Source organism: bacterium SCSIO 12741 (assembly GCA_024398055.1).
In the GTDB taxonomy this organism is placed as follows: Bacteria; Bacteroidota; Bacteroidia; order Flavobacteriales_G; family Salibacteraceae; genus SCSIO-12741.
In genome coordinates this window covers 2,018,503-2,076,173 of record CP073749.1, presented here as the reverse complement: position 1 = coordinate 2,076,173, position 57,671 = coordinate 2,018,503, and the positions used below count along the sequence as shown (strand labels likewise).

The 57,671-nt window shown below is 44.4% G+C and carries 55 protein-coding genes and 1 pseudogene (2 of these 56 only partly in view); 21 read left to right on the top strand and 35 right to left on the bottom strand.

The annotated features are described in order from the left end of the window. The 4 genes from KFE98_08830 to KFE98_08815 all read right to left on the bottom strand — a co-directional run. Positions 1-997: the 5' portion of a histidine kinase gene (locus KFE98_08830; GenBank protein UTW64225.1), read on the bottom strand. The gene continues 1,934 nt to the left of window position 1, outside the view; 997 of the gene's 2,931 nt are visible here — the first part of the coding sequence; the start codon lies at positions 995-997; its stop codon lies beyond the left edge, outside the window. A 111-nt stretch (positions 998-1,108) separates the two neighbouring features. Then, a complete protein-coding gene (locus tag KFE98_08825; protein UTW64224.1) occupies positions 1,109-1,663 on the bottom strand; it encodes a hypothetical protein in 555 nt (184 codons plus the stop codon). Between the two features lie 9 nt (positions 1,664-1,672). Continuing rightward, positions 1,673-2,920: a 2-oxoglutarate dehydrogenase complex dihydrolipoyllysine-residue succinyltransferase gene (odhB, locus tag KFE98_08820; protein ID UTW64223.1), complete on the bottom strand. Its 1,248-nt coding sequence runs from the start codon at positions 2,918-2,920 to the stop codon at positions 1,673-1,675. 27 nt (positions 2,921-2,947) lie between these two features. Further along, positions 2,948-5,656, bottom strand: coding sequence for a 2-oxoglutarate dehydrogenase E1 component (locus KFE98_08815; protein ID UTW64222.1), 2,709 nt, complete (start codon positions 5,654-5,656; stop codon positions 2,948-2,950). A gap of 141 nt (positions 5,657-5,797) precedes the next feature. On the opposite strand from KFE98_08815, the gene KFE98_08810 reads away from it, so the two are divergent. Both KFE98_08810 and KFE98_08805 read left to right on the top strand, forming a co-directional pair. Then, entirely contained in the window at positions 5,798-6,556 is a 759-nt protein-coding gene (locus KFE98_08810) for a glycosyltransferase family 2 protein (GenBank protein UTW64221.1), read from the top strand. Continuing rightward, complete coding sequence (locus KFE98_08805) at positions 6,543-7,553, top strand: glycosyltransferase family 9 protein (GenBank protein UTW64220.1); 1,011 nt, start codon at positions 6,543-6,545, stop codon at positions 7,551-7,553. The genes KFE98_08810 and KFE98_08805 overlap by 14 nt, the downstream gene beginning before the upstream one ends. Here the strand turns inward: KFE98_08805 and KFE98_08800 are convergent. From KFE98_08800 to KFE98_08760, 9 genes are all read right to left on the bottom strand, one after another. After that, positions 7,510-9,096, bottom strand: coding sequence for an O-antigen ligase family protein (locus KFE98_08800; protein UTW64219.1), 1,587 nt, complete (start codon positions 9,094-9,096; stop codon positions 7,510-7,512). The two genes, KFE98_08805 and KFE98_08800, sit on opposite strands and share 44 nt — an antisense overlap. A 49-nt stretch (positions 9,097-9,145) precedes the next feature. Further along, entirely contained in the window at positions 9,146-10,810 is a 1,665-nt protein-coding gene (locus KFE98_08795; GenBank protein ID UTW64218.1) for a S41 family peptidase, read from the bottom strand. Between the two features lie 4 nt (positions 10,811-10,814). After that, positions 10,815-11,225 carry a ribonuclease P protein component gene (gene rnpA / locus KFE98_08790; GenBank protein UTW64217.1) on the bottom strand — a complete coding sequence of 137 codons (411 nt, stop codon included), beginning with the start codon at positions 11,223-11,225 and terminating at the stop codon, positions 10,815-10,817. Between the two features lie 102 nt (positions 11,226-11,327). Further along, on the bottom strand, positions 11,328-12,074 hold the full coding sequence (locus KFE98_08785) for a uroporphyrinogen-III synthase (protein ID UTW64216.1): 747 nt from the start codon (positions 12,072-12,074) through the stop codon (positions 11,328-11,330). Positions 12,075-12,138: 64 nt separating this feature from the next. Further along, entirely contained in the window at positions 12,139-12,339 is a 201-nt protein-coding gene (locus KFE98_08780; GenBank protein UTW64673.1) for a DUF4271 domain-containing protein, read from the bottom strand. Further along, entirely contained in the window at positions 12,291-12,842 is a 552-nt protein-coding gene (locus KFE98_08775) for a DUF4271 domain-containing protein (GenBank protein ID UTW64215.1), read from the bottom strand. Before KFE98_08775 ends, KFE98_08780 begins: the two co-directional genes overlap by 49 nt. A gap of 43 nt (positions 12,843-12,885) precedes the next feature. Then, the gene (locus KFE98_08770; protein UTW64214.1) at positions 12,886-13,767 is read right to left on the bottom strand and encodes a hypothetical protein; all 882 of its coding nucleotides are present in this window, start codon (positions 13,765-13,767) and stop codon (positions 12,886-12,888) included. Between the two features lie 56 nt (positions 13,768-13,823). Next, a complete protein-coding gene (locus KFE98_08765) occupies positions 13,824-14,393 on the bottom strand; it encodes a YceI family protein (GenBank protein UTW64213.1) in 570 nt (189 codons plus the stop codon). Continuing rightward, positions 14,374-15,003: a c-type cytochrome gene (locus tag KFE98_08760; protein UTW64212.1), complete on the bottom strand. Its 630-nt coding sequence runs from the start codon at positions 15,001-15,003 to the stop codon at positions 14,374-14,376. The genes KFE98_08765 and KFE98_08760 overlap by 20 nt, the downstream gene beginning before the upstream one ends. A 65-nt stretch (positions 15,004-15,068) precedes the next feature. Here KFE98_08760 and KFE98_08755 point away from each other — a divergent pair, with 65 nt between their 5' ends. Then, complete coding sequence (locus KFE98_08755) at positions 15,069-16,244, top strand: acyl-CoA dehydrogenase family protein (GenBank protein ID UTW64211.1); 1,176 nt, start codon at positions 15,069-15,071, stop codon at positions 16,242-16,244. 49 nt (positions 16,245-16,293) lie between these two features. Here the strand turns inward: KFE98_08755 and KFE98_08750 are convergent, their stop codons facing one another. The 4 genes from KFE98_08750 to queA form a co-directional block, all read right to left on the bottom strand. Next, complete coding sequence (locus KFE98_08750; protein ID UTW64210.1) at positions 16,294-17,268, bottom strand: polyprenyl synthetase family protein; 975 nt, start codon at positions 17,266-17,268, stop codon at positions 16,294-16,296. Positions 17,269-17,323: 55 nt separating this feature from the next. Beyond that, a complete protein-coding gene (rlmN, locus tag KFE98_08745) occupies positions 17,324-18,382 on the bottom strand; it encodes a 23S rRNA (adenine(2503)-C(2))-methyltransferase RlmN (GenBank protein UTW64209.1) in 1,059 nt (352 codons plus the stop codon). Then, positions 18,369-19,064, bottom strand: coding sequence for a 2-C-methyl-D-erythritol 4-phosphate cytidylyltransferase (locus KFE98_08740; GenBank protein ID UTW64208.1), 696 nt, complete (start codon positions 19,062-19,064; stop codon positions 18,369-18,371). Before KFE98_08740 ends, rlmN begins: the two co-directional genes overlap by 14 nt. A gap of 78 nt (positions 19,065-19,142) precedes the next feature. After that, positions 19,143-20,192: a tRNA preQ1(34) S-adenosylmethionine ribosyltransferase-isomerase QueA gene (gene queA, locus KFE98_08735; GenBank protein UTW64207.1), complete on the bottom strand. Its 1,050-nt coding sequence runs from the start codon at positions 20,190-20,192 to the stop codon at positions 19,143-19,145. Positions 20,193-20,415: 223 nt separating this feature from the next. On the opposite strand from queA, the gene KFE98_08730 reads away from it, so the two are divergent. Next, a complete protein-coding gene (locus KFE98_08730; GenBank protein ID UTW64206.1) occupies positions 20,416-21,693 on the top strand; it encodes a S41 family peptidase in 1,278 nt (425 codons plus the stop codon). Beyond that, positions 21,684-22,052, top strand: coding sequence for a hypothetical protein (locus KFE98_08725; GenBank protein UTW64205.1), 369 nt, complete (start codon positions 21,684-21,686; stop codon positions 22,050-22,052). The genes KFE98_08730 and KFE98_08725 overlap by 10 nt, the downstream gene beginning before the upstream one ends. On the opposite strand, the gene KFE98_08720 is transcribed toward KFE98_08725, so the two are convergent. The 5 genes from KFE98_08720 to KFE98_08700 form a co-directional block, all read right to left on the bottom strand. Continuing rightward, on the bottom strand, positions 22,036-22,779 hold the full coding sequence (locus tag KFE98_08720) for a serine hydrolase (GenBank protein ID UTW64204.1): 744 nt from the start codon (positions 22,777-22,779) through the stop codon (positions 22,036-22,038). The two genes, KFE98_08725 and KFE98_08720, sit on opposite strands and share 17 nt — an antisense overlap. After that, complete coding sequence (locus KFE98_08715; protein UTW64203.1) at positions 22,764-23,201, bottom strand: serine hydrolase; 438 nt, start codon at positions 23,199-23,201, stop codon at positions 22,764-22,766. Before KFE98_08715 ends, KFE98_08720 begins: the two co-directional genes overlap by 16 nt. Before the next feature lie 10 nt (positions 23,202-23,211). Then, entirely contained in the window at positions 23,212-23,913 is a 702-nt protein-coding gene (gene lipB, locus KFE98_08710) for a lipoyl(octanoyl) transferase LipB (GenBank protein ID UTW64202.1), read from the bottom strand. A 7-nt stretch (positions 23,914-23,920) separates the two neighbouring features. Next, the gene (locus KFE98_08705; GenBank protein UTW64201.1) at positions 23,921-24,907 is read right to left on the bottom strand and encodes a bifunctional phosphoglucose/phosphomannose isomerase; all 987 of its coding nucleotides are present in this window, start codon (positions 24,905-24,907) and stop codon (positions 23,921-23,923) included. A gap of 98 nt (positions 24,908-25,005) precedes the next feature. Next, positions 25,006-26,535: a T9SS type A sorting domain-containing protein gene (locus KFE98_08700; protein UTW64200.1), complete on the bottom strand. Its 1,530-nt coding sequence runs from the start codon at positions 26,533-26,535 to the stop codon at positions 25,006-25,008. Positions 26,536-26,852: 317 nt separating this feature from the next. On the opposite strand from KFE98_08700, the gene KFE98_08695 reads away from it, so the two are divergent. Then, positions 26,853-28,478: a HAMP domain-containing histidine kinase gene (locus tag KFE98_08695; GenBank protein UTW64199.1), complete on the top strand. Its 1,626-nt coding sequence runs from the start codon at positions 26,853-26,855 to the stop codon at positions 28,476-28,478. A 6-nt stretch (positions 28,479-28,484) separates the two neighbouring features. Continuing rightward, a complete protein-coding gene (locus KFE98_08690) occupies positions 28,485-29,180 on the top strand; it encodes a response regulator transcription factor (GenBank protein UTW64198.1) in 696 nt (231 codons plus the stop codon). A gap of 4 nt (positions 29,181-29,184) precedes the next feature. Here KFE98_08690 and KFE98_08685 read toward each other — a convergent pair whose 3' ends face one another. Continuing rightward, positions 29,185-29,685 (bottom strand): acetyl-CoA carboxylase biotin carboxyl carrier protein subunit, encoded by a 501-nt coding sequence (locus tag KFE98_08685; protein ID UTW64197.1) that lies wholly within the window; start codon positions 29,683-29,685, stop codon positions 29,185-29,187. 53 nt (positions 29,686-29,738) lie between these two features. Then, positions 29,739-29,900 (bottom strand): hypothetical protein, encoded by a 162-nt coding sequence (locus tag KFE98_08680; protein UTW64196.1) that lies wholly within the window; start codon positions 29,898-29,900, stop codon positions 29,739-29,741. Positions 29,901-29,920: 20 nt separating this feature from the next. On the opposite strand from KFE98_08680, the gene KFE98_08675 reads away from it, so the two are divergent. Beyond that, the gene (locus tag KFE98_08675; protein UTW64195.1) at positions 29,921-32,560 is read left to right on the top strand and encodes a M1 family metallopeptidase; all 2,640 of its coding nucleotides are present in this window, start codon (positions 29,921-29,923) and stop codon (positions 32,558-32,560) included. Here the strand turns inward: KFE98_08675 and KFE98_08670 are convergent. Further along, the gene (locus KFE98_08670) at positions 32,557-32,985 is read right to left on the bottom strand and encodes a hypothetical protein (protein UTW64194.1); all 429 of its coding nucleotides are present in this window, start codon (positions 32,983-32,985) and stop codon (positions 32,557-32,559) included. The two genes, KFE98_08675 and KFE98_08670, sit on opposite strands and share 4 nt — an antisense overlap. 233 nt (positions 32,986-33,218) lie before the next feature. On the opposite strand from KFE98_08670, the gene KFE98_08665 reads away from it, so the two are divergent. Together KFE98_08665 and KFE98_08660 are read left to right on the top strand one after the other, a co-directional pair. Further along, a complete protein-coding gene (locus KFE98_08665; protein UTW64193.1) occupies positions 33,219-34,760 on the top strand; it encodes an SPOR domain-containing protein in 1,542 nt (513 codons plus the stop codon). 66 nt (positions 34,761-34,826) lie between these two features. After that, positions 34,827-35,189 carry a response regulator transcription factor gene (locus KFE98_08660; GenBank protein UTW64192.1) on the top strand — a complete coding sequence of 121 codons (363 nt, stop codon included), beginning with the start codon at positions 34,827-34,829 and terminating at the stop codon, positions 35,187-35,189. Between the two features lie 75 nt (positions 35,190-35,264). Here KFE98_08660 and KFE98_08655 read toward each other — a convergent pair whose 3' ends face one another. After that, entirely contained in the window at positions 35,265-36,377 is a 1,113-nt protein-coding gene (locus tag KFE98_08655; protein ID UTW64191.1) for a flippase-like domain-containing protein, read from the bottom strand. Positions 36,378-36,419: 42 nt separating this feature from the next. On the opposite strand from KFE98_08655, the gene KFE98_08650 reads away from it, so the two are divergent. Next, positions 36,420-36,770 (top strand): hypothetical protein, encoded by a 351-nt coding sequence (locus KFE98_08650; GenBank protein ID UTW64190.1) that lies wholly within the window; start codon positions 36,420-36,422, stop codon positions 36,768-36,770. Here KFE98_08650 and KFE98_08645 read toward each other — a convergent pair. After that, positions 36,767-37,111: a heavy-metal-associated domain-containing protein gene (locus KFE98_08645; protein ID UTW64189.1), complete on the bottom strand. Its 345-nt coding sequence runs from the start codon at positions 37,109-37,111 to the stop codon at positions 36,767-36,769. The two genes, KFE98_08650 and KFE98_08645, sit on opposite strands and share 4 nt — an antisense overlap. 143 nt (positions 37,112-37,254) lie before the next feature. Between KFE98_08645 and KFE98_08640 the strand changes: the two genes are divergently transcribed. The 4 genes from KFE98_08640 (at position 37,255) to KFE98_08625 (ending at position 40,210) form a co-directional block, all read left to right on the top strand. Continuing rightward, entirely contained in the window at positions 37,255-38,079 is an 825-nt protein-coding gene (locus KFE98_08640; protein UTW64188.1) for a DMT family transporter, read from the top strand. A 71-nt stretch (positions 38,080-38,150) separates the two neighbouring features. Then, complete coding sequence (locus KFE98_08635; GenBank protein ID UTW64187.1) at positions 38,151-39,026, top strand: YicC family protein; 876 nt, start codon at positions 38,151-38,153, stop codon at positions 39,024-39,026. Positions 39,027-39,035: 9 nt separating this feature from the next. Next, a complete protein-coding gene (gene gmk / locus KFE98_08630; GenBank protein UTW64186.1) occupies positions 39,036-39,608 on the top strand; it encodes a guanylate kinase in 573 nt (190 codons plus the stop codon). Then, a complete protein-coding gene (locus KFE98_08625; GenBank protein ID UTW64185.1) occupies positions 39,605-40,210 on the top strand; it encodes a nicotinate-nucleotide adenylyltransferase in 606 nt (201 codons plus the stop codon). The genes gmk and KFE98_08625 overlap by 4 nt, the downstream gene beginning before the upstream one ends. A gap of 162 nt (positions 40,211-40,372) precedes the next feature. On the opposite strand, the gene KFE98_08620 is transcribed toward KFE98_08625, so the two are convergent. Further along, on the bottom strand, positions 40,373-41,659 hold the full coding sequence (locus KFE98_08620) for an acetyl-CoA hydrolase/transferase family protein (GenBank protein ID UTW64184.1): 1,287 nt from the start codon (positions 41,657-41,659) through the stop codon (positions 40,373-40,375). Positions 41,660-41,758: 99 nt separating this feature from the next. On the opposite strand from KFE98_08620, the gene KFE98_08615 reads away from it, so the two are divergent. From KFE98_08615 to KFE98_08600, 4 genes are all read left to right on the top strand, one after another. Beyond that, on the top strand, positions 41,759-43,423 hold the full coding sequence (locus KFE98_08615; protein ID UTW64183.1) for a caspase family protein: 1,665 nt from the start codon (positions 41,759-41,761) through the stop codon (positions 43,421-43,423). 11 nt (positions 43,424-43,434) lie between these two features. Further along, entirely contained in the window at positions 43,435-44,238 is an 804-nt protein-coding gene (locus KFE98_08610; protein ID UTW64182.1) for a DUF4384 domain-containing protein, read from the top strand. Positions 44,239-44,251: 13 nt separating this feature from the next. Continuing rightward, the gene (locus KFE98_08605) at positions 44,252-45,700 is read left to right on the top strand and encodes an SLC13/DASS family transporter (protein ID UTW64181.1); all 1,449 of its coding nucleotides are present in this window, start codon (positions 44,252-44,254) and stop codon (positions 45,698-45,700) included. Positions 45,701-45,897: 197 nt separating this feature from the next. Further along, positions 45,898-47,052 carry a T9SS type A sorting domain-containing protein gene (locus tag KFE98_08600; GenBank protein ID UTW64180.1) on the top strand — a complete coding sequence of 385 codons (1,155 nt, stop codon included), beginning with the start codon at positions 45,898-45,900 and terminating at the stop codon, positions 47,050-47,052. Between the two features lie 670 nt (positions 47,053-47,722). Here KFE98_08600 and KFE98_08595 read toward each other — a convergent pair. The 5 genes and pseudogenes from KFE98_08595 to KFE98_08575 all read right to left on the bottom strand — a co-directional run bounded on the left by KFE98_08595 (position 47,723) and on the right by KFE98_08575 (position 53,057). Then, entirely contained in the window at positions 47,723-47,965 is a 243-nt protein-coding gene (locus tag KFE98_08595; GenBank protein ID UTW64179.1) for a hypothetical protein, read from the bottom strand. A gap of 203 nt (positions 47,966-48,168) precedes the next feature. Next, positions 48,169-48,317: pseudogene (locus KFE98_08590) on the bottom strand (hypothetical protein). A 152-nt stretch (positions 48,318-48,469) separates the two neighbouring features. Next, positions 48,470-50,860 (bottom strand): ribonucleoside-diphosphate reductase subunit alpha, encoded by a 2,391-nt coding sequence (locus tag KFE98_08585; protein UTW64178.1) that lies wholly within the window; start codon positions 50,858-50,860, stop codon positions 48,470-48,472. Between the two features lie 46 nt (positions 50,861-50,906). Continuing rightward, the gene (locus KFE98_08580) at positions 50,907-51,956 is read right to left on the bottom strand and encodes a ribonucleotide-diphosphate reductase subunit beta (protein UTW64177.1); all 1,050 of its coding nucleotides are present in this window, start codon (positions 51,954-51,956) and stop codon (positions 50,907-50,909) included. Between the two features lie 528 nt (positions 51,957-52,484). Continuing rightward, the gene (locus KFE98_08575; protein UTW64176.1) at positions 52,485-53,057 is read right to left on the bottom strand and encodes a DUF3109 family protein; all 573 of its coding nucleotides are present in this window, start codon (positions 53,055-53,057) and stop codon (positions 52,485-52,487) included. Positions 53,058-53,090: 33 nt separating this feature from the next. On the opposite strand from KFE98_08575, the gene tilS reads away from it, so the two are divergent. Then, positions 53,091-54,419 carry a tRNA lysidine(34) synthetase TilS gene (tilS, locus tag KFE98_08570; GenBank protein ID UTW64175.1) on the top strand — a complete coding sequence of 443 codons (1,329 nt, stop codon included), beginning with the start codon at positions 53,091-53,093 and terminating at the stop codon, positions 54,417-54,419. Positions 54,420-54,465: 46 nt separating this feature from the next. Then, positions 54,466-54,918 (top strand): hypothetical protein, encoded by a 453-nt coding sequence (locus KFE98_08565; GenBank protein ID UTW64174.1) that lies wholly within the window; start codon positions 54,466-54,468, stop codon positions 54,916-54,918. A gap of 1 nt (position 54,919) precedes the next feature. On the opposite strand, the gene KFE98_08560 is transcribed toward KFE98_08565, so the two are convergent. Further along, complete coding sequence (locus KFE98_08560) at positions 54,920-56,161, bottom strand: ABC transporter permease (protein UTW64672.1); 1,242 nt, start codon at positions 56,159-56,161, stop codon at positions 54,920-54,922. 71 nt (positions 56,162-56,232) lie between these two features. Further along, positions 56,233-57,671 carry the 3' portion of a hypothetical protein gene (locus KFE98_08555; GenBank protein ID UTW64173.1) on the bottom strand. It continues 7 nt past the right edge of the window, so only the last 1,439 of its 1,446 coding nucleotides appear in the window; the start codon falls outside the window, past its right edge — the gene reads right to left on this strand; the stop codon is at positions 56,233-56,235.

Here is a 57,671-nt window from a genome sequence, read left to right as displayed (position 1 = left end):
CAAGCAATCCTTTTTGCTGCAAACGCACTGCGTTCTGCCAATGACTTTGGGAGATAAAAACCAGCCCAACATCCTTAATGGTCAGCCACAGATTGTGATCTCGATCGGTACACAATCCCTGCACCTCTTGATCTGGAAACAAATTCACTGGTACTCTTCCCGGGTCAGATTCTGCCCAGAATTGAAGCCCTCCTCCTTGATACCATATCCAAATATTTCCTGCCACATCTACATGAAGTTCTCTAAAACGATTCTGTAATGGAAAACGGGCCTTGAAAACGGGAGTATCCTGATGCATGGCAAACATCTCCACCTCATTTCGAGACTCTCCCTTAGCCACCAGAATCTCCGCTTCATCGTACCATCGAAGAAAGGAGGCGTCAACAAATACACCCTGCTTTCTAAAGGGTAAAAATTGCTTCGCATTCAGGTCGTAAATTCCCAGTTGAAAATCAGTTGTATCCATCCAAATTTCGGAAAGCAACATCTTATTATTATGCACACCAAACACACGGTAAGGACGGTTCATCAGCACTTCGACCTGTTTCAATGAATCACCCTGAACACATTGAATCTGCCCCGAATTTTCAGCATCGAAAATCCAGATTCTTCCGGTTCTCGAATCTCGATAAACCTGATTGACATCCCGGTTATTTAACCCCCGAAGAGGATAGGTTTTTCCGCCATCCAAAATTTGGATTTGATTGAGAATGGGTATAAAAAAGACACGACCGGAATCATCGGGCAGCACATGAAGAATTTCTTTATCCTCCAAGCCATCTTGTTCGTCATAAACCTGAAATGAATTTCCATCGAAACGTACGGCTCCGTGGTCGGTCCCTACCCAAATAAACCCTCTGGAATCCTGGGTAACCAAATAGGGGGTAGCCCCAGGAAACCCCTGTTCATTTGAATACACAATCATTCCTGGAATCTGCCCCTTGGCCACATGGCATAAGAGAAAGGTAAGGAGCAGAAGGGCTACTCGAATTCCCATAGTTTAGACTGGTAATTGAACCCAAATATAGCCAATCCTCAGTCCTGGTAAAATTCTTCCGTAATGACCTGCAAAAAGGGGAAGGAATCCGCTCAAAAAAACCTCGTTAAATCAACGGGAACTCTTTTTTCTCACGGTTCGAATTAAGCGGGAGTAATCTTTTTCAGACATTCCGATAACCCAATCAAAACAACGGTTATCAGGGTCGAGAACAATGCTTCCTACCGGGTTTTCAAAAAGGTGATAATCCACTCCATCCACATCTTCAAGCATGGATACCCGAATGGGATAAGGGGTGCAATTTGGGTCCAGGTACTTTTCCTCTGCGTCTTGAAGCTCTACGGCCAAATATTTGGTTACATAGCCCGAATCTTCGAAAAAGACCACGTAGTTCACCCCAAAATCAAGCGTGGTTTCAAATTCACCTTGCTCATCAGCTTGCAGCACCAATTCTCCACCGTATTCGGATCGAATGCGGATGGTAGCTCCTTTTAAATATTGAGTAACCTCAAAGTGATCGTGGATTTGCCCAAAGAAACGATACTTCCCCTGCGCTGTATACTGATCGTAATAGCTGCTACCTGATTGAGCACAGGCAGTCGTGAACCATAGCCCATTCAAGAGAATCACTCCCAAGAATGCAAGCCACAGTCGACTAATAAACATGAAAGGAAATTATAGTCCCAGTAAAACTTCTTCAGGAGACTTAGCTCCGAACATCAGCTTCAATGGATTCTCAATCATTTCTTTCACCTTGTACAAGAAGGATACGGATTCCTTACCATCAATAATACGGTGATCGTAGGACAACGCTACATACATGATTGGACGAATTTCAACCTTTCCGTTTACCGCGATTGGACGCTCAACAATGTTGTGCATACCCAAAATAGCAGATTGTGGAGGATTGATAATCGGAGTACTCAACATAGAACCGAAAACACCACCATTGGTAATGGTAAAGGTACCTCCTGTCATCTCGTCGATGCTCAGTTTACCGTCCCGGGCTTTAATCGCCAAACGTTTGATTTCCGCCTCAATTTCAGCCAGACTCATTTGCTCGGCATTGCGAACTACAGGAACCATCAAACCTTTAGGAGAACTAACAGCAATCCCCACATCGGCATAATCGTGGGTAATGATTTCGTTACCGTCAATCATTCCATTCACCGTAGGATACAAACGAAGGGCTTCGGTACAAGCTTTGGTAAAGAAGGACATAAATCCTAAACCAACACCATGCTTCTCTTTAAAAGCGTCTTTGTATTTCTTGCGAACGTCCATCACGTAACTCATATCCACCTCATTGAAGGTGGTTAGCATGGCGGTTTCCTGTTTTACAGAAACCAAACGCTGAGCTACTTTACGACGAAGAGAAGACATTTTTTTACGCTCCTCATCACGGGTACCACCCCAACCAGCCATGATTTGACTCGTATCGATACCACCTGAGATGTAGGCTTCCACGTCAGAACGAACAATTCGGCCATTAGGTCCTGAACCAGCCAATTTATCAGCTCGGATATCATTTTGTTTCATGATTTCCTTGGCCAAAGGAGATGCTTTTGCATCGCTATTTGGGTCTGGCTTAGCAGCGGCGGGCTCAGCCTTTGCGGCAGGAGCAGCTTCCGCTTTGGCAGCAGGGGCTGCTTCAGCTTCGGCTGGAGCCTTTTTGGGTTCCCCTTTTACCGAGGTATCGATGGAGCAAACAACTTGTCCTACCTCAACGGTTTCCCCTTCTTCAACTAAGAGCTTGATTCCGCCTGAAAATTCAGCGGTTAATTCCAGGGTAGCTTTGTCCGAATCGATTTCAGCGATCACCTGATCTACCTCTACATATTCGCCATCTTCCACTAACCAGGAAGCGATTTCAACTTCAGTAATTGACTCCCCAGGGCTGGGGATTTTCATTTCTTCTGCCATTATTCAGCTATTGTTGTTCTCTTTTGTCTATTTAAATGCTTCGTCCATCAAATGAGCTACACGAGCAGCATGTCTTTTGCTGGACCCTGTGGCTGGTGAAGCACTACTTTTACGGCTCACCAATTCCAAATTCGCTTTCGGGAAGCGTCTCAGGATGAATGACCAGGCACCCATGTTCTCAGGTTCTTCCTGAATCCAAACGGTACGCGTGGCTTTATTATATTTCTCCAAAACGGCCTCCAATTGTTCGTAAGGCACTGGATAAAGTTGCTCCAAGCGAACAAAGGCTACATTGTCGGCACCTCGTTTCTCACGCTCTTCAAGCAAATCGTAGTAGATCTTTCCACTCATAAACATCACCTTCTCCACTTTAGCAGGATCGGCGACTGGATCGTCCAATACTTCTTTGAAGCCACCGTTGGCCAAATCATCCAAAGTAGAAACACACTTCGGATAGCGCAACAACTTTTTCGGGGTAAATACGATCAGTGGTTTTCTGAATGGGCGTTTCAACTGTCGGCGAAGAATGTGGAAGAAACTGGCCGGTGTAGTACAGTTGGCAATTTGCATGTTGTTCTCTGCGCTCAATTGCAGAAAACGCTCCAAACGAGCCGAAGAATGTTCTGCACCTTGACCTTCATATCCGTGAGGAAGAAGCATGGTCAATCCATTCATCAATTTCCACTTGTCTTCAGCGGCACTCAAAAACTGGTCGATGATGATTTGGGCTCCATTGAAGAAGTCGCCAAACTGAGCTTCCCAAACAACGAGGTCATTGGGCGAAGCCATCGCATAACCATATTCAAATCCAAGCACTCCATATTCGGAAAGCAGGGAGTTGTAAATTTCAAACTTACCTTCTTGATTAACCTGTCTGAGGGGAACGTATTCTTCCTCGGAGTCTTCCAGTTTGATCACTGCATGGCGGTGCGAGAAAGTCCCTCGCTCCACGTCCTGACCACTAATTCTAACTCCGTGACCTTCGTTAAGCAAAGTAGCATAAGCCAGCAATTCGCCCATGGCCCAGTCGAGCTTTGTGCCCTCATCCACCATTTTGGCTCGCTCACCCATCAACCTTTGCATCTTCTTGAAGAAAGGTTTATCAGCAGGCAATTCAGAGATAAGCTTACCCAGCTTTTGCAAGGTTGCTTTATCTACTCCTGTATCTGGAGAGCTGGCGTAATCTTTTAATTCAGCTTCCCGAACGCCTTCCCAAGTGTGCTCCAAAAAGCTGGTAATTACAGCCAGTTTACTCTTTTTGGACTCATCCAAATCAGCCTGCATAATGGCTTTTAACTGATCTTCGGTTTGCTTAACGAGGGCTTTATCGGCCACTCCTTCCGAAATCAACTTTTGCAGGTAGATATCTCTTGGGTTCGGGTGCTTGGAGATGATTTTGTACAACAATGGCTGTGTGAATCGAGGCTCATCACCTTCGTTGTGACCGTACTTCCGGTAACACAGCAAGTCGATAAATACATCCCGGTTAAATTTTTGACGGTATTCCAGGGCCAGCTTAATAGTGTGCACTACAGCTTCTACATCATCTCCGTTTACGTGAAACACAGGAGAAAGCGTCACTTTACCCACATCGGTACAGTAGGTACTGGAGCGTCCATCGATGTAATTGGTGGTAAAACCAATTTGGTTGTTCACTACGATATGAACGGTTCCACCGGTGCGGTATCCATCCAATCCAGCCATCTGAATGACTTCATAAACCACACCTTGTCCAGCGATGGAAGCATCACCGTGGATGAGAATCGGGCAGATCTTGCCTTCATCTTCCAGGTAATCATCAATCTTAGCCCGTGCAATTCCTTCTACTACCGGATCCACAGCCTCGAGGTGAGACGGGTTTGGAGCCAAGGTCATGTGTACCTTTTTGCCCCGGTCGGTAGTTACGTCACAAGAATAGCCCAAGTGGTATTTTACATCTCCGTCGAAAAGGTTGTCTTCGTATTCCTTTCCTTCAAATTCGGAGAAAATATCGGCGTGCGATTTATTGAAGATGTTGGCCAACACATTCAATCTTCCACGGTGAGCCATTCCGATAATAAACTCTTCGATACCCAACTCAGCGCCATGCTCTACCGTGGCGTTCAAAGCGGGAATCAGGGACTCTCCTCCTTCCAGGGAGAATCGCTTTTGCCCTACAAACTTCTTATGCAAAAACTGCTCAAACCCTACAGCTTGATTCAGTTTATATAAAATCTCTTTTTTCTCGTCGGCATTAAACTCAGGAGTGTTTCGAACAGGTTCCAACTTCTCCTTCAACCAATTGACGCGCTCTGGATCACGGATGTACATATACTCCACCCCAATAGAAGCACAGTAAGTTTGTTCCAAGTGATCGATAATCGCTTTTAACTTGGCTTTACCCAAGCCAACATCAGCACCGGCGTCGAATTCAGTATCCATATCCGCATCGCTCAATCCATAATTGATTAAGTCGAGTGATGGCTTGTAGGTACGACGGGTTCTAACGGGATTGGTTTTGGTGAACAGGTGGCCTCTCGAACGGTAATCGTTGATCAAGTTGATTACGTTGAATTCCTTTTGAACATGCTCAGGAACCACTCCTGCTCCATCTTCATAACTGGTCCGGTTAAACTCGAATCCCTGGAAAAATTTTTGCCAGCCGTAGTCTACATTTTCCGGGTTTTCCTTGTATCGTTCGTAAAGTTCTTCGAGGGCGTTTACGTCGCCGTTGCTCAGATATGAAAACTGATCCATTTGATCCGATAAATTAAGGTCCACAAATCTACAACATTCTACATTTTAACAAGGGCGCAGTTCACATTAGAATCCTTGGCAAACAGAAATTTCGTTTAGCCGACAAAAACTTGGAAAATTAACATCTTTGTTTCCGAACTTATGAGCAAACTTTCGGCTGTCATTATCACCCTTAATGAGGAAAAAAACATTGCCCGGGCAATTGAATCTTTGCAGGGTGTGGTGGATGAAATTGTCATTATGGATTCCTTTTCCACCGACAATACCGTTCAGGTATGCAAGGACTTAGGATGCGAAGTATACCAGCAGAAATGGCTTGGATACAGTGGCCAGAAAAACAAAGCCAACTCGATGGCGAAGCATCCCTTCATTCTATCTCTCGATGCGGATGAAGCCTTGTCGGACCGATTGAAGAAGGAAATTATCCAGGCAAAATCCTCCGGGTTAGCAGGCACCTACTCTTTTAATCGACTCACCCAATATTGTGGCCATTGGGTTAAACATGGTGGTTGGTACCCCGATGTGAAGGTTCGAATCTTTCCCAAGGACAAAACTTCCTGGGCCGGAGAATTTGTGCATGAAACGCTCGAATTTTCAGAAGATCTATCGAATACACACCTGTCTGGAGACCTGCTTCACTATTCTTATTACAACTATTCCGAACACCGGGAACGCGCCGATCATTATTCAGCATTGACGGCTCAAAAAATGTTTGCCCGAGGAAAAAAGGCAGGCCCCTTAAAACCATTCCTAAGCGCCTTTGCTCGCTTTATGGGAATGTATTTTTTCAAAGGAGGAATACTGGATGGAAAAATGGGATTCATGATTGCCTGGATTTCGGCGCAATCCAATCACTTCAAGTATACCGAACTCAAACGCCTCCACCGTGAAAAAGCCTAATCGGATCATCATTAGCCGAACGGATAGCATTGGCGATGTAATGCTTACCCTACCCATGGCTGGATGGGCCAAGAAACACTGGCCGGAAGCAGAGGTCATTTTTATCGGAAAGACTTATACCCGTGATGTGGTTTCCTGCTGCCAGTTTGTAGATCGATTTATTGACGTTTCAAATTGGGAGCAAAAAGGAGTTCAAGGCTGCTCTGTTGAGTTAAAAGCCCTCCAAGCGGATATCATTTTCTTTGCCCTACCGAATAAATTCCTGGCCCGTGCCGCCAAGAGAGCCGGTATTTCAAAGCGCGTTGGAGTAAGCCGTCGATGGTTTCACAAAATCTATTGCAACGTAAGGCCCACCTTTAGCCGACGCAAAAGCGATTTGCATGAAGCTCAATTGAATTTGAAGCTTATGGAACCTTTCATTGCGACACCGATTCCGGAAATGAGTGCCATTTCAAAGCTTTATGGCTTCGTGGCTCCCAATAATCAACCTGGCACGTTTCAAAACCAAAAAGACCCTTCGAAGAAGCAAATTATTGTGCACCCGAGATCCCAGGGAAGTGCACGTGAATGGGGATTGGGTAATTTCTCCAAACTCATGGAGTTGCTTCCAGCCTCAGATTTTCAAATCTGGATTACCGGAACCGAAAAAGAAGGCGCTGCCATTCGAGAAAGTCTACCGCTTGAATTGAATCAGGTAAGTGATGTTACCGGGCAAATGACCTTATTGGAGCTCATTGATTTTATTGATCAATCGGATGCTTTGATTGCTGCAAGTACAGGACCTCTGCACATTGCCGCGGCCTTAGGCAAAGCCACCATCGGATTGTATTCTCCTATTCGCCCTATTCATCCAGGGCGCTGGGCCCCATTGGGAAAGAAAGCTATCGCTCTTACTTATGACGGTGAAATTGCCAAATCGGCTACAGCCAAAAATGACCGATCTATTGAAGAGATTACTCCTGATCGGGTGAAGGCAACTCTTTTGGATTTACTTTAGGATTGGCCATTACCAACAAACCGAAAAAGGCTGTCACAAAAGTGACTCCCACTTGTGTTTCCAGCGTATCCTCCGTAAGCATAGAACCAATAACGATAAGCCAAAAGGCCAGGATCAAGGGATCCTTAAAAGCCGATTTCAGGGGATAGGCAAAAACCAAGACAAACCAGATTAACCCAATTATTCCGAAGCACACCCAGGTTGTTAAGTATTGATTGTGGGGCTTGAGCCAATACTCCTTTGACATTCTTGAGCCAGTAGCCTCATAACCACCCCGCATTTCGTCCACTACATCTCCGGTACCTACGCCCATCCAAAAGTGATTTTGAATAACGTGTCTGGCAGCCTTCCAAAACTCTAATCGCTGCCCCACGGACGTCCCTTCGGGGTTGTACTTTTCGTCGGCAAAACCATACAATTCCCATGCTATTCCATAGATCCGCTTAGCCAAAGATTCTTTGTAGGCATAGAGGTAATTCGTTTCCCCGTCTTCAATCGCCCGAATGTCCTTATCACTCAATTGAGCAATTCCGGCCGAGTCTTTGGTTAGATTCAATGAGGCCAGAAATCGATACAAGGTGGCCTGAATGTATTCACCAGTTTTCCCTTTGCCACTGAAGGAGTACTCACTCCTCGCCTCCCAGGAAGCTTCGGCTTCAAAATCACACATATAAGCCCATACGAGGTGTCCGTTTTCCACTTGGGTTCTCTCGGGTGAATGCCTGAATTTACAAGTCGGCTCCCGGTCTACCAGGTTCTTGGGCGGAGAAGGATCGGGATGAATAAAACTCCCAACCACTTGATGAACATAGAATCCAGAACTAATAAGGGTAAAGGCCAAAAGTCCACCGCCAACCCAGCGCACCGCAGGCCGGGAAGAGCGCAAAACCATCCAAATGATACAAGCAAAGGCTGCAGTGCCTAACAGTGCCAACCCGGTTATCATTTGCAACCTAAAAAGGATAAATAAGAACCAGGTAATCAAAAGGATGATAGGCGGAAAAGCCCAGGTTACCCGTAGGTTTCGGAACCAGGTAATAACCAATCCAATAATGGCCAAGGCCAGCATGAGGGAAAGACGAACATGGCTAATGAAGGCCGAAGATTCCCTTACATCCATGGTTAGTTCCTGGCTAAGATCCAGAAATCGGAAATAGGAGAAGATGGTTGAAATCAACAGCCCCAAAAGGAAAAATCCTCCAACCACGGCCTGCTCGCCCCGCTTAAGTGGAGGGTAAGACGCCATAAACAACGGCAGGATTAATAAGGGAAGTTTGATCCGAATATCATTGAGGGCATAATCGAAATTCTGGGTAACCGACAGGCCCAAAACAAGCATCAGAAACAGAGACATGAACAACCAGGCAAAGCGATTAGACTTTAATCGTTTCCACTTGTTGGCGTAGTCGCCTTCGGCAATCCAAATAAGTGCGAGAAAAATCTCCGCTGTACTGATGACAAAAACGGATACAGAAAGGCTGAAAAAAACTCCGCAGAGCCCCAGCAGATAAGCGTTTCTGTAGTTTAATATCCGGTCAAGCATACCTGATCAGGAAGCTGAACGAAAGATATATCTAAAAATTGGATTGTATTTATTTTTCCTTACCACCGGATTTCTTGGCGGTTAGAATTTGCTTGTACTCTTCCGGAGACTCAAGCACTTCAATGGCTTTATTCACCTGAATATCTAAGGATAAGCTATTTTCAATTCGACCGGTTTGATAGAAATAACGGGATACAATTTCGTTCGCTAATATCTCACGAATCTCTTCCTGATGAAGCTGCAAATCTTCTGACTTGTTGTGGCTCATCTTACTATGAAGTTCCTCGTATTCTTCTTTCAACTGCTCGAAGTAGTGATCCTTTTCAGAGGCCTCTTTGAATTGCTCCAACAGTCTCTCGCTTCGGGTCGTGTAGTCGTAGTCTTTTCCATCCAGGTACTGAACAAACTCTCCATATAGATCATCACCAACCACAAATTTATTGGCCGGAATAAGGGTATCATGGGAACGACGGTACTCAGTGGCAAAATCAAAAATGAAATCTTTTCCTACCAAACTGGCAGTGATGTTTGCCGCATCGGGCAATTCCACTTCCACATCAGGCTCAATTCCTTTTCCATCTTTTACGGGACGACCTCCTTTGGTATAGAAGGTTTGACGCAAAGAATCCGGAACCTCAGTAGCTTTACCGTTACTTTTCTTGGAATAATCCAACTTCTGGATACAACGACCACTTGGAATGTAATACTTGGCCACGGTTACCTTAAGCTGAGAATTATAACTCAAAGGCTTGGTCTGTTGAACGAGTCCTTTTCCGAAAGAACGCTCCCCTACCAAAACGCCACGATCCAAATCCTGAATAGTACCACTCACGATTTCCGAGGCAGAAGCAGATGATCCGTTGATCAAAACTACGATCGGAATGTCCTTATCAATGGCATTATTCAACGCTCTGTGACTGCGATCCCATTCCTTCAATTTTCCTCGGGTATACACCACTTCCTGTCCACGATCTACGAAAACATTTACAATGTTCACTGCTTCATTCAAAAGCCCTCCACCATTTCCACGTAAGTCAAACACAAGCGATTCCATGCCTTGATTGTTTTTCAAATCTTTGAAGGCTGCCACAAACTCAGAACTGGCCGTTTCAGTAAATCCAGTCAGCTTGATATAACCTACTTTATCAGTCAACATGCCGTAGTAAGGTACATCCTTGATCTTAATGTTTTCTCGGGCAAGTGTAGCCGTACTCTCTTCTCCATCTCTGGAATAGACTACTTCAACATCCGTTTTGGCTTGACCTTTAAGCAAGCTGCTTATTTGAGAAGTGTTCTTTCCAGTTAGGTCCTTTCCGTCGATTTTCAGTAAAATGTCACCTGCCATGAGGCCATTCTTTTGAGCCGGAAATCCTTCGTAAGGCTCAGCCACCATAACCCGATCACCTCTACGGCGAATCAGGGCACCAATTCCTCCATACTCTCCGGTGGTCATAAATCGATAGTCTTCAATTTCTGACTCGGGGTAATAAACGGTGTAAGGATCCAGGGACTCGAGCATAGCGTCAATCCCTGTTTTCATCAACTGACCTGGCTGAGTGTCGTCGACGTAGTAGATATTTAGTTGCTTGTAAATGTTGGCGAAAATGTCGAGGTTTTTGGAAATCTCGAAGTAATCATCAGCCAGTTTGGACGAGTAAAAGAAAAAGGAAACCCCTAAAACTGCTACTAATCCAATTCGCATTCTCTTGTTCATCTGCTCACTTATTTTCTGAATCCAGCGCTCTTTCAAGCTTTTGTAAAGATAGGACTAATTTTTCCCGGATTTCGTTAAATTCTCTTATCTCCGGGGCCAGGTAAAGCACTACTAAATCCATGCCATAACCTGCAGGAATCTTGTTTTTCAATCCCTGATTTTCCTGCCGATAGGCTTCCCTTACCCTTCTTTTTAGAAGGTTACGATCCACCGCTCTTTTGAACTTCCGTTTGGGAACCGTTACCATAAATTTGAGGGAGTCATCCTGCCCCTCCTCCAAAGGTGCCAATCGATAGATGACCTTAACCGGAAACCTGGAAATAGACTTGCCTTTAGCAAACAACAAACCAATCTGCTTCCTCGATTTCAATCGTTCCGAGGCTCCTAAAGTCATTCTGGAGTGTGGCGTTGTCATGGGTGTAAAAGTAAAAAACCCCCTTTTGCTTCATTCCATCCGCAAAATGGGGGTTGTATTTTATACAGATTGAAGGGATAATTCTTCAATCCCAATGAAGGTTTACTTCTTGTTAACCTCTTTGATGTAATTCTCAATAGCCATGGTCATACTCGGCGCACCAGCTGTAGGAGCCGGAATATTAACCACCAATCCCTGATCTTCGGCAGCCTTACGCGTGGTAGGACCAAAGCAGGCAATACGGGTATCGTTTTGTTTGAAGTCCGGGAAGTTTTGGTACAAAGACTTAATTCCAGATGGACTAAAGAATACCAGCACGTCGTAGTACACGTCGGCCAAATCAGACAGGTCGCTGCATACCGTGCGGTAGAACATACCTCGGGTATAGTTGATACCGTTCTTCTCCAGGGTTTCAGGAATAATTGGCTTCAATTGATCCGATGTAGGCAAAAGGAAGTTTTCATCGGCATGCTTTTTCAGCAAAGGAACCAAATCGGTAATTCGCTGTTTGCCGTGAAAGATTTTTCTTTTGCGGTACACCACATACTTCTGCAAGTAATAAGCCGTTGACTCCGAAGTACAGAAATACTTCATTGAATCTGGAATGGTCAGACGCATTTCTTCCGCCATTCTAAAGTAGTGGTCAACTGCGTTTCGACTGGTAAAAATGACTGCCGAATGATCCAACAGATTCACTTTTTGCTTGCGAAACTCCTGAGCCGGAAAACCTTCAACGTGGATAAACGAACGGAAGTCTACGTTCAATTTGAATTTGTCCGCTAAATCGAAATAAGGTGATTTTTCGTTTTCAGGCCTTGGCTGCGACACCAAAATGGTTTTAACTTTCAAATCCTTCAATTTACTTCCTTTTTAGTTGTTCTAAATCGAATTTTTAACTCCCTGATTCTTTGCCTTATAAATTCTCCTGCAAGAATTTAGAGAGAATCAGAACGGGCAAAATTTCGAGCGCGCAAATGTACAAAATAATGTACTTAAGAGAAAATAAATTTCCTCCCATTGCCTTTGCCAACGAACGGATTAGGCGGTAACTAAAAAAGCCGGAAATTAATGCAACCCCAGTCCAGAAGAAGAAAAGCTGGAATCGGGGGGGAATGTTATGAGGAGTAAAATGGGGATCAACAGGATTCCAAGTAAGGCATGACTAACGAAGCGAAAAAACAAAATATCCGCAAAAAGCTCCTTCAAATCAAAAATCCAGGAGAGCAAATGAATCATCAAATTCTTCACTAAAACAAAAACCAAAATGCCCGCAGTAAGGATCAAATAGGTTTCTCCAGGAGACAATCCAAACAGATCTGGCTTGTAGAACTGCACACAGAAATGAATCATGAGGCTGGATCCAAAAAAGTAAATCACCTCAAATACCGGATTGCCCAAACCTGAGGATTGACGCTCCTCCCGGGACAATTCTCCCGCATGCTGATTACTCATAAAGGAGTTAAATAGCAGCTTAATCCGCTTGGGTTGGTATATGCGAATCCAGGCAAACAACACCACTACCAGAAACAACAAGGCAATAAGCCATGCAGGCACCTGCCCGGTTAAAGGGATGTATTCAATAGCAGAAGAAGTATTGGGAACAAATTGTGGTCCCATCGGCAATTAGGAATCTTTTTGCAAAGGTAGTTCCCTCACTTCACTAAAAGTGGAAGACCCGGGAAATATTGAACCCAAGTTTCATACCGCCGTCCATCCAGGAGTCTGTAGTTTCCGGAATATAGTTGTTAGCCACAATACCAGGTGCATTGGTAAGGGTCAGATGAAAAACGTGACCTCCAGTTTCCACAACCATACCCAAACCTAAAGGTGGGTAATAGTTTTTCGGCTTGTAGTTTTGTCTAAACTCAGAGAATACCTGTACGTAATCGGCCATGATTCCAAATCGCTTGGTAATCATAAATCGACCTCCGAGTCCAACCACGAAATTGGTGTGCTCATCGGTCAAGGTATTTCCTTCACCATCAACCACACGCTCCACCATATTTCGGTACAACATACCCGGAGCCACTTCAAACGACAAACGATCGCTGAATTTACGGGCGATGAGGATTTGAGTGAAATAAGACATTCGGTTCCTCCAATCATCGTAACGGTTATCCGGATCTCTTTCTGGAGTGATGGCTCCATTGGCATAAAAAACCACCGAAACCGGCATGCCTTTCGTCTTTTGGGAAAGGATTCGCCATTTAACGGAAGCATCAATCAATTCGTTGTACTTGCTTCGACCAATTCCAATCTGAAGGTCATCGGTAATACCGTAATCGAAAGAAATTCGGATATCGGCAGAGTTATCCAATCCCCACAGGTTGTGAGGTCCGCCACCGCTGGGTTCTCCAATATTGCCAAATCGGTGAGTAACGCGAAAATCCAATCCTTTGTGTTTGACCATTTCGGTGGTGTGAAGATTCACCAACTTCATGGTTTTCCAGGTAGATTTTACGGGTAGGGGTTCAGCGGTAGCCTCATCTTCTGACTCCAACATATCAAGCAAATCATCCTGTGCATGAATTGCCGGCGCCATTAAAAGGAGGAATAAAAAAGAATAGAAATACTTCATGGGTGTTTACGATGAGGGGGTTATTGTTTGAAGCTGAAATAGCAGGTAACCAAAATTTCTTCGGCAATGTTCTGAAATACGATCTGAGGAATTTCAATATCATGATCTTCCAATCGAACTGTAAACTCAGCGTTGACATAGATTTTACCATTCTTAATGTTCACGGTTCCCTTAAGTGTAGTCTCTCGTTTTACACCGTGAATGGTCAAAGAACCTTTAGCCGTAGCTGGATAAGTTCCATCTTTTTTCCAATCAATTTTCTCATTGAATGTACCTTGAAAGGTACCCTTTGGAAACTTCTCAGACTCGAGGTAGTTTTCATTAAAGTGCTCCTCCATCAATTCCTTTTCGAATTTGAAACCGGTAATTGGAACACTAATCGCAATCATGTTCTTCTCCGTGTTGATTGCTCCACGAGCCTTTACGTTTTCGGCTTCAATATTTTCCAAAGGAGCTTCCGAAAAGAACTTAATGTGACTGGAATCTGTTTTCCAAACACCTTGAGCATTTACTTGACCAAATGTTCCTAATCCAAGAATTATGATCAGAAGGCCCAGGAAGGCCGGGGTATTAGTTTTGATTTGCGCCATCGTCAATCCATTTTAGTAAGGTCTCTTTTTCACCGGCTGTTAATGCAGTAGCTCCCGATTTGGGCATAATATCATCATTGACCAGCGACCTCAGGTTATTATTATCGATTTTATCCTTTACTACGTTATAATCATTAAAATCGCCAGGTCCGGTTCCACCCGAAGTATGGCAAATGATACACTTGCTTTGCAAAATAGGTACCACATCCGATTGATAAGACAAAACCACCTTGGCCGAAACGTCAGCACCGCAATCCAGCCAAGCCCGAAGTAAATCGGATTCGGCTTGGGTTAAATCAGGACTTCCATCTGGTGGCATAGCCTGCTTCACATAAACCTGATCGATGATTTTATCCTTGTTGGCCGTCACGTTAGCAGGAACGGAAAGATCCGGAAGATTCCCACCATTGTAATGACAAGTCACACATTTGGCATCAATAATTGGCCTGATATACCGGTTGTAATCCAAGGTATCACACACCGTGTTAGCCGTGGAGTCCTCTGGTGGAACAGTATCAAAGGTGTTCTTTGCACAACCTCCAAAAAGACTCGAAAAAGCAATAGAAAAAATCATGACGGCAGGTGCCATCCAAGAGAATATCTGTTTCATAATATCGTATGTAGCGTGATGGAGAATAACTACTTTTGCCCTCTCAAATTTAGAAATTTAAAGATATGGCTGATCGGTTCCAAGGACATGATTACTATTTGATGGACGAAATGCTTACGGATGAACAAAAAATGATCCGTGATGCAGCAAGAGAGTGGTTGAAAGCGGAAGTATCTCCGATTATTGAAGATGCCTTTGAGGATGCAAAGTTCCCGGAGCAGATTGTTCCCGGCTTGGCTTCTATCGGTGCCTTTGGTCCATACATCCCCGTAGAATATGGTGGTGCTGGGCTGGATCAGATTTCCTACGGTTTGATCATGCAGGAGTTGGAGCGTGTGGATTCAGGAATTCGCTCTACGGCTTCGGTTCAGAGTTCGTTGGTGATGTACCCTATCTGGAAATATGGCTCAGAAGAGCAAAAGCAAAAGTTCCTTCCTAAGCTTGCTTCCGGCGAGTGGATCGGTTGTTTTGGGTTGACCGAACCTGATTTTGGTTCTAACCCAGGTGGCATGCTCACCAACTTCAAAGACATGGGAGATCACTACTTGTTGAATGGTAGCAAAATGTGGATTTCAAATTCTCCAATCGCTCAGGTAGCAGTGGTTTGGGCTAAGAATGAGGAAGGCCGCATCCATGGACTTTTAGTAGAAAAAGGAATGGAAGGTTTTACCGCTCCTGAAATCAAAGGGAAACACTCCCTTAGAGCTTCCATTACTGGAGAATTGATTTTTGACAACGTTAAGGTTCCTAAAGAAAACCTTCTTCCTGGACGATCAGGATTGGGCGGACCTCTTTCTTGTTTGGATTCAGCTCGATTTGGAATTGCCTGGGGTGCCATTGGTGCAGCTATGGACTGCTACGATTCGGCTTTGCGTTATTCGATGGAGAGAATTCAATTTGACAAGCCGATTGGAGCCTTCCAATTGACTCAGAAAAAATTGGCAGAAATGATCACTGAGATCACCAAGGCTCAGTTGCTTACTTTCCGGTTGGGAGAATTGAGAAACGAAGGAAGAGCTACTACTGCTCAGATTTCTATGGCCAAAAGAAACAATGTGGACATGGCGATCAACATTGCCCGTGAAGCTCGTCAGATTCACGGCGGAATGGGAATCACCAATGAATACTCCATCATGCGTCACATGGCCAACCTAGAGTCAGTTATTACCTACGAAGGAACCCACGATATCCACTTGTTGATCACAGGTGCTGATGTGACTGGAATTCCAGCTTTCAAATAGGCAAAAACAAATACGGAAATAAAGAAGCCGACTTCGAAAGGGGTCGGCTTTATTTTTTGCGTTCGATCGTATATTCTACCAATCGCTCCAAAGACTTGCGGGCTTCATTGTCTTCAAACTCGGCCAAAATCTCACGAGCCTCGGCTACATACTGAAGCATCACGTGACGAGCATATTCGATGCCACCACTCTGAATCACAAAATCGATGACCTGGCGCACTTTAGACGGCTTATCGTTGTGGTTCTTTACCAGGTTTATGATTTTCTTACGGGTGGATTTATCGGCCTTATTTAAGGCATAAATCAAAGGTAGAGTCGTTTTCTTTTCTTTGATATCGATTCCCGTAGGCTTTCCAATATCTTCTCCGCTTCCATAATCAAAAAGGTCATCTTTAATTTGGAAGGCAATCCCCACCTTTTCGCCAAACTCTTTCATTCTGGCCGACTTCTCTTCACCCACTCCAGTAGAAGCCGTTCCAGCTTCGCAGCAGGCCGCGATGAGGGTAGCCGTTTTGGCTTTAATGATATCGAAGTAGATTTTTTCGTCGAGGTTCAGGGTACGGGTCTTCTCAATTTGAAGCAATTCCCCTTCGCTCATCTGGCGAACGGCCCCTGATACGATATGAAGTAAGCTGTATTCCTTATTGTCAATCGCAAGCATCAATCCTCGCGAAAGGAGGTAGTCACCTACAAGTACCGCAATCTTGTTTTTCCAAAGGGCATTTAACGAAAAGAATCCTCTTCGCTGATTGGCGTCGTCCACCACATCGTCGTGCACCAGGGTTGCGGTATGCAACAGCTCAATTAGTGAGGCGGCATGGTAGGTCGACTCGTTGATGGTGCCGTTGAGTTTTGCCGAAAGAAAAACAAACATGGGTCGCATTTGCTTGCCTTTCCGCTTGATGATGTAATGGGTGATTTTGTCGAGCAGTGGAACCGAACTTTTCATCGACTCTCTGAACTTGCCTTCAAATTCCTCCATCTCCTGACGGATGGGTTTCTTTATTTCGTTGACTACAGACAATATTCGGCTGCTACTTCAGGAGTTCAAAAGTATCGTTTTATGGTGATACCAGCACTTAGGAAGACAGATTAAAACCGGCTTTGTTTTTATTGGCCAATTGACCGCAGGCCGCATCGATATCCTTCCCTCTACTCCGACGCACTTTTGCAGTGACTCCATTGCGCTCCAAATAAGCTACAAAGGCATCCACTTTATCTGGATCGGCCTGTTCAAATTCTCCGTCATCTATGGGGTTGTATTCAATAATATTTACCTTACTCGGCACCTTGCGGCAAAACTGAGCCAGCTCTCGGGCATCGGATATTTCGTCATTAAATCCTTTGAAAATGATGTATTCAAAGGTTACAGGGTTCCCCGTTTCGCGGTAATAGAAATTCAGTGCATCAGCCAATACGTCCAGGTTATTCTGTTCGTTAATCGGCATGATGAAATCTCTTTTTTCATCATTGGCAGCATGTAGAGAGAGTGCCAGGTTAAACCGAACCTTATCCTCACCCAGCTTTCGAATCATTTTTGCAATTCCTGCAGTGGAAAGCGTAATTCGTCTGGCGGCCATTCCAAGACCATCCTCAGAAGTGATTCGATCGATTCCCCGATTTACTTCGGCGTAATTTAAGAGAGGTTCCCCCATTCCCATCATCACAATGTTGGTCAGGGATTTCTGGTAATACTGCTCAGCCAATCGGTTGATTTCTACGACCTGATCCACCACTTCATGGGCCTGCAGGTTTCTCATTCGCTTTAATCGTCCCGTAGCGCAGAACTTGCAGGTCAAGCTGCATCCTACTTGAGAGGAGATACAAGCAGTCATCCGTTTTTCGGTTGGAATAAGAACGCCTTCAATTACCTTACCGTCGTGCGTAGAAAAGGCAATCTTCAAAGTACCATCATCGCTTTGCTGCACTTCCGACACCGTTAAAGTCTCAATGGTAAAAGATTCCTTCAACCGGGCCCGAAGATCCAGCGAAAGGTTGGTCATTTCATCAAACGACCGGGCTGACTTTTTCCAAAGCCATTCATCAATCTGACGGGCTCTAAATTTCTTTTCACCCATCCCAACTAAGTGCTCAATCAGCTCTTCCTGCGAAAATTTCCGGATATCAATCTTTGCCATCGCCGCTCTTTTTTTGAAGCCAATATTCCGCCCAGTGCAAATCTTCAGGGGTGGTAATTTTCAGGTTCTCCCGATTACCCTCTACCAAGTTAATCGATACTCCCATCCGTTCCACTACACTAGCGTCATCGGTAAATTCTTCGTTGTATTCCTGTTGGTAGGCGGTTTGGATAATATCGTATCGGAAGCATTGCGGTGTTTGAATCGATCGGAAAGCATCTCGATTGACCCAAGTAGAAGATCCGTCGTTTTCCAATTTTCTTAAAGTCTCCACCACTGCCAAAGCAGGAATAGCATTGCCCTCTTTCCAGGCAGTTTCAAAACAACGCTTAAGAGTAGCTGTGGATACCATGGGACGAACCCCGTCATGCACGGCAATCACCCCCTCTGATTGAGCCAAGGCCATACCCGCCTGAACTGAATGGTAGCGGGTAGCACCACCGGAAACCAATTCCACTGGATGGGTAAATCCATGTTTGGCGCACAAGTCTTTCCAGGTGCTGTGATGATCTTTCGGCAAAACCAAAATGAGCCGGGTTGCCGGATCAAAATTCAAAAAACACTCCAGGGTATGCATCAAGATGGGGCGGCCTGCCACGGCAATAAACTGCTTGGGCTGATCGCTCTTCATCCGACTGCCAGAACCTCCGGCAACTACCACAACTTGTTTCAAAAAAGTCATCACAAAAAAGGGAGTAATCCTATGCCCTGTTCAAGCATAAAAGTACTCCCTTCTAAAAATATATTCAATCGGCTTTTATCAGATGATCAGCATCGCGTCACCGTAGGACAAAAAGCGATATTTCTCTTTAATTGCAGTTTTGTACGCCTCCATTACCAAGTCGTAACCACCAAAGGCACAAACCAACATCAACAAAGTAGACTCAGGCTCATGGAAATTGGTTACCAAAGAGTCAGCTACCTTAAAGTTGTAAGGAGGGAAAATAAATTTGTTAGACCACCCTTCGTAAGGCTTTAGATCACCCAGCGTTGACACTGACGTTTCCATTGCTCTCAAGGAGGTGGTACCAACCGCACAAATTCTTCTTTTTTCTTTCTTGGCCAGATTTACCCGATCTGAACATTCGGAAGAAATGTACATTTCCTCAGAGTCCATTTTATGCTTGGTCAAATCTTCTACATCCACCGGACGGAAGGTTCCTAAACCAACATGCAAGGTCAAAGTAGGGAATTCTACTCCTTTAATCTCCAATCGCTTTAGCAACTCACGGCTAAAGTGCAAGCCAGCTGTTGGCACCGCTACAGCACCTTCGTTAGCCGCGTAAATGGTTTGAAAACGATCGGCATCGTCTTCCTCTACCTCACGGGTAATGTATTTTGGAAGTGGAGTTTCACCTAAAGAAAACAAAGTCTTTTTAAACTCTTCGTAAGGACCATCAAACAAGAATCGCAAGGTTCTTCCACGAGAAGTGGTATTGTCAATTACCTCAGCAACGAGTGTTTCATCATCTCCGAAGTAAAGTTTGTTACCAATCCGGATTTTACGAGCTGGATCTACCAACACATCCCATAGGCGACTTTCGCGATTTAACTCACGCAACAAAAACACTTCGATACGTGCACCGGTCTTTTCCTTATTACCGTACAGACGAGCTGGAAACACCTTGGTATCATTCATTACCATCGTGTCCCGGTCATCAAAGTAGTCCAGAATATCTTTAAACATACGGTGCTCGATTTCCCCGGTTTCCTTATGAATTACCATCAATCGAGACTCGTCCCGATTTCTAGATGGGTACTGCGCAACAAGATTTTCCGGCAAATCGAATCTGAATTCGGACAACTTCATTCCCACGGCTAAAAACTTTTTAAGTTGATAAAAAATTGGGTGCAAAAGTATAAAATACAGGCAAATAGAGGGTATAATTAGCATGACCACTAGCTCTTTAGCCCCATTGATTTGAGAATCCGTTAGTTGGTAAAGGCCAACTTTTTAACTTATTATGATCTCACAGCCCCTAACACAGCGAATGGGCGATTGGATTTCGTATTTTTGAGGGACTAAAGAAACCATGGGAATTAACAGATCAAATGCAATATGGCCCATCGTGATCTCTCTGTTTTTTGTTGGAGGGTTTATGTTGGGATCATTTAACGGTGGCGATGCTTCCTACAGCTCGGCTTATCACCAAATGACGAGTTCCAGAAACAAGATCAATCAAATTCTGGATTACGTGGAACAGGAATATGTGGACAGCACAGATCGTGAGCATCTGGTGGATGAAACCATTCAGATGATGCTTCAAAAACTGGACCCGCATAGCTACTACATTTCAGCGTCGGAATTGGAACGTATGAGCGAACCCCTTGAAGGAAGCTTTGAAGGGATCGGCATTCAGTTCAGCATTCAAAAAGACACCATTGTTGTTATCACTCCCATTTCAGGAGGCCCTTCAGAGAAAAAGGGCATCATGGCCGGTGATCGCATCGTTGGGGTAGACACTGTGCCGGTGGCCGGTGTAAATATCTCAAACAGCCGGGTCATGAAGTTGCTTAAGGGCAAGGGCGGAACCCAGGTTGACCTTCAAATCAAACGTCCTGGAATGGATGAATTGATTGAAGTTGAAATTATCCGAGACAAAATTCCGATCTACAGTGTGGATGTGGGTTATATGATCGATGACAATACGGCTTACATCAAAATCAGCCGTTTTTCTAAAACCACTTACGAAGAATTTGTAGACATCAGCCGTCACCTGCTTAGACAAGGCATGGAAAATCTGGTGTTGGATTTACGCAACAATGGTGGTGGATTTATGGACGGAGCCATCAACATAGCGGACGAATTTTTGCCTGAAGATAAATTGATTGTTTACACCGAGGGTAGAGCCCGGAGCGCTCAGAAATATTTTGCTACAGATCGCGGATCGCTGGAAGATGTTGGCTTAGTCGTATTGATCGACGAGGGATCTGCATCAGCCAGTGAAATTCTTGCCGGCGCCATTCAGGATAACGATCGCGGTACAATCATGGGGCGTCGCTCCTTTGGGAAAGGACTGGTTCAAGAGCAGCGAAAATGGGCCGACGGAAGTGCTTCCCGGCTGACCATTGCTCGTTATTACACTCCAACAGGTCGCTGCATTCAAAAGCCTTACGGAGAAAATCAGGATGAGTATCACGAGGACTATTACAGCCGAATGGAATCTGGCGAATTAAACGATTCAACGGTATTTGAATTCAATGACTCCCTCAAGTTTACCACTCCAGGTGGAAAGGTTGTATATGGAGGTGGGGCATCATGCCCGATCGTTTTATTCCTCTTGACACTACAGGTTCAAGTATGTATCTGACCCGTTTGTTTTATCGGGGCTTGTTCTATCAATTCTCTTTCGATTATGCCGACAAGCACCGAAAGGAATTGAACGTGTATGGATCGGTAGAAAACTTCATTAAGAAGTTCACTATCTCACCGGGATTAGAAGAGGAGTTTGTGACTTTTGCGAGCGAATCCGGCATTCCAAGAGACAATGAAGGACTAAGCGCCTCCCGAGAAATTATTCAATCCCGGATTAAGGCAGGCATTGCTCGCAATATTTGGGGCAATGAGGGGTACTATCCCTTCTTGAATGAAATCGATCGTACGGTGGAAGAGGCGGTTCGGGTTTTGGATTCCTCGGCCCAATTTAGCCAGGCTACTTCGCTGAAATAATTCGCTGAGCACTTTTCAGGTATTTTTCAATCTCTTCAGGAGGTTCATACCCTTGAGGTTTGATTCTTTTGTGGCCTAATCGGACGACAATAAGATCCATGTCAGGGCAAACGAGTATGTACTGCCCCAAGATACCACGGGCATAGAATACTGGCTTTCCTTCAAAATCAGTCAGCCACCATTGATAGCCGTATCTCGTGCAATCTGATCCATCCTTTTCCTTCATCCCCACAGGATGCGTAGATTCCATAACGTAAGCCGGATCAATCAAGGTATCTCCCATCCAAACCCCTTGCTGGAGGTAGAGCTTTCCGATCCGAGCAAAATCCAAGGCATTGCTATTGAAACAGCAAAAAGCTTTTTCATAGCCATCTTCATGATCCATACTCCAGAGAGCCGTATTCTTGGCCCCAACGGGCTGCCAAATACGGCTTGAAAAATATTCTGACACGGACATGCCGGTAGCCTCACGAACGATCATGGAAAGCAACTGGGTATTTCCGCTCAGGTAGCTGAAGGTGTTTGCCGGCTTCTCAGTTTGTTGGTAGCTCATGGTCAAACCGACCAAATCATCTCCATAATTGGCACGAGCCGGATAAGCAAAGGGATTGACATAATGTTCGTCAAAATTGATTCCAGAACTCATTTTCAAAAGATCTCTAATCGTGGTTTCACCCTCTGGCAGTCCCTGAAAATCGGGAAGAAACTCGCTTACTTTTTGATCCAACGATTGAATAGCCCCTCCTTTAGCGCCGAACCAATGGCAATGCTAACCAAACTTTTGGCCATGGAAAAGGAATTGCTTCGGCTGTCTTGATTGTAATCTTCCCAATACTGTTCGGCTACCACAGAATCCTGATGTATCACAACAAATGCCACCGATTTCAATTCATCATGCAAGGTCAGCTCTTCTTCCGATAGGGCTACCTCGTTATAGCGAGAACTCTTGCTCCACGGCTGGTGCGCACCTGCTTTTACTTCGCGGTTGGCAAACACCGGAAATTCATCAATTTCGGGCCCAAACCGACCTTTGAATACCGTATTTTGAAGAGTGGGGTATAAGTGATCGTTGCCCGTCATTACAATGAGTAAATGAGCGGATAGCAAAACAACCAGAAGAATGATGATGGGTTTAATCCTTTTTTTCATGGGTCAACGCTTAGGCTGACTCAAACTTAAAAAGATCAGCCATTTTATCGAGCAAATGTGATCGAACCTCGTTTATATCTACCTCGTGCCCCAGTTCCTTGGCTAAAGAAGTCACTGCTTTATCATCGATTCCACAGGGAACAATGTGGTTAAAATAGTCGAGATCGTTATTGATATTGAAAGCTATGCCGTGCATGGTTACCCAGCGAGAACACCGAATACCCATAGCACAAATTTTACGGGCTTTTTCATCGTCATCGGCATCCAACCAAACTCCGGTATAGCCAGGGTAGCGTTCGCCCTTTATTCCATAGTAAGCGAGCGTTTGTATAACCGCCTCCTCCATGTACCTGAGAAACTTATGGATATCGGTAAAGAACTTTTCCAGATCAAAAATGGGGTACATAACCAATTGGCCTGGGCCGTGATGGGTAATATCTCCCCCTCGATTGATTTTGTAAAACTTTCCACCAATGGCATCCAATTGCTGTTCTGACAAGAGCAGGTTATCCATGCTTCCGCTCTTACCTAGGGTGTAGGTAATGGGGTGCTCACAAAACAAAAGATGGTGATGCGTTTCCCGAATTTCTTTCGTTTCAGGAAGGCGATTGTTTAGTTTGATCTGAACATTATCCTTGTTGAGCTCTTCCTGGTAATCCCAGGCTTTTTGATAGTCAATTAATCCTAAATGCTCAACGTGTACTTTTTCCAAGGTGCAATCAGATTTCAGCCAAACGATTTTTTAGATCCGTAATTACGTCCACCTCTACAGGGTCTACTGCTTTCATTTCAGCCAGATAAACCGATGCCCAATCGCCTGTATGAATCAGGTAATAGGCACGTTCGATGATGGAAGATCCGCGCGAATTCAATACGCGGTAAGCTCCTGCCTTAGGGCGAATTATGGATTCACAGAAGTTCATACGCTCCTGGGTCCGGTAAAAATCGGATTCATTGCGCATAACCAAAACGGACACTTGATCATAATTTGATGCCCAGCCAACCAGTTCATTGTGGTTCATTTCAGGCAAAACATGGTGCCAGCAAAGCGCCTTCGAGTTTTCGTTGATCTGTTGTCTCAAACGAACTCCAATTCCTTCAAAGCTGGCTTCTGAATAGATAATTGGAATCTTTCCGTAGAAGGATTCGGCAATTACACGAGCTTCTTTACGGATGTCTTCTTGATCAGAACGCAACAGGCTTAACGCCGATTTCAAATCTGCTTTGAATTGGTCTGAAGTAAACAATTCGTAGTGACGAATCAGGTAAAACAACTGAACTGATGGGTAAGCGAAAGCCGCACGTGGAGGCATTCCTGCCGGAATCACAATGTGATTAAAGTTATTATCCCGAGCCAGGTCGAGCAGCTTTCCTCCTGACGTAATGCAAGCAATTTCAGCACCTGCCTTTTGAGCCTCTTCAAGAGCCATTAAGGTTTCCTCGGTATTGCCCGAGTAGGAACAAGCGATAAACAAGGTGTCTTCCCCAACAAAGGCGGGGATATTGTAGTCCTTATTTACCACAACCGGCACTGACAGGTCAGAAGCAAGAATTTGAGAAACGATAGTTCCTCCAATTCCAGATCCGCCCAAGCCGGAAATCACTAAATTTTTAATCTCCCTGGTGGCAGGGTTTAAGTTGGCCGCCTCGCCAATTTGGATGGCTTCTTCCAATTGATCGGGGAATGCTGCGACAAGTTTATCCATGAAGTTAAAATATGTTCTAAAAAAAAGCCTTTCCTCTGAGCTCTTTCAAAAAAGAAGTCAAAGGAAAGGCTTTTCCTGTAAATTATAGGTTAAATCTACTACTGCTTAACAATCTTTTGATGAAATTGCTCAGAACCTTGTAGAAGACGCACCACGTAAATGCCTTGTTCAAGTTCGCTTAAGTCGTAAGTAACTTCGGTAGTTTCTGCAGACCAGATACCTTGTCCTACCTGACGACCATTCATATCTACTAAGCTCCAGTTCAAATCTTGTGTAGGATTTCCTTCCAAAATCAACTGATCTTGGCCGTTAACCCATGCACGAACTGACTGCAAGTAGTTATTCTCTTCAACATTCAATGGAGTACCACAAGTAGTATCTACACGAATTTGAATGTTTGCTGAATTCTCACAGTTTTTATCAGAGAAAGCTATTACCGTAATCACAGTAGTTTCATACGTGTTAAATGCTTTTACCTTTTTAGTGGAAATCACACCAAATCCCCAATCAAACAAAATACCGTTTGAGTTAGCTGTAATGGTATCAGCTACACCAGCACATTGAGCAGTTCCTCCTGAAGAAGAAGACAAAGAAAGTGTTGGAAGTGGGTGAACAGTAACCGTAATTGAAGTATCATCGATACATCCATCGGTGTGTCCCTTAACATTGTATGTGGTAGTAGCTGTTGGGTTAGCATTCACCACGTTAGAATTAGGATTGTCCAATCCAGTGGTCGGAGACCAACGCACATCAACGGCACCAAGAATGGTGATTTGAGAAGTTTGACCCAAGCAGATCGCTTCTTCATCACGTTGAACGTTCACTTTAGGAACTTGGCTATTCAAAGTAACCAACTTCTGAACGGTACGAGAACATCCGTTAGCGCTATCGATGGTTAAGAAAATAGTTTCGTTTTGAGTCAAGTTTGCAGTAACCTGAGGACCAGTAGTACCACTCAACACATTCGCAGGAGCCCAAGTATAAGAAAGGTTATTTCCGTGGGTCGCAGTCAAAGTAAGCGTTTCGTTAGCACAAACACGGTTAGGCGTTTCAAACCCGTCAACAGTGGTTCTAAAGTTCTCTCTTGGAAGAGGCTTAACTTGTCCACCGATGGTATCGCGTCCAACACAACCGTGCATGTCAGTACCTTTTACATAATAGGTTTTAGGAGTAAGTGGGTTATCATAAACCGTATCTCCAGTAGTTACAGGAAGTGTACCTGTAGAACTCCACTCATAAGTGCTGGCTCCAGAACCATAGAGGTAAAGTGTATCAGCCAAACATACCGCAGGGGCACTCAAGGTGATCTTAACGTTCGGATCGGCGCGAACCGTAACCTTAAAATACGTTGTGTCTTTAGTGGAACCCGTTGTTCCTTCAATCATATAGGTAGTGGTCATCGTCGGATAGGCCTTAACCGTGTCTCCTGAAGAAGCAGACAAAGTATTGTTACCTGTTGTATCAGTCCAGGCATAGGTGGTAGCACCAGTAGCCACTAGCGATACTGTATCGCCACTACAAATAGTATCAGATCCAATGGCCGATACCGTGGTTTGCGCCATTCCTGAAAAGGAGAAAAACATCATCCCTACAGCGAGCATCACTCCCCAAACTCCTTTATTTTTCATACGATAAGTCTTTGATTGCGTCATGTAGATTCCATCTAATTTTGAAACCTCCAAAACTATGCACTTTGGGCATATAATCCAAAAAGGGTATTTTTCGACTAATAAACGGTAAAAAAGAAAGAGGAACCGGGTGGTTCCTCTTTTCGCTTCGCTTCTGTATGAATTTAATCAAACAAGTGTTAAGTAATTCAGAAATTCTTAGCAAACTTATTCATTGTCAAACGCTTGTCTTGTTAACGGGACTTAACGCCTGTTAATTACTGTTAAGTATTGATTATCTACAAGTTAGCCTCTATTTTTGCAGCAAATATTTTCCTTTGAACAACAAATTAATCCATGGGCTCATAGTTGGAATCGCATTCACGTTAGTGGCCCTGATCAGCATTCAACTTTTTTGGGTTCGCAAGGCCATTGACCTGAAAAAAGACGAGTTCAGCCCCTTGGTATACAATGCCTTGGAAAGGGTGGTAGAAAAGCTCGCCAAGGAAGAAACCATCCGCCGAATTAAGACTCATAAGCAGGGTCGCTTCCTATTTACTAGCGATGCTTACCCCCAAAGTTTAGAGGAATCGATCAACGATACATCTTACCAATACCTTATTTATAAGGAACTCGAAAAGAAGGATGAGGGAATCGAAATTCGATTGGTTGAGGAGCAAGATGGTAAACGTACGGTGACAGACATCATTACCCGAGGCCAACACGAAGCTCCATTTACCGATGGTGCCGATCCACTGAACTACGGTTCGGTTGGGGCCAACGACGGAAGTACCTACACAGGAGCTCATCTGGATATGCACCTGGATTCTGCCGTAAAAAATCGACTGGTGAATCAAACGGTATTGGTTAGCGATATTGTTAGAAGCTTGGTGGAGGTAGACCTTTCCGAAAAAATTGAGGACAGAATCGATGCCATGCAACTTCGCGACTTGATTCAAAATGAATTGAGGCAAGAGGGCATTGAAGCCGATTTTGCCTTTGGGGTATATGACAAGGAAGGCAATTACCGATTGGGCAGTTTCACCAATGCTGAAGAAGTAAATAAAGGAATTTACGAAGTGACTCTTTTTCCCGAAGATTTAATTCGGCATGATAGCTCACTCAAGGTATTTTTCCCGCACCGCATTTCTTATATCGTAGGATCTATTTCCTGGTTGCTGCTTAGCTCCATTGTGCTGGTCATCCTCATCTCAGCAGCTTTTTTCTACAGCGTAAAAATGATTTTGAGGCAGAAGAAACTTTCTGAAATCAAAAATGACTTCATCAATAATATGACTCACGAGCTCAAGACGCCAATCTCAACCATTTCTTTGGCTTGCGAGGCGCTGGGTGACAAAGACATTCAAACTACCCCTGCCCTACTCACCCGCTATATTGGCATTATTGGTGAGGAGAATAAGCGCTTAGGCGTGCAGGTAGAAAACGTGCTCAAGAGCGCCATTTGGGGAAGTAAGGCCTTTAAAATGAATAAAGAGCGCATCGATATGCAGCAAATCATTGACTCGGCTATTTCCAAATTTCAAATGCAATTGCGTGAAAAGTCCGGAAATATTCAGGTGCAGCATGATGCCAAGTCCAGTATATTGGAAGGGGATCAGATTCATGTGGCCAATGCCGTTTACAACCTTATCGATAATGCTATTAAGTATTCGAAGGAAGATCCGCAAATTCTGATTCGCACCTATAATGAGAAAGATAACTTCCTATTCTCGGTTCAGGATAACGGAATTGGAATCAGTAAAGAAAACCAGAAGAAAATTTTTGATAAATTGTACCGGGTACCTACCGGAAATCAACACGACGTAAAGGGATTTGGACTAGGGCTAAACTATGTTAAAACCGTTGTAGAACGGCATGACGGCTCGATCAAAGTGACTAGTAGGTTAAATAAAGGTAGTACTTTTACTGTCACTTTGCCAATGAACAATATCGTTAATAATTAAGACATCATGGAGAAGGAAATTATCAAATTACTCGTAGCTGAAGACGACCACAATTTAGGCGATTTGTTGAACGAGTATTTGCAAGCCAAAGGATTTGACAGTGAATTGCATAGAAACGGAAAAGAAGCCCTTAATGCTTTTAGAACCGGCACCTATGACCTGTGTATTTTCGACGTGATGATGCCTGAGAAGGATGGCTTTACCCTGGCCAAAGATGTTCGCAAAATCAATCCTGAAATTCCGATCATTTTTCTAACAGCCAAGTCGCTGAAGGAAGATAAAATTGAAGGCTTCAAAATTGGTGCAGACGACTACCTCACCAAGCCCTTTTCTATGGAAGAGCTTTTGATGCGTGTTCAAGCCATTTTGAGACGAACCAAAAAGGAACGTGATCACCAAAAGCAAGAAGAGTTTGAAATTGGGAACTTCTCATTTAACTCCAAGCTTCAGGAATTGACCATTAACGGCGAAACCCAAAAATTGACATCGAAGGAAAATGAATTGCTTCGTTTGTTAGCGCTGAACCTAAATGAGGTGACGGATCGATCCAACGCATTGAACCAGATTTGGGGCGATGACTCTTACTTCAACTCAAGAAGTATGGATGTGTACATCACCAAGCTGCGTAAGTACCTGAAAGGGGACGAGAACATTGAAATCGTCAACGTTCACGGTAAAGGATTTAAGCTTTTGGTGAAGTAAGGGATTACCCTTCGAACGAAACCAGTACCTGATTTTTTTCTACGGCCTGCCCGGATTGAACTTCGATGGCAGCAACTACTCCGTCTGAAGCGGACTTGATAATGTTTTCCATTTTCATGGCTTCCAAGACGAGTACAGGATCTCCTTTGGCAACGGTGTCGCCAACGGCAACTTTGATATCCAGAACCAGACCTGGCATTGGCGCTTTCACATCTTCTACAGCGGAAGATAATTGAGCATCCATTCCAAGTTGATGAAGAAGATCATCGAATTTGTCCTGAGCGGTAAAGGCATAATGGTTTCCATTTACCAAAACCTCAAATTCCCGGTTTTTGTAATCCGCCTTCACCACTTCGAGGGTATATCCTTTGTTGTTGTGAATAACGTGGTACTGATTTCCGGAAGGGTGAATTAGATCTGCCGAAAATGGCTCACCGTTTAACATCCACTTTTCTTCCACTTTCTCTACCTCGTAGGTGGTATCTTTTCCGATGACTTTGATCATTGCTGTTCGAATAAATAGGAGAGCAAAAATAGGATTTCTTCTATGCCGTAAAACTATTGAATTAAGCTGAACATTCGGCTCCAATGCTTTTCCTGACGGCGGATGAGTAGTTCCAGCTTATCAATTCCCGATTTTCCTTTTGTCAATTCCACGATCAACCACCTCTTAACCAAGCCGCTGAAAGCTTGTTGCTCAGTTTTAAAAAATACTCGCATCAAATTCTAATTTTGTGCTTATGATTAAGAAATTGCTACCCGGTCTTCTACTATTCGTTTCCTGGTCTTGTACGTTGAACAAACCAATTACTACCAATCCTGAAGCCACCGTACACCGGGATACGATTGAAACCAAATCACTAAGCATTCAACCCCCTTATCAAAAAACACCTCCCCTTATTTGGAAGCTGGTTCACACCCGCCTGGACCTTGGCCTGGCTATACCTCGACAAGAAGTTAGCGGAACGGCCATTTTAACCCTTCACCCTTATTTCTACAAACAGCAACATGTGGGACTGGATGCCAAGGCATTTACCATTGAAAAAATAGAAGTACAAGACAACGATTCCCTATTAGAACTGCCGTTTGACTATGACGGTAGACGAATAGAAATGGATTTGCACCGCGAATACACCTCCAAGGATACGCTTGAGCTCCACATTATGTATACGGCACATCCAACGGAGGTAAAGTCCAAAAGTGGAAAAGCCATTCAGGCATCTCAAGGCATGTACTTTATTGATCCTGATGGAACTATAGAAAACAAACCGACCCAAGTTTGGACCCAGGGTGAAACCGATTTTTCTTCGTGCTGGTTCCCGACTCTGGATGAGCCCAATCAAAAAACAACCCAGGAAATTGCTATTCGGGTTCCGGAAAATATGGTCAGTTTGTCAAATGGCCAGCGCGTATTTTCCACCTTAAATGGAGATGGCACTCGTACGGATTATTGGGAACAAAGCCTGCCACACTCTCCTTATTTGGCTATGCTTGCGGTTGGCGATTTTGCGGTTGTTCAAGATACCTGGAGAGACAAAGAAGTAAGCTATTACGTAGAGCAGGAATACAAGGCTGATGCCCAAGCCATATTTGGCAATACTCCTGAAATGATTGAATTCTATTCCAACATTCTCGGGGTAGATTTTCCCTGGGATAAGTACAGTCAGGTAATCGTTCGGGATTTTGTTTCGGGTGCGATGGAAAATACCTCAGCAACCATCCATGGAGAATTTGTTCAGTTACATCGCCGTGAATTGATTGATCATCCCCAAGACGACATCATTGCCCATGAACTTTTTCACCAATGGTTTGGAGACCTGGTATCTTGCGAAAGCTGGGCCAATTTGCCTTTGAACGAAGCCTTCGCTACTTATGGAGAATACTTGTGGAAAGAGCATAAATACGGCAAGGATGCAGCGGATCATCATCTGTATAATAACCTAAACAGCTACCTGGCCGAGTCACGATACAAGCAGGTAGATTGGGTACGCTTCAACTATGAAGAAAAGGATCACATGTTTGATAACCACTCCTACTCCAAAGGGGCGAGAATTCTTCACATGCTTCGTACATACATGGGCGATGAAGCTTTCTTCGAAGCACTGAACCGCTACTTGATCCGCTATGAGGGTGGAAGCGCTGAAATGCACCAGCTTCGATTGATTGTGGAAGAGGTAACTGGCGAGGATTACAACTGGTTCTTCGATCAATGGGCCTTTAGCAAAGGGCACCCCAAATTGGAAATCACCTCGGTTTACGACTCCGTGAATCAGGATTTGAAATTGGTTGTGACTCAAACTCAGGACCTGGAAACTACCCCTTTGTATCAGCTACCCTTTAGCGTGGAGCTTCACCTGGGCGATGAAAAAAGACGGTATGAGCTTTGGGTAAAGGACGAAGTGAACGAATACAACATCCGCATAGAGCAACAACCCGATTTTGTGGATTTCGACTCCGAGCGATACCTACTCGCTGAAAAAGTGGAAGAAAAAAGCGAAGCCGAATGGACCTGGCAATACCGTCATTGTAAACCTTTTGTAGCTCGACTGGAAGCTATTCGGGCCATTGCTCATCTGGATTCGATTAGCTACATCGGAAACGAAGTATTGATCGAAGCGTTGGACGATCCGTACTACTACATCCGATTGATGGCAGTTAACACCTCAGATAACCTGGAACGGGTAGATGAGCAAGTTGCTGAAAAACGCCTTTTGGAAATGGCCTTCGCCGATCCACATCCCAAGGTTAGAGCAGCAGCATTGAGCCGCTACATCCGGGACTTTGAACCCGAAAATAAATGGGAACTCATCGCCAAATCCATGGCTGATAGCTCCTACCACGTTTTGATTAGCTCATTGACCCTTAGCAGTACTATGGACACCAATGCTGCACTCGTGATGGCCGAAAAACTGGAAAATGAAAACAGCGCTCAGGTGTGGATGGCGGTCACAGACATTTACAGTCGCTTAGGAAATGCTGAAAAGGCCAACTGGTTCGAATCCTTAAATCCTCGCCTCTCGGGCTACAGCAAATCTGGATATTTAAGGTCTTACCAAGGATTTGTAACACGCCTCTGGCAACCTGAAATTACCCGAAATTTCCTCACCACAGCAGAAGGCATTTCGAAGGACGCCAATATGGTTTGGGTAAAAATGGCAGCCACAGCAAGCGTAACGAAAATCTACGAAAAAACAGCCGGTGAAATTACCGTGATTGATCAACAGATTGAAGACCTGGAAGACAATGCTACCCGCCTCAACGAACTGCGTACTGAACGCGAAAAATGGCAAAAAGAATTGGACTTTACCAATGCCGTAGTGGAACGAATTCGCAAAGCTCAATCCGATCCACAGGTATTGAATCTGCTACCGCAGGACTAATCCAGTTTGAAGTCTGGGGCCTTCATATACCCCTTTTTCTTAGGCTTTATGTTGCCGATAAAAACCACGTTGTAAAGTGCATCGTGGCGATCCAAAATGATTTGAGAAATTCCATTTTTGATCTCTACCGGAGCATAGGTTTTGAATTGAGGAGCTACATTTTCGTAGGTATCATCTTCTAGCTTGATGAAGAAATTATCCAGCAATACCTTTCCGTTTTTCACGGTCACTTTTCCCAGGTAGCAATTGGTCGTTTGACCATCACGAATACTGATAATAATGTTGTCATAAGTACTGTCAACAACCTCTTCGGCACCGCGTTCGTTAAAAGCTCTACGGTATTTTTCGTAGCAGTCTTGGGCGCTCAATGAACCAGAAATCAGGAAAAAACTCAGTAAAAAAGTGAATGATACTAAACCTCTCATGCGTGATAATTTTGGGCCAAAGTAGGATTTCTGTTTCAGGTGGAGATCAAATTGATTTGAAGTTTTTCAGGGCGCTTTGTTAATCAATTAAGCCTGCATGCTCCATTAAGTAAGCCCAACCTGCATCGCGCTGTCGGGTTTTCCAGAATAGAACGTTCCTAACTCCGCAGTACCAGCTGAATCGCTTTAATCAAGATGTTTATATTTGGTTGTATTGGCACAAAAATCAAACTATGAGAACAGGCCTACTTTCTTTATTATTATTCAGTTTCCTGGCCTTAAATGCATCGGTAGAAAGGCCTACCTGCGACCTCTACGAAGCAGAATTGGAGGTCTTTAACGATCAGGTTAAAAGCCTCTACAAGAGCAGCTATGATGCCTTGGAACTGGCCAAACGATCACAGAACGAAAAAAGTGAAGCACTAAACGAAAAGGTCACCCGGGTATTAACCGAAGCCAGAAAACACGCTGATTTGGCGGCTAATTCGATCAATCAATTGAAACTTCATAAGGAATGTGCCTGTGCCAATTTTGATTTTTCGAAAATCGAGAATGGACTGATTGAAATTAGGTTTCACATCAAGAAGGCCATGAATGTGGATCTCAAGAAAAAGAAACAAAGCGCCTACGAAAGCAGAACCGCAAATGCTCAAGTGGCCTTGGACAAGGCATCCGATCTTCAAGTTTATCTTTTAGACCCTTGCTCAAGTCCTATCGAAGAGGCTGCACCAGTGGATACTACAACGGAGCCAGAGCCTGTGGTTGTCGCTGCTGATACCACTCCTACTCCCCCTCCAGGACCCGAATTGGTCATTGACGAACCGGACACAGCCTCCCAACCCGGCCCTGAATTAGTGCAAGAAGAAGAGCCCGAAAACTCTGGGCCAGAATTGGTTGAGGAGGAAGAACCTGAGCCATCATCGTCCGAAGGATCGAACATTAGCACCCCAGCAGTGGCCGGTGGTACGGTATTGGCAGCAGGTGCGGTGGTAGCCGGTGCCAGCGAGAATGAAAATGAAGAAACGGAAGAAGCCGCTTCAGAACCCCAATTAGCAGAGGAAGAAGAGCCTGAACCTGAAACCGTTGAGCCTGAACCGGCACCTACTCCCATCAAAGAAACTCCTCCTGCTCCTCCAGTACAAGTTCAAACCGGGCCCGAGCCTCCCGTGTATTTTGCCCTGCAAATTGCGGCCTCCGGATCTGACAAAGAAAGTCAGCGCTATGCCGATTTGGGGCATGAAGTATATGTAGTACCCGAAGGTGGTTTGTATAAATACCGTATCGGTAAATACCCAGATTTTAATCAGGTGGTCGCCGTTAAAAATGAGCTTTTCGAAAAAGGATTAACTGACGCTTTTATTGTGGCCTATGCAGATGGTCAAAAAGTTTCTGTAGCTGAAGCCCGATCTAAATCGGCGGGGACGTCAACAGCCAATACCACTTCTACAACACCTACTTCCAGTCCCTACAAAGACGTGAAACTTAAGAAGAAAAGCAATGTATTCGTATCCGTTCAACTGGGTGCCAATGTGACCCAGGTAGATCCGATTTTGGAAATCGTGAAGTACGAAAACATTATTCAGCGTGAAGTAAAAGTATTGCGTGGCAGTCCGATTCGCTACTACACCGGTGAATTCACCAATCCCAAGGATGCCGAGAGCTTACTCAATGTGATCAAGCTTTCAGGAATTCCAGATGCCTTCCTTGTGGGTATTGCTGATGGAGAAAGAATTGAGTACCAAAAGGCGGTGGAATTTTTAAACTCCAATCAGTAGTTTACCCGGCACAGAATTAAGTAGTCCTTGTAACGAGCCTAATTCGGCTAACTAATTCAATCGATCATGACCTTGCGGGAACGTTATGGGTTGCAATTTGTCAAGAGTTATTCAGAAGAATATGATTTGACCTCATACCGATGTGTTTCGAACGGCACATTACCGGCGCCCCATGTAAATTTCAACTTATGTTTCATTGATCATTTGTCTCTTGTAGAGGTGGAGGATTTCATTCAACTTCTTGATGACGCCCTAAGTGATCGACCCTATGATGACCAATTTATTACAGACGGTACAGAAGCGGACAAGGTCTTTCTTCAATCACCGGACGTCATTATCAACGACACATTAAGTCTTCCCATAACAGACATGAAAGAATTGTTGGTGGAGTGGTTGGCCTTTATAAAACCGACCTCCAAGAATTTTTAGGCAGGACAGGATTGGAAATATTCAGATCTCCCCTTTGGCTCTTGAAAGCCAATACCCTGAAAGATTTTGAAACCATTAATTAGCGCTTTCAGGACGCTTGAAGGTAATGAGGCGACGCTTTAGATAAACGCGTCTTACCCAGCCAGGAAGAACAATTGCTCCCACAAATAGATAAGGGTAGTAGGTAAGCAAACGCCACATCAGGGCAATTACCTCAGCGAATCCAGTGGCAATGTAATCTCCCAGGAATTTGCTAAACATAAACTCCGCTACTCCCGTTCCACCTGGAGTAGGACTGATGAGCATAATCACCCACATCACCAATTGACGGGCATAGACCATCATGTGCTCCCCAAAAGACAAGGAACCTACGGCAAGGATCAAGAAATTGACCACCCAAAAACGAGCGGTCCAGGAAAAAAGCGTTGCTCCAAATGCCTTGCCCCAAAAGGAAAAAGGCTTACCCCTTAACTCCTTGGAGGTGGTGATAATATCGTTTCCTGTTTGAATGGCATCAGCTCTCCATCGCTTAAGAAAAGACAGGTAGGTAAATCCTACAATCAACCGCTTAAAGCCACGTGGAAAGAAGAAAATGGAACTGATGATGATACTTGTAAGCAGTACAATAAAGCCATATCCTACATAGAAGATTTGTTTGGCTCCGAGGCTGAATCCAAGAAGTTCTTTTTGTAATTCGGCGGGAAATAAATTGGCCGTTCCAACCACGAATAGTACAATGGGTACCATGATGATGTAGAACAGTTCATCCAGAAAAGCGGTAACCATTACCACCGCGGTACTTCTACCCAGACTGATTCCTTCCCGGTTAACGATAAACAGAGCAATGGCCGAGCCTCCAACTACCGAAGGCGAAATGGCCGAGGCAAATTCCCAGAGCATGATCACATCAAAGGAATTGCGCCACTTAATCTCTTTGTCAGTCAAAATGCGGATTCGGTACATGTAACCCAAATCGCGCACGGCCACCATAACCAAGGCAAACAGCAACCAAATAGCCGTCCAACCGGTCCAGTGAATTTTGGAAAGAACCTGAGGATCGAATTCACGCCAAAGCATCCAGCCAGCAACGGCCAGTCCAATGGCGATGGGAATAAACACCCGGCGAGGACTTAAGAGCTGCCTAACCGGACTCGACTTCTTTTTCTTTTTGCCTGTTTTTGTGGCCATTTTTATCGCTTAGGACTTGCTTCCTTCTATTTTTGTCGCGTTATGAAAAAAGTCTATCACCTCTCTACCTGTAGCACCTGTATCCGTATTTTGAAAGAGTTGGATCTGGCCGCTAAAGGCTTCGAACTTCAGGACATCAAAACTAACAAAATTACCCCGGAGCAATTGGATGAAATGAAGGAGCTTTCGGGTTCTTACGAGTCTTTGTTTTCCAGAAGGGCCATGCTTTATAAGTCCATGGGACTGGCTTCCAAAAACTTAGAAGAAAACGACTACAAAAACCTGATTTTGGAACACTACACCTTTCTTAAAAGGCCCGTGGTTGTTCTAAATAATGAGGTATTTATAGGAAACAGCAAGAAAACGGTTGAGGCGATTGCCTCTGCCCTTTAATGATCTTCCACTTCTTCGTAACGGCAGCAGCCCGGTAATTTAGAGTAGTCTTTGCTTTCTGCCTTGGCGTAATCGTTAGTGTAGCCTGCTTTAGCAATTGATTTTCCGATTTCTTCCGGGCTCACTTTTTTAGCGTTGTAAGTCACCTTGATCATTTTGGTTTCCTTGTCCCAATCGGAGATTTTCACCCCTTTGGTATAGTTAGCCGCTTCTTCAATTCTACCTTCACACATTCCGCATACTCCCTCAACCTTAAACTCGGCCGTAGAGAATTTTCCATCCTCCTGAGACCAAAGCTGGAAGCTCATCAAAAGGAATCCAAGAACTATCAATTGTTTCATTCGTCGACTTATTTGCTGACAAAAATAGAGTTATTCCAGGCCGGATCTTGGATGTACTCTTTAATACTTGTTATTTTGCCCAAAAATTGAACCTGGTCCTTCGAGCACATTTAGCCCTTATTGGGGCAAACCTGATTTACGCGATGAACTACACCATCGCACGGGATGTTATGCAGGGTTATATCCAACCTTTTGGGTTCATTTTCCTACGTGTAATCGGTGCCCTTGTCCTGTTTTGGTTACTGCATGCGACTATTTCCCGAGAAAAAATCGAACGTGGTGATTGGCTGCGGTTGATCGCCTGTGGAGCCTTTGGGGTCGCGGCCAATCAATTGATGTTCTTCCAGGGATTGAGTTTAACCAGTCCAATCAACGCAGCTATTATGATGACCACAAATCCAGTTCTGGTCTTGTTGGCATCCGCCATTTTGCTTGGAAATACCATTACCCGACAAAAATTAATTGGAATTGGGCTCGGAGTTTGTGGAGCGGTTATGGTGATTACCCTAAAAGGCAACAGCTCCTTTGGCGCGGATACCTGGATGGGTGATTTATTGGTCTTCTTTAACTCACTATCCTATGGGATTTACCTGGTGATCGTACAGCCTCTGATGAAAAAGTACCAGCCGTTAACGGTCATCAAGTGGGTTTTTACTTTTGGATTTTTGTTTGTTTTTCCCTTCGGCATCGGTCAGTTTTCTGCGATTGAGTGGGAAACCTTTACCTGGGTAATTGCCCTGGAAACAGCTTTTGTGGTTGTTTGCACTACCTTCTTTGCCTACCTGCTCAACATCTTTGCCTTAAAAAACACCAACCCATCAACCGTTAGTGTCTACATCTATTCCCAGCCCATATTGGCCGCTTTGTTTGCCATATCCTTGGGCAAGGATTCCCTCGACTGGATTAAGATTGTAGCTGCTCTACTCATTTTTAGCGGGGTATTTTTGGTCAGCCGGAAGTTTAGCTAAATCTTCAGAGCCACAAAAATGAAGAACGGCTGGTGGCGAATGTTACCTTTGCAGCCTAAATTTACTTTGGTATGATCATTTCCATGACCGGCTTCGGAAAGGCGGCCTCAGATTTTGAGGGAAAAAAAATAACAGTGGAAACTAAGTCACTGAATTCCAAGACCAGTGACATTAAAACTCGAATTCCATCGACTTACCGCGATCGGGAATTAGTTATCCGTTCGACGATTCTTAAAAAACTCGAACGCGGCAAAATTGATTTGATCATCTCCATTGAAAATGTAGAGGCATTACCGAGTTCGCGAATTAATCAGGAATTGGCGCAGAACTATCACGACCAACTGAAAGAGTTGGAAGGTAAGTTGGGTGTTTCCACGGATAATCCGATTGAATCGGTATTGCGTATGCCGAATGTGATTGAGACGGAATCATTTGAAGCAACAGATGAAGAATGGAGCTGCATTGAAAGCTTGCTTCACGAAAGTTTGAACAACCTCTACGATTTCCGTCAGAAGGAAGGCGCTGCGCTGGAAGCTGACCTTAACAATCGTGTGGATACCATTGAAACTTTACTGGAAGAGCTACTCAAACTGGCCCCGGAAAGAATTGAAGCCAAGCGCCAAAAATTGCAACAACGCTTTCAGGAGGTTCAGGAAGAACTGGATGCATTGGATCAAAACCGCTTTGAGCAGGAATTGATTTATTACCTGGAAAAACTGGATATTAACGAAGAAAAAGTACGTCTTCGGTCACATATTGAATACTTCCGCAAGACCATGGCCTTGAACGGAAACCAAGGAAAAAAATTGGGATTCATTGCTCAGGAAATGGGGCGTGAAATCAATACAATAGGCTCCAAGGCAAATCACGCCGAGATGCAGCAATTGGTGGTTCAAATGAAAGATGCCCTTGAGAAAATCAAAGAGCAGGTTTTAAACGTTTTGTAAGATTCGCTTATGCTTTCAGGAAAAGCCATCATTTTTTCAGCCCCTTCTGGTTCAGGTAAAACGACTTTAGTCCACCACCTTTTAGACAATACAGATTTGCCTTTGTCCTTTTCCATTTCTGCAACCAGCAGGCCTTGCCGTGGGGAAGAACAGAATGGGAAAGACTATCATTTTCTAAGTCCGGACGAGTTTAGATCCAAAGCCGCCAACGGCGATTTTGTAGAATGGGAAGAAGTATATCCAAATCAGATGTATGGAACTCTGAAAAGCGAAATCGATCGGATTTGGTTGGCTGAAAAAGTGGTCATTTTTGACGTGGACGTAATCGGTGGTCTCAATCTCAAACGCTACTTTGGAGATCAGGCGTTAAGTTTGTTTGTACAGCCTCCATCTAAAGAGGAATTGGGCAAAAGACTTCGCGGTCGCGGAACCGAAACGGAAGAAAAAATTCAAATGCGCCTGGCCAAGGCGGAGAGAGAATTGGCCTACGCCAACCAATTTGACAAGCTACTGATAAACGACAACCTGGATGATGCCAAAAAGCAGGCATACGACTGGGTATCAAAATTCCTGGAATCATGAAAGTCGGATTGTATTTCGGTACCTACAACCCCATTCACGTGGGTCATTTGATCATCGCCAACCACATGGCCAACTACACCAATTTGGACCAGGTTTGGATGGTGGTCACTCCTCGCAACCCGCTTAAAAACAAGGAAAGTTTACTTCCGGACTACCACCGGTTGGAAATTGTAAGAAGGGCCATTGAGGACAACGATAAACTTCGGGTTTCTGACATTGAATTCAAGCTCGAAAAGCCCTCCTATACCGCTCACACCCTGGCTTATTTGCAAGACAAGTATCCGGGTTATGAGTTTGCTCTGATTATGGGTGAAGACAATTTACGCACCCTTCATAAATGGAAGAATTACGAAACCATTTTGAAGAACCATAGCCTGGTTGTATACCCACGGGTATTGACCGAGCAGGAGAAAACCGAATCCATTCCACCTCCCATTAAGCCAGAGATTCATCAGCATCCAAACGTCAACGTAATTCAGGCCCCGATTATGAAAGTTTCGGCTTCGTTCATCCGCCGAGCCATCAAAGAAGGCAAGGACGTAAGGTACCTGTTGAGCGAGCCCGTGTTCAAGTATGTGGATGAAATGAATTTCTACCGTTAAAACCTACTCAACCTACTCATCCGGATTCAACTCTTTCGGATATGTTATCCGAAAGCCAGAGTCGCGGATTACTCACTTCGTTCATGAGGTCGCAAGCTCAGTTTCAAATCCGCAGCTCACTCCATTCGGATTGCAAATCCGAATGAGTTAACGTTGAATCAGTTAGATTTTTAGCTTCAAAACCTCCCGAGCCTCTTTATAAAGCTCCTCACGGTGAGCCGGATCTGCAATATCAATCAGCGCTTTGGCTCTTTCCTTTAAGCTTTTGCCGTACAAGTAGGCTACTCCATGTTCCGTAATAATGTAATGCACATGAGCCCGGGTAGTAGTTACACTGGCTCCAACATTCAATCGACTTACGATTCGGCTTATTCCCTTTCGTGTAGAGGATGGAAGCGCAATAATGGCCTTACCGCCTTCAGATAGTGCGGCTCCGCGAATGAAGTCCATCTGTCCCCCTACTCCGGAATATTGACGAGAACCAATACTATCGGCACAAACCTGACCGAACAGATCTACCTCAATGGCACTGTTTATCGCCGTCACCTTGGGATTTTTACGAATTACTCCAGTATTGTTTACCCAGCCAACATCACACATAATCACACCGGGGTTGTCGTCAATGAAGTCGTACAGTTTTCGGCTTCCCAGACAAAATCCACTCACCACTTTTTCAGGGTGGGAGTGTTTGTGAATACCGGTCAATACCCCTTTTTCCATCAGGTGAATGATCCCATCGCTAAACATCTCGGTATGCATTCCCAGGTCCTTGTGATTTTCCAAAGCCTTGAGTGCCGCATTGGGTATACCGCCGATTCCGGTTTGCAAGGTCGCCCCATCTTCCACCAAATTGGCGATGTGATGACCTATGGCCATTTCAATATTAGAAGGCTCTTTAAAACCTACTTCATAAATCGGATCTTCACATTCCACAAAGGCATCAATGGCTGATACATGAATGATTCCATCTCCATGCGTTCTTGGCATTTGAGGGTTTACCTGCGCAATAACATGTCTCGCTGAATCCGTAGCCGCTTCACTCACGTCTACCGACACACCCAGAGAACAATATCCATGACGATCCGGTGGTGACACCTGAATCAAGGCCACATCAATGGGCATGGCTCCACTTCTCAAAAAATGAGGAATCTCGCTCAAAAACATGGGGATGTAACTCGCCCGACCACCGTTAACCGATCCACGAATATTACCACCCACGAAAAAGGTCTTTACCGAAAAATGGCCTTCATATTCTTCCGACGCATACGGTGCATCCCATTCCGTGTGGATACTTACGACCTCCACGTCCTTCAACTCATTGTATCGTTCCGTCATCGCATTTACCAGGTGTCTCGGTGTTGCAGCAGCGGTGTGTACATATACTCGATTTCCTGATTCGATGATCTTTACAGCCTCTTGGGCTGTCACGGTGTTAAGCTCTTTTAACATTGGTCCAATAATTGTATGAACTGTCTTTTCTTTGAATATGGAATATTAGATAATTCGAGTGATTTATCTGCTAACTTTATACCTTAATTTTTAACGCACATGAAAAAGGTGTACTTGCTTTTATTCGCACTGTTTTTGGGCATTTCATCGGCCGTTGCCCAGAATACGCAGTACGTTTATTATCAGCAGGAAGTGAAATTTTTTGGCATTGACTTTTCCCATGTCAAGATGATCGGAACCTTTGGTTTTGAGGAGTCGGATCGGATCGTGGATTCCTATTTTGCACGATGGAATGAGATTCTTTTTGAGGAAAGAGTGAAATATAACGTCGAACAATTCTTCCACAAGCGTCGAGCCATGTACCACATCCACACCTTTGACAAGATCAATCGGGCAGTGGATCACGACCAATTGGTGGTTAGTCACGACTACCGTTTGGATCAGGTAAAAATCTTCGAATCGGTCAACCAATACGATCTTCCTGTAAACAGCGGATTGGGAATGGTGCTTTATGCCGAGTCCTTCAACAAGCTGGAGCGTAAGGCGGTTATTCATGTAGTATTCTTTGACATTGCCACCCGGGATATTATTACCATTCAAGAAATGGAAGGAGAACCCGGCGGATTGGGATTGCGCAACTACTGGGCAAATGCCATTCACGATATTTTCGAAAGATGGGAGGTGGAAGCATTCCGCCAGGTTGTTTTAGACAAAATTTACCTCACCAATGAAAAGCAACGCAAAAGCCTGCTGAACAAATTGAGAGGTACGGAAGACTTAGATCGCTTAGTTGAGATTGATGAAAAAACCGACAAGCGATTGTTGGAAGCTGGTATTTCGAAATGGCCGGTAGACTATTACGAGCCGATGAAACCACCCGCACAGGCGGTGATTCAACCTCGTACCCGACCTGTTGTAAAAACCGTTCCCAAACCTCAACCTCAAGCTTCTGCTCCACCCGTAATCTCCGATGTGGATGTAAACATTCCAAACCGCGGCGAGAAATTTCCTTATCGCTTTGCCCTAATTATTGGAAATGAGGACTACCAGACCTTTCAGCCTACACTTTCGTCTGAATCAAACGTAGACTATGCCAATCGGGATGCGGAAATCTTTAAGAATTACTGCAACCAAATGCTGGGTGTACCTGATGAAAATGTGGTCTTCTTACAGAACGCCCGGGTGGTAGAAATGAACCGAGCCTTGCAAAAAATCTCCAAGGCCATTGAACTTACCGATGGTAAGGCCGAAGTATTTGTATACTATGCGGGCCACGGTTTTCCCGATCAAAACTCACGTGATCCCTACATCATGCCAGTGGACGTAAGTGCCAGTGATTTAACCTATGGCTTCAAGCTAAGCGACGTGTACAAAAAGCTGACTGAGCACGAGTGTAAACGGGTTACCGTATTTATCGACGCTTGTTTTAGTGGCGGTGCTCGTAATCAAGGACTATTGGCTGCCCGTGCCGTTAAAATAGTTCCGAAAGAAGACTACCTCAATGGAAACATTGTAGTGTTTTCTGCTTGCTCAGGAAGTGAAACAGCTCAGCCTCTTCATACCGAAGGACATGGCTTGTTTACCTATTACCTCCTGAAAAAAATGCAGGAGACCTCAGGGGATGTGAGTTATGCCGATTTGTACGAATACTTGAAAGAAAACATTGGCCTGAAAGCTGTATTCGTTAACGAAAAAGAACAAACGCCGGATGTCAATGCGAGTCCAGGTCTGGGAGATTCCTGGAAGGACTGGAACCTGTACTAATACCCGAAATCATGAAGCACGGATTACTGCTTGTGTTACTGCTTTCAACACTGCTGGCCTCGGCTGGAAAAGTGTCGAAAAAAGTCCTCATCAAAAATGTGGAGGCCTATGCGGTGGGTTCCGAAAGTGAATCTCCTGCTCAGGTGAAGCAAAAGGCCTTGAATGAAGCCAAGCTACTGGCTTTGCAAAAGGCGGGTGTTACCGAGCAGATTTCGTCTTACAGCGACTTTTTTGTCAAAGAGGAAAACGGAAACATGGAGGAGATTTTCTCTACCAATATCCTCAACGACATGCAGGGCGTTATTTCCGATCTTGAATTGCTCTCCGAAGAGAAGAAGATCAACGATCAGGGTCTATTGGAAGTTCATATAAAAGCCAATATTGAGGTAATTAAGTTTAAGCAAGGCATGGACCCTTCCTTCGATCTTTGGATGGACGGCATCAAACCGGTTTATGTGAACAAAGACTTGCTCACCTTTACGCTCAAACCTAATCAAGAGGCCTACATCCGAATATTCGTGTTTGCCGAAAAACAGGAAGCCTACCAGCTCTATCCCAATGAATATGAAAAGAACAAGGTTTTTGAAGCTCAAAAGGAGTACACCTTCCCTAAGCCTTCATTGGATTATCAGCTGGAAACCGACTTGTACAAGGAACAACATCGAATGGTAGTGGTTTCGCTCAAGCAGGACATTCCCTTTAACGCCAAAGTCACTTACAAAGACATCATGAATTGGATCTTTCAGATTCCGCCTGATCAGCGTCGGGTAACTACCTTTTCATTTGATGTATATTCGTCGGACACCTCCAATTAGGTAGCTGTCCAACATGGCGGAGAATTACCCTTTATACAAGCGCATTGCCTTTTTTATCGGACCGCTGGGGATGGTCCTTATCACCCTTTTTACCCTACCCGACTATCCCGACAGAGCAGCGATATTAGGCGTTTGTTTTTGGATGATTATCTGGTGGATGGCCGAGGTGGTTCCGATTTTTATCACCGCCCTCTTACCCATGATTCTGTTTCCTTTTCTGGAACTCTTTCCCATTAAGGAGGCACTCATTCCGTACGCACACCCTATTATCTTTTTGTTTTTGGGCGGATTCATCATTGCCTTGGCCATGGAAAAACGGCAGTTGCATTACCGAATAGCGATTCACCTCATTCACTTTACCGGTACCGATCCCAAGGGAATCATTCTTGGTTTTATGCTGGCCACGGCTCTCCTCAGTATGTGGATTAGCAACACGGCTACAGCGGTCATGATGCTTCCCATTGCCTTGTCCGTGGACCAATTGCTACGAGAACAGCCGCATAAAGAAGGCGGTAACCGGGAGTTTAATCGCTTTCGGCTGGCTTTGATGTTGGGCATCGCTTACTCAGCCAATATTGGTGGGATGATCACGCTTGTGGGCACGCCCCCCAACATGGTGTTTGCTGGAATAGCGGAAGATTACTTTCACCAGGAAATTGGTTTTGGACAATGGCTTTTAGTTGGGATTCCTGCCGGAGGGGTTCTTTTGGCTCTGGCCTATGTGCTGCTCACCCGGGTGCTCATCCCAATTCGGCTTCAGGAAATTCCGGGTTCCAGGGAATTGTTCCAACAGCGCTTAAAGGATCTGGGGCCCATGCGAAGGGCTGAAAAATATGTACTGATCATTTTTTCATTGACGGCCATTTGTTGGGTTTTTAAAGGCCAACTCAATTTGCTTTTGGGTGGCAATGTATTGAGCAATACTACCATCGCCATGGCCGGCGGGGTCTTGATGTTTATCACTCCGGTTAACTGGAAAGTAGGAGAATATGTACTGGATTGGAAAAGCACCGAAAAGCTTCCCTGGGGCATTCTGCTACTCTTTGGCGGAGGACTAAGCCTGGCTCAGGCTTTTGATAAAAGCGGCCTGGTTCTCGAGCTCGGAGAGTGGATCGCCTCCCATGTGGCTGCTGATCCTTTTTGGATGTGTTTGGCCCTTGTCACCATCACGCTGTTTATGACCGAATTGATGAGCAACGTCGCACTCGTTACTGTTCTTATTCCTGTCATCATTGGCGTATCGGAAAGCATGGGACTGCATCCCTATCAGCTCACCGTACCCGTTACTTTGGCGGCCAGCTGTGCTTTTATGATGCCTATTTCTACACCGCCTAATGCCGTGGTTTATTCCAGTGGTTTTATTCGAATGCCGCAGATGGCCAAGGTGGGATTTGCATTGAATCTTATTGGAATTCTTTGGTTGACGGCTTGTGGCTATTATTTGGTGGAATTGGTGTTTTAAGCCCTTGTAATTTGGAATGAGCTAAAGCCGAATCAGTCCATTCTTGCCATGGAGAGATTCCAACTAATCAGGATCCCTTTGCCCTGAATCCGTACTTCACATTCGTCAAGTGGCTTGCCAAATACCTAACCCTTGGATTTTTTATTTGTTTGAATGAGTGTTAATTCGGTAATTTAGTCTACTAATTCGCTTTTACGATGAAAAAAATTGCTACCTCATTGCTTGCTATTCTGGCCTTTGGCTCCATTTCCATGGCTCAGGATTCCATCCCCCGATTTCCATTAATTGAAGTATTTACCAGCTCCACATGCGGACCGTGTAAAGGTGGAAATGAAAACTTAAATCAAATCATTGCAAACAACGCTGCCTACAAAGGCAAGTTTGCCATCGTAAAATACCAAATGAGTTGGCCTGGATCGGGTGATCCATACTACACCTCAGAAGCGGGAAGCCGTCGTGGCCTCTATGGCGTAACCGGTGTTCCGAATTTGCAAATTAACGGTGATTACGACCTTTTCCCGCCTCAAATGGGAACTACGGAGCTGGATCAGGAATTGCAGCGTTATTCCTACCTGCAAATCACTCCACACCTCACGTGGAAGGATAACCGGAAAACCCTGGATTACAATGTAGAGCTTAAGGCTCTTAGCGATATTGCTGGACCGGTTCACAAGTTGTATGTAATGATCACAGAAAAAATCACTTACAACAACAAGAAATCAAACGGTGAGACGGAGTTTGAAGCGGTATTGAAAAAAATGATGCCTTCCGGTGGTGAGTTCGTTCTCGGTGACCTTCCGAAGGATACCACGATCAATTTTACGGGCTCCTTTTCATTTCAAGGAAACTATCGCCTACCGGGTAGCGCTAATGATCCTATCGATCACCAAACAGAGCACTCAGTAGAGGATTTTGACAACCTGGAAGTGGTCGTATTTGTTCAGCACCTGGGCACCAAAGAAGTATTGAACGCGGCCTACGGCTACGACCCCAATGACAAGACGGATCCTCACCACCCTGATCACCAGGCTGACACCACAAACAATGGCGGTGGCAATGGAGGAAGTGGAAATGAGGTTGGAATTAACCAGTTGGAGCAATACGGAGTAAACTTTGCGCTTTACCCGAATCCAGTGGAAGGGCAACTATTTCTTCAAGCGGCTGGCGATGCCCAAAACGTAAACCTGGAATTGTTTGACCTCAATGGACAAGTGGTTTATCAAGAAAACTTAGGCGAAATCTCCAATGGCCAAACAACTACTATTGGATTAGAAAGTGTTCAATCCGGTATGTATTTGGTCCGCATTACAGGCGACAACCTCCTCTGGCAAGACCGGGTGGTGGTCCACTAAGAAAGATATTATTGCAGTTTAAGAGCCCCGGTTTCATTTTGAGATTGGGGCTTTTTTTTGTGATTCACCAAGAAACCGTTATCAATTTACCCTCGTGGTGCACGAGAATCAACCGTTTTAAGCTTTTGAATAAAAAAACATGATCGAAAGGTTGGATCAAAGAGCATGAGTCCACATTAGACGTAAATTGATCGTAGAAATTTGGAAATTCCGAAGCCGTCATTTCATAGACGCACTCCAAACTGAAACAATCGTCGAAAAGCACGAACATAGGTTCTGTCGAATCTTTCAGTTCACCAATGGTCGAATGCAAAAAATCATCTACACTCACCTCTAAATTTCCATATTCCCAGTCAGGCCAGAAATCTAATTCCTCAATCTCAACTGACAGCCCCAATTCTAATGCTTGAGTCCAAATTCCAACCGTTGAGAGTTGCTCGGTTCTTTGAAAAGGTTGGTGGCTATCAACCTGACCAAAAAGACGGTTTAATTCACCCAAAAAACCAATTATTGAAAATTTCTTAACCATACATTGAGGCATTATTCCAAATTTGGCGGCTTCAAGGACCATTTAACTCAAAACTGCTGATCGTCAAAAATATCCCGTTTTTAAGCACCCTGATAACAGTCCAATTTAATGGCCTCTTAACTATCTTCTGTCTTTGATACACTACCGAAGGTACTCATCTAAAATCCACATGCAATTGTACTGTTCACAAAGCTCCCTCAAAGACTCGATGAATAAATCTGAACGGTCTTTCTCTTCAAGCAACAGAGCAGGTAGGTATTCAAGGCTGTCCAAGAACTCAGGCAAGACATGATCATTTTTTTTCTCGTAGGCCATTTTTCGAGCTTCAAGAATAAGATTATGAATGGCTTTAATCGCCTTGAGATAATTGGATGTTTCTATCATTTAATGGAAATTATCATTTTTTCCCGTGAAGTCTCCCTTTACTCCTACCTGATCAGTCCAATCTGGATGAATATTGAGGATAGTTCCCACCGAATCTGGCAGTTTTCGGTCGGAAATGGGAAAATGACTTACACGTATTTTCTGGGGTAACTTCTTAAATTGATATAAAGATTGGGCCTGCAATTCGATTGATTCCCTCAAATCTAAACCATTTCCGGATCAGCCCAGAAATAGATTTTTAATACTGCCTTGAGGTATCGAATTCTTTTTTTGAAAAACAGATACTTCTTCGGTTCAGTCCATTGAGATGAGTTCTCAAAGTTTGATTCATTCGTTCAATGTGGTTGATGCCAACAAAAAAACCTCACAAGCCAAAGAACCAACTAAGATCCTTTTTCCTGTGAGGTCTTCTCAATAAAAATGGAATATTTTCCAGTAGACTTTAAAAGCCCTTTACATTTTTAGCCAAAGCACATGTGGTTTCACCGAATGCGCTCCGTCTTATCAGCCAGAGCACATTTCGCAATCGTCCCCTTCTTCTACTTTGGAACGTTGCTCGGCCAACCATTTGGCGTATTCTTCGGTGCTCATTTTGCCATCCTGATGAGCTTTTACTTCTTCAGGCTGCTCCAACTGAGCTTTGTCTACGGTAAACTTGATGGCGTCTCTTGCCGCCTTGGTCCGTAGGTAATACATTCCTGTTTTCAGCCCTTTTTCCCATCCGTAGAAGTGCATCGACGTCAACTTGGCGAAGTTTGCATTCTCCATAAAGATGTTCAGTGATTGAGACTGATCGATGTAGGCTCCACGATCGGCAGCCATTTCGATAATTGCTTTTTGGCTCAATTCCCAAGCGGTACGGTAAAGTACTTTTAGGTTCTCAGGAATCTCATCAATATTTTGAACGGATCCGTTAGCAGCAATCAACTTGTTCTTCAAGTTATCACTCCAAACTCCCAGATTTACCAAATCACGTAACAAGTGCTTGTTCACTACTACAAACTCTCCAGAAAGTGTTCTACGAGTATAGATGTTTGACGTGTAAGGTTCGAAGGCCTCGTTGTTACCCAAAATCTGAGCGGTAGAGGCGGTTGGCATTGGAGCCAATAACAAGGAGTTACGAACTCCGTGCTTCTTCACTTCTTCTTTCAATACATCCCATTCCCAACGATCGGTAGGAGTTACACCCCACATATCGTATTGGAACTCACCTTTAGAAACCGGTGAACCTTTGATAGACTCATAAGGTCCTTCTTCAATAGCCAAGTCCTTAGAAGCGGTTAATGAAGCGTAGTAAATGGTTTCAAAAATCTCACGGTTCAACGCACGAGCCTGATCTGAATCAAATGGGAAACGCATCAGGATAAAGGCATCAGCCAATCCTTGAACTCCCAATCCGATTGGACGGTGACGCATGTTTGAGTTGCGTGCCTCTTCAACAGGGTAGAAGTTGTTGTCGATGATACGGTTCAAGTTGATCGTAGCCTGATAGGTTACGTCAAATAGTCTTTGGTGATCGAACTTACCGTCAGACACGAACTTAGGCAAAGCCAAAGAAGCGAGGTTACATACAGCAACCTCATCCGGAGCGGTGTATTCAATAATCTCAGTACACAAGTTTGAAGACTTGATGGTACCCAGGTTTTGCTGATTAGACTTGCCGTTTGCAGCGTCTTTGTACAGCATATATGGAGTACCTGTTTCAATTTGAGATTCAAGAATCTTGAACCACAAATCCTGAGCCTTCATGGTCTTTCTTCCACGACCTTCTTTCTCGTACTTGTTGTATAGTTTTTCAAATTCTGGTCCCCATGTGTCACCCAAACCAGGACATTCATTTGGACACATCAAGGTCCACTCACCGTTTTCCTTTACTCGTTGCATGAACAAGTCTGGAATCCAAAGGGCGTAGAACAAGTCACGTGCACGTTGCTCTTCCTTACCGTGGTTCTTTCTCAAGTCGAGGAAGTCCATCACGTCAGCATGCCATGGCTCGAGGTAAATCGCAAAGGATCCTTTACGTTTTCCTCCACCCTGGTCAACGTAGCGCGCCGTGTCGTTGAATACGCGAAGCATTGGTACAATACCGTTTGAGGTTCCATTGGTTCCCTTAATGTAGGATCCAGTGGCGCGGATATCGTGAATAGAAAGGCCAATTCCACCAGCGGACTGGGAAATTTGAGCACATTGCTTCAAGGTATCGTAAATACCGTCGATACTGTCTCCTTGCATGGAAAGCAGGAAGCAAGACGACATTTGAGGCTTAGGTGTACCTGAATTAAACAACGTTGGAGTGGCGTGTGTAAACCAACGCTCTGACATCAAATCATAGGTTTTGATAGCTGATTCGATATCTCCTTTGTGGATACCTACAGACACACGCATCAACATGTGCTGAGGACGCTCAGCAACCTTACCGTCCATTTTGAGCAGGTAAGATCTTTCCAAGGTTTTAAACCCGAAGAAATCGTAGCCGAAGTCGCGATCGTAAATGATGTGAGAATCCAGTTGCGCAGCATTTTCCTGGATGATTTCATACACATCATCGGCAAGCAATGGAGCAGGCTCATCTGTTTTGGGATCCACGTAGTTGTATAGATCGGTCATCACTTTAGAGAATGACTTATCTGTACTCTTGTGCAGGTTAGAAACTGCAATACGAGATGCCAACTGAGCATAGTCCGGATGCTGAACCGTCATAGAGGCGGCCTGCTCGGCAGCCAGGTTATCCAATTCAGAAGTAGTTACTCCATCATAAAGACCTTCGATCACCTTCATCGAGATCTTAACCGGGTCGACGTGTTCAGAAAGGCCATAGCACAATTTCTTGATACGGGCGGTGATCTTGTCGAACATCACCAGCTCTTTTCTGCCGTCGCGTTTAATTACATACATAGTGCTGCGCTAAATGTTTAATTCAGTAAAATTTTTGATAACAGGTTTAGAAATCCGCGTCAAGGTCGAAGGACTGTCCAGCTTTATCCTGGCTAGCCACACCGGCTTTTTGGTACTCACCAACGCGCTTCTCAAAGAAGTTTGTTTTACCCTGTAAGGAAATCATTTCCATGAAGTCGAATGGATTCTCCACGTTGTAGATTTTATCGTTACCCAGCTCGGCCAACAAGCGGTCTGCTACGAATTCGATATATTGAGCCATCAACTTTGCATTCATTCCGATCAAGGATACAGGCAAAGCTTCGGTGATGAATTCTTTTTCAATTTCTACCGCATCACGGATGATGGTTTCCACCTCCGACTTAGGTAGTTTGTTTACCAGGTGATTGTTGTACAACAAGCAAGCGAAGTCACAGTGCATTCCTTCGTCTCTTGAGATCAACTCATTGGAGAAGGACAATCCTGGCATAAGTCCACGTTTCTTCAACCAGAAAATGGAGCAGAAGGATCCAGAGAAGAAAATTCCTTCTACAGCAGCAAATGCAATCAAGCGCTGCGCGAAGGTTCCGTTATCAATCCAATTCAAAGCCCAGTCTGCTTTTTTCTTCACGCAATCCATGGTTTCGATAGCGTTGAACAGACGGTTCTTTTCTTCGCTGTCTTTGATATAGGTATCAATCAACAAAGAGTAAGTTTCTGAGTGGATATTCTCTACGGCGATCTGGAATCCGTAGAAGAATTTAGCCTCCGTGTATTGTACTTCGGCTACAAAGTTTTCGGCCAGGTTTTCGTTTACGATACCATCAGAAGCAGCAAAGAAGGCCAATACGTGCTTAATGAAGTAGCGCTCGTTTTCGTTTAGTTTATCAGCCCAATCAATAATGTCTTGGTGCAGGTCAATTTCTTCAGCAGTCCAAAAGCTGGCTTCCGATTTTTTGTAAAGCTGCCAAATATCGTCGTGCTCAATAGGGAATAGAACAAACCGGTTTGGGTTTTCTCTTAGAATAGGTTCGTTTTTCTCAAGTTCTTTCTGGGTTTTTACCTCGTTAATGTCCTCTGGCAGGACTTCTTTGATTTTGGTTTCCAGCTTTTCCATAATACCCTTATACTCTTTTATACATTTAGCCGACAAAACAGCCATCCCTGGTACCTTTTTACCAGCGACGGACAATCTGATCGTCGTAATTTTAATAGATTTTGTTCTGTGCGAAACGCCGATGTGAATTACCCCGTTCCGAACCGCTTGATACAAATTTGTCTAAATAAAGGAATGGGGTCAACGGCAAAGAATTCACATTTGGGGCTAGTTTTCAACATATCGAATTAACACCTAACTGTTGAAATTTCGGCTTGCATTTCTCGAAAAGCGCTCTATTACTTGGTTCATATTTGCCATCGTCCAACTAGTATCTTTTTTCAGACGATTTTCTTGTGCCGCTTTGAAATTTGTCTATCTTGAAAGGCAGGGGCTGTTAATTACTTGTCAATAACCTCAGCAACCTCAATATTCTCAGGTCATTGAGACGACACTTCCGATGTTACGCTTAGGAAACTTCCAGATTACGAAAATGTTAAGTGATTGATTTTTAGCGAGATGCCTAAAATCGATGTTTGTAACCAAAAACTATTGATTTCGTAGCTCGTCTACCCGCTCCATTTCCTGGTACCATTCTTCTCCAAATTTTCGGATGAGTGATTCCTTCAAAAAACGGTATACAGGAACCTGCAATTTCTCGCCACAATCACATGCCGCTTTACAGATGTCCCATTGGTGGTAATTCACGGCCGTGAAGTTTCGGTACTCTTGAATTCGAACAGGGTACATGTGGCAAGAGACAGGTTTCTTGAAATCGGTTTTACCTTCCTTCCAGGCCTGCTCAATTCCGCATTTAGCTGTGCCATCATCATCAAAAGCTACGAAGGCGCATTCTCCACCATTAATCAGGGTAGTTAGCTTTTCGCCATCTGTTGAGTCTTCGTACCATACTCCATCCTTCTCGATGGCTTCAAGTCCTTCGGAACGCAGGTAAGGTTTAATCTGAGGAAGATCGTCTTCAATCTTTTTGGCTTCTTCGTCAGTTAGGGGAGCCCCACCATCACCTTCTACGCAACAAGCACCTTTGCAAGCAGCCAGGTCACACACAAATTTTTTAGCAAAAACATCCTCCGACACCAGGGTCTTACCAATCTCGTACATGCCGCAAAGTTATTCATTCCCTACCTTTACCGGGTGAAAGAAGGATTGCTTCAGTGGCTGAAAAATCAGGTTCCGGAATGGTCGAGCAAAAAGTACCTCATCGCCGTGAGTGGTGGCCGCGATTCTATTTGCCTGGCCCACTTATTCCAGGAGATGAATTTGAACATCGAACTAGCTCATGTGAATTTCGGACTACGAAAGGAAGAGTCGGATGAAGATGAGGTCTTTGTCACCCAATGGGCCAAGCAACGACAAATTCCCATTCACATTCAATCTTTCGACACCAAAGGATTCGCTCAGGAACGAGGTATTTCCACCCAAATGGCAGCAAGAGAACTCCGCTATTCGTGGTTTTACTCCTTACTGGAACAACACGAGCTTGATTACCTGGTAGTAGGCACCCATCAAGGCGACGAAGCCGAAACCATTCTACTCAATCAATTTCGTGGCACAGGTCTACATGGCTTGCACGGTATTGCATCAGTCCGCCATAAAACCTTACGTCCACTATTAGCCCTATCTCGACAAGAGATCAATCAATATGTAGAGAAAAACAAGATTTCCTATCGAGAGGATTCCAGTAACCAATCCACCGACTACCAAAGAAACGCTATTCGATTGAAGGTAATTCCAGAAATCAAAAAGATCTATCCTCAGGCCGAGAAAACTCTCACAGAAAATGCACAACGAATCCGACAAGCAGAAGCTATCTACCAACAGGAAATAGAACGCCAACGCCAAAATCTGGTGGAGAATGAAGAGGCTCAAACAAGAATTGAAATTCAAGGGCTCAGAAGGCTTCCTGCCCAAGCTCTGTATCTCTACGAATTCATTTCGGACATGGGCTTTAACCATGACGACTGCCAGGCTATAGCGGAAACTCTTCATGGTCAATCGGGCAAGCAGTTTTTTAGCCCCACCCACCGGCTGGTGAGGGATCGGGAATACTTGCTCGTGGAACCCAAATCGGAGTCTCGGGTAGAAGAGGTTTCCATTTCTGACCTGGATACGAAAATTGATCAACCGATCTACCTATCCATTAGTCGAGAGACATCCACTCCTGACCCAATTCCAACATCGACCCGACAGGCCTGGCTCGATTTGGATCAGTTGAAATTTCCACTTACCCTACGTAAATGGCAACCCGGCGACACCTTCCAGCCTTTGGGCATGAAGGGCCAAAAAAAGAAAATCAGCGATTTTCTAACGGACCTGAAACTGTCGCTGCCCGAAAAAGAAAATACCTTTGTTCTACTTTCTGGTGGAAACGTGGTATGGGTCGTTGGCCATCGAATTAGTCATCGTTATCGATTGACGAAGGCGACTAAAACTATTTATTTGGTAGAATGGCATGAGCGATAACCCCCCATTTATAGAACGTCAATTTTTGGGTAGCAACCGATACTCGATGAACCGGAGACTGGTTTTGGCTCTCTTTTGCTTCGTTGCCTACTATTTCACCCAAGAAGGTGACCTTTTCTCTCAAGAATCGTGGCTCTCCGGAGATTTCCTCTTTTTTATGGGATTAGGTATTTTGGCTTTGAGTGTTGGCCTCATGTTTATCCTCTTTTTGGAAACGAAATTGGAAAAGGATGAATTACTGCTTGACGGATTGTGGACGGCGCGAAGAGTAAAGATTAAGATTAAAGACATGGCTGCGGTAAAAAAAGCCCCCTACAGCCGGTTCTACCTCAATCGCCCGGTATACAACCTTCACCGAAAAGGAAAGATCAAATTCTATTGTCACGGTAGGAATGCGGTGCGAATTACCCTTAAAGATGGCACTCCACTGATCATAGGCACTCAAAAACCAGATGAACTTTACCAGGCCCTATTCCAGGCCATCCAATCGAAGGGTTAGACTAATTGGAACGAATGGCCTCTACAGGATCCATTCGAGCAGCAGCTAAAGCCGGAAGAATTCCAGAAACTAATCCAATTCCAACCGACACACTCACCCCAAATACCAGGTTGCCCAGTGTGAGTACTAATGAAAAATCGGCGAAGGCATTCATAAGAAGCGCCAATCCACCCACAATGAGGATACCGATGGTACCCCCTAAAAGGCAAAGAACCACCGATTCGGTCAAAAACTGAAACAGAATAAACGACTGCCGAGCCCCTAAGGCCTTTTGAATACCAATGATGTTAGTTCGCTCTTTCACCGAAACAAACATGATATTGGCAATGCTAAAACCGCCAACCAACACTGAAAACAAACCAATGATAATTCCAGCGATGTTAATCACGTCAAATACGGAGCTAAAAGTATTGGTCAGCATGCTGGTTTGATTCAAGGCAAAATTATCGTCCTGCTTGGGTTTCTGCCTTCTTACCGCCCGCATAATTCCGGTTAACTCATCAATCAATTCCTGATTGGCCACTTTAGGTTTGGCCTTTACCAAAATCATGGGATTGGTTTGCTCTGAGCGAATATCGAGAAAGGACCGTGCATAGTTGAGCGGAACAAAAATCTGCTGATCTGAACTGTTGCCCAAAAAACTCTCTCCCTCACGCTCCAGCACTCCTATAACCTGCATGGATCGTTTGTTTACTTCAATGGTTTTACCCACCGCATTGGGATTGCCATACAACACACCAGCCACATCTACACCAATAATGCATAAAGGCTTACCACTTTTGGACTCACTGTAGGTAAAATACCGACCGGCAGCCAATTTCAATTCCTTTACCCGATCGTAATCATGAGAGGCGGCTACCAGATCAACATCCTCAAAAGCATTGCCTCTATAAGTCGCATTGGCACGAGCCGAAGCCATGTAACACGTGGCCTGAGCCATTTTAGACTTTCGGTTGATGTATTCCAATTCGTCAGGCTGAACAACGGGGCGGTTGATGTATTTCCACCAAGGATAATTCTGACCAAAGGTCCAAGGCCATTTTTGAACGAAAATTACGTTGTCTCCCAAGGACTCAATGCTGCCCTGAATTCCTTTTTCGAGTGAACTAACGAGGGTCATCACAAAAACAATGGCAAATACCCCGATGGTTACCCCCAAAAGAGATAGAAGCGTTCGTAGCAGATTTGCTCGCAGCGCTTGAAGCGCAAAACGCAATCCTTCTTTGATAAAGGTAATTTTCAAATTCACCTTTCAAAGGTAGATGGAACAAGTAGAATATGAATTCTTATGTGAACAACGGTTGTGGAAGCCAGTTACTCGGTCCTTTTTTCGGGTGGAGGCAACTCATAAACTTTGTAATAGGTCGTGCGGTCTACCCATCCATTCACGTTAAAGGCCAAAATCCAATCGGGTAAGGCAGAATAAACCGCTGGGGATTGAGCTTCCATTTTGGCCTGCATTTCTTTATCTGCCGTAACCAACAAAACGGGTTTAGTCGAATCAAAATCTAACTCCGATTCTTCTTTCCCCTCAAAAACTTCCAAGGAAGGCCGGGCATAATATCGAATCTCGGCGGCACCCAAATAAGGATGGTCTTTATGGGCAAAAACCTGAGCTCCATCCGGGTATTCATTATAGATATACTGATAGAGCGGAATGTTGATTTCTACCGGTTTAAAACAAATCACGGCCACAATTAGGTAATTGACTCCAAGAAAGAGGCCTTTGATCCACTTGTAAGTTTTCGAGGAATCCCAATTTGATCGACGTTGAAACAAACCGTCTAAAAACTCCATCAGAAAAAGGGAGGCAAAACCCACAACGGGAAAAAGAAAGCGCAGCTCTTTATGAGCGGTGAGGCTATGAATCAATAGAAAGGGAACGAAGGTCCAGGTGAGCACGCTTTTAGGCTTAGTAATGAACACCCAAAACACAGCAACTACATAAAACAGACTAAAGGGAGGCACTCCATTTTCAACCACCTGAGTTATGTAATACCACCAGGGCTCTACACCAAATTCGGCTGCTTTACCCTCCACTATATTTTGCTCCAGGTAGTTGTAAAAGGTAAATACGGGCTCACCATAAAAATGATAATCCGTCAGCCAACCTAAGCCAATAGCCAAAAGCCCTCCAGCCAAAATGCTCATCCATTTCTTTAAAGGCATTCGGAGAATGACCAATAGCCATAAAGCCAATCCTCCAATAAGAAGAATAGACTGGTAACGAAACAGAAAAGATAAGCCCAGGAGAAAGCCAATGATCAAGCCATGCCCTACATGTTTGAACCGATCGCCGAGTGCCCAGGCAAAGCCGAACATAAAAAAGACTCCGGACCAGTTCTCTGAAGAAAAACGGACATGATTGAACACATTGAACCAAAGCAGGAGAGTGAGAATGAGAAACAAGGGAAAAGCTCCTCTCCATTTCCAGGTTTCACGGTAGTTTCTAATCAGGAGGGCAGCAGCCCATAAGGCCAACGCAGCAGATATAAAACGCAGGAAAGTAGCCACCCAAAAGGGATTACCAAGGCCAATCACATCCATCACCTTATACACCGCCACTACGATGTATACCTGAAGGGTGGGACGCATTTGCTGCTCAAATTCCCAAGGTAAGGTTTGCGCTTCACGTAAATCTAACTGAGTAGCTGCAAATTCCAACAATTGGTGATGCTCGTCGGGATGGAAGTAACCCACCGAAAACCAGGCAGCAAGCGCATAAACGACAATAGCAATTATCCAAATCCTAC

Excerpts from the sequence above, each read along its gene's own strand:
- KFE98_08825 (UTW64224.1), bottom strand. The coding sequence starts at position 1,663 with ATGTTTATTAGTCGACTGTGGCTTGCATTCTTGGGAGTGATTCTCTTG.
- odhB (UTW64223.1), bottom strand. The coding sequence starts at position 2,920 with ATGGCAGAAGAAATGAAAATCCCCAGCCCTGGGGAGTCAATTACTGAA.
- KFE98_08815 (UTW64222.1), bottom strand. The coding sequence starts at position 5,656 with ATGGATCAGTTTTCATATCTGAGCAACGGCGACGTAAACGCCCTCGAA.
- KFE98_08810 (UTW64221.1), top strand. The coding sequence starts at position 5,798 with ATGAGCAAACTTTCGGCTGTCATTATCACCCTTAATGAGGAAAAAAAC.
- KFE98_08800 (UTW64219.1), bottom strand. The coding sequence starts at position 9,096 with ATGCTTGACCGGATATTAAACTACAGAAACGCTTATCTGCTGGGGCTC.
- KFE98_08795 (UTW64218.1), bottom strand. The coding sequence starts at position 10,810 with ATGAACAAGAGAATGCGAATTGGATTAGTAGCAGTTTTAGGGGTTTCC.
- rnpA (UTW64217.1), bottom strand. The coding sequence starts at position 11,225 with ATGACAACGCCACACTCCAGAATGACTTTAGGAGCCTCGGAACGATTG.
- KFE98_08775 (UTW64215.1), bottom strand. The coding sequence starts at position 12,842 with ATGGGACCACAATTTGTTCCCAATACTTCTTCTGCTATTGAATACATC.
- KFE98_08770 (UTW64214.1), bottom strand. The coding sequence starts at position 13,767 with ATGGCGCCGGCAATTCATGCACAGGATGATTTGCTTGATATGTTGGAG.
- KFE98_08765 (UTW64213.1), bottom strand. The coding sequence starts at position 14,393 with ATGGCGCAAATCAAAACTAATACCCCGGCCTTCCTGGGCCTTCTGATC.
- KFE98_08760 (UTW64212.1), bottom strand. The coding sequence starts at position 15,003 with ATGAAACAGATATTCTCTTGGATGGCACCTGCCGTCATGATTTTTTCT.
- KFE98_08755 (UTW64211.1), top strand. The coding sequence starts at position 15,069 with ATGGCTGATCGGTTCCAAGGACATGATTACTATTTGATGGACGAAATG.
- rlmN (UTW64209.1), bottom strand. The coding sequence starts at position 18,382 with ATGGCAAAGATTGATATCCGGAAATTTTCGCAGGAAGAGCTGATTGAG.
- KFE98_08740 (UTW64208.1), bottom strand. The coding sequence starts at position 19,064 with ATGACTTTTTTGAAACAAGTTGTGGTAGTTGCCGGAGGTTCTGGCAGT.
- queA (UTW64207.1), bottom strand. The coding sequence starts at position 20,192 with ATGAAGTTGTCCGAATTCAGATTCGATTTGCCGGAAAATCTTGTTGCG.
- KFE98_08730 (UTW64206.1), top strand. The coding sequence starts at position 20,416 with ATGGGAATTAACAGATCAAATGCAATATGGCCCATCGTGATCTCTCTG.
- KFE98_08725 (UTW64205.1), top strand. The coding sequence starts at position 21,684 with ATGTATCTGACCCGTTTGTTTTATCGGGGCTTGTTCTATCAATTCTCT.
- KFE98_08715 (UTW64203.1), bottom strand. The coding sequence starts at position 23,201 with ATGAAAAAAAGGATTAAACCCATCATCATTCTTCTGGTTGTTTTGCTA.
- KFE98_08705 (UTW64201.1), bottom strand. The coding sequence starts at position 24,907 with ATGGATAAACTTGTCGCAGCATTCCCCGATCAATTGGAAGAAGCCATC.
- KFE98_08700 (UTW64200.1), bottom strand. The coding sequence starts at position 26,535 with ATGAAAAATAAAGGAGTTTGGGGAGTGATGCTCGCTGTAGGGATGATG.
- KFE98_08690 (UTW64198.1), top strand. The coding sequence starts at position 28,485 with ATGGAGAAGGAAATTATCAAATTACTCGTAGCTGAAGACGACCACAAT.
- KFE98_08685 (UTW64197.1), bottom strand. The coding sequence starts at position 29,685 with ATGATCAAAGTCATCGGAAAAGATACCACCTACGAGGTAGAGAAAGTG.
- KFE98_08680 (UTW64196.1), bottom strand. The coding sequence starts at position 29,900 with ATGCGAGTATTTTTTAAAACTGAGCAACAAGCTTTCAGCGGCTTGGTT.
- KFE98_08675 (UTW64195.1), top strand. The coding sequence starts at position 29,921 with ATGATTAAGAAATTGCTACCCGGTCTTCTACTATTCGTTTCCTGGTCT.
- KFE98_08670 (UTW64194.1), bottom strand. The coding sequence starts at position 32,985 with ATGAGAGGTTTAGTATCATTCACTTTTTTACTGAGTTTTTTCCTGATT.
- KFE98_08665 (UTW64193.1), top strand. The coding sequence starts at position 33,219 with ATGAGAACAGGCCTACTTTCTTTATTATTATTCAGTTTCCTGGCCTTA.
- KFE98_08660 (UTW64192.1), top strand. The coding sequence starts at position 34,827 with ATGACCTTGCGGGAACGTTATGGGTTGCAATTTGTCAAGAGTTATTCA.
- KFE98_08655 (UTW64191.1), bottom strand. The coding sequence starts at position 36,377 with ATGGCCACAAAAACAGGCAAAAAGAAAAAGAAGTCGAGTCCGGTTAGG.
- KFE98_08650 (UTW64190.1), top strand. The coding sequence starts at position 36,420 with ATGAAAAAAGTCTATCACCTCTCTACCTGTAGCACCTGTATCCGTATT.
- KFE98_08645 (UTW64189.1), bottom strand. The coding sequence starts at position 37,111 with ATGAAACAATTGATAGTTCTTGGATTCCTTTTGATGAGCTTCCAGCTT.
- KFE98_08640 (UTW64188.1), top strand. The coding sequence starts at position 37,255 with ATGAACTACACCATCGCACGGGATGTTATGCAGGGTTATATCCAACCT.
- KFE98_08635 (UTW64187.1), top strand. The coding sequence starts at position 38,151 with ATGATCATTTCCATGACCGGCTTCGGAAAGGCGGCCTCAGATTTTGAG.
- gmk (UTW64186.1), top strand. The coding sequence starts at position 39,036 with ATGCTTTCAGGAAAAGCCATCATTTTTTCAGCCCCTTCTGGTTCAGGT.
- KFE98_08625 (UTW64185.1), top strand. The coding sequence starts at position 39,605 with ATGAAAGTCGGATTGTATTTCGGTACCTACAACCCCATTCACGTGGGT.
- KFE98_08620 (UTW64184.1), bottom strand. The coding sequence starts at position 41,659 with ATGTTAAAAGAGCTTAACACCGTGACAGCCCAAGAGGCTGTAAAGATC.
- KFE98_08615 (UTW64183.1), top strand. The coding sequence starts at position 41,759 with ATGAAAAAGGTGTACTTGCTTTTATTCGCACTGTTTTTGGGCATTTCA.
- KFE98_08610 (UTW64182.1), top strand. The coding sequence starts at position 43,435 with ATGAAGCACGGATTACTGCTTGTGTTACTGCTTTCAACACTGCTGGCC.
- KFE98_08605 (UTW64181.1), top strand. The coding sequence starts at position 44,252 with ATGGCGGAGAATTACCCTTTATACAAGCGCATTGCCTTTTTTATCGGA.
- KFE98_08600 (UTW64180.1), top strand. The coding sequence starts at position 45,898 with ATGAAAAAAATTGCTACCTCATTGCTTGCTATTCTGGCCTTTGGCTCC.
- KFE98_08595 (UTW64179.1), bottom strand. The coding sequence starts at position 47,965 with ATGATAGAAACATCCAATTATCTCAAGGCGATTAAAGCCATTCATAAT.
- KFE98_08585 (UTW64178.1), bottom strand. The coding sequence starts at position 50,860 with ATGTATGTAATTAAACGCGACGGCAGAAAAGAGCTGGTGATGTTCGAC.
- KFE98_08580 (UTW64177.1), bottom strand. The coding sequence starts at position 51,956 with ATGGAAAAGCTGGAAACCAAAATCAAAGAAGTCCTGCCAGAGGACATT.
- KFE98_08575 (UTW64176.1), bottom strand. The coding sequence starts at position 53,057 with ATGTACGAGATTGGTAAGACCCTGGTGTCGGAGGATGTTTTTGCTAAA.
- KFE98_08565 (UTW64174.1), top strand. The coding sequence starts at position 54,466 with ATGAACCGGAGACTGGTTTTGGCTCTCTTTTGCTTCGTTGCCTACTAT.